Annotated in this window: 57 protein-coding genes and 1 tRNA gene (2 of these 58 cut by a window edge); 25 read left to right on the plus strand and 33 right to left on the minus strand. The window is 72.0% G+C overall.

Going from position 1 to position 54,607, the window contains the following annotated elements; all coding sequences use genetic code 11:
• On the plus strand, positions 1–251 hold the end of the coding sequence (locus tag ACH41F_RS19080) for a TerD family protein (RefSeq protein WP_391234108.1). Its footprint begins 325 nt before the window's first position; only the last 251 of its 576 coding nucleotides appear in the window; its start codon lies beyond the left edge, outside the window; it ends in the stop codon at positions 249–251.
• 99 nt (positions 252–350) lie between these two features.
• Entirely contained in the window at positions 351–1,301 is a 951-nt protein-coding gene (locus ACH41F_RS19085; RefSeq protein ID WP_398836663.1) for a GNAT family N-acetyltransferase, read from the plus strand.
• A 16-nt stretch (positions 1,302–1,317) separates the two neighbouring features.
• On the opposite strand, the gene ACH41F_RS19090 is transcribed toward ACH41F_RS19085, so the two are convergent.
• Positions 1,318–2,754, minus strand: a complete 1,437-nt coding sequence (locus tag ACH41F_RS19090) for a M1 family metallopeptidase (RefSeq protein ID WP_398836664.1) — start codon at positions 2,752–2,754, stop codon at positions 1,318–1,320.
• 191 nt (positions 2,755–2,945) lie between these two features.
• Between ACH41F_RS19090 and ACH41F_RS19095 the strand changes: the two genes are divergently transcribed.
• Positions 2,946–3,446, plus strand: coding sequence for a hypothetical protein (locus ACH41F_RS19095; RefSeq protein ID WP_391234105.1), 501 nt, complete (start codon positions 2,946–2,948; stop codon positions 3,444–3,446).
• A gap of 34 nt (positions 3,447–3,480) precedes the next feature.
• On the opposite strand, the gene ACH41F_RS19100 is transcribed toward ACH41F_RS19095, so the two are convergent.
• The gene (locus ACH41F_RS19100; protein WP_398836666.1) at positions 3,481–4,095 is read right to left on the minus strand and encodes a hypothetical protein; all 615 of its coding nucleotides are present in this window, start codon (positions 4,093–4,095) and stop codon (positions 3,481–3,483) included.
• 4 nt (positions 4,096–4,099) lie between these two features.
• Positions 4,100–4,786 carry a pentapeptide repeat-containing protein gene (locus ACH41F_RS19105; protein WP_398836667.1) on the minus strand — a complete coding sequence of 229 codons (687 nt, stop codon included), beginning with the start codon at positions 4,784–4,786 and terminating at the stop codon, positions 4,100–4,102.
• Positions 4,787–4,902: 116 nt separating this feature from the next.
• Here ACH41F_RS19105 and ACH41F_RS19110 point away from each other — a divergent pair, with 116 nt between their 5' ends.
• Positions 4,903–5,886 (plus strand): zinc-binding dehydrogenase, encoded by a 984-nt coding sequence (locus ACH41F_RS19110; RefSeq protein ID WP_398836669.1) that lies wholly within the window; start codon positions 4,903–4,905, stop codon positions 5,884–5,886.
• Positions 5,887–5,932: 46 nt separating this feature from the next.
• Here ACH41F_RS19110 and ACH41F_RS19115 read toward each other — a convergent pair whose 3' ends face one another.
• On the minus strand, positions 5,933–6,820 hold the full coding sequence (locus tag ACH41F_RS19115) for an aminoglycoside phosphotransferase family protein (protein WP_398836670.1): 888 nt from the start codon (positions 6,818–6,820) through the stop codon (positions 5,933–5,935).
• Between the two features lie 33 nt (positions 6,821–6,853).
• On the opposite strand from ACH41F_RS19115, the gene ACH41F_RS19120 reads away from it, so the two are divergent.
• The 3 genes from ACH41F_RS19120 (at position 6,854) to ACH41F_RS19130 (ending at position 12,272) form a co-directional block, all read left to right on the plus strand.
• The gene (locus ACH41F_RS19120) at positions 6,854–7,507 is read left to right on the plus strand and encodes a rhomboid-like protein (RefSeq protein WP_398836672.1); all 654 of its coding nucleotides are present in this window, start codon (positions 6,854–6,856) and stop codon (positions 7,505–7,507) included.
• Positions 7,508–7,517: 10 nt separating this feature from the next.
• The gene (locus tag ACH41F_RS19125; protein WP_398836673.1) at positions 7,518–8,924 is read left to right on the plus strand and encodes an NAD(P)/FAD-dependent oxidoreductase; all 1,407 of its coding nucleotides are present in this window, start codon (positions 7,518–7,520) and stop codon (positions 8,922–8,924) included.
• Positions 8,925–9,074: 150 nt separating this feature from the next.
• Positions 9,075–12,272 (plus strand): Tat pathway signal protein, encoded by a 3,198-nt coding sequence (locus ACH41F_RS19130; protein ID WP_398836675.1) that lies wholly within the window; start codon positions 9,075–9,077, stop codon positions 12,270–12,272.
• Positions 12,273–12,345: 73 nt separating this feature from the next.
• Here the strand turns inward: ACH41F_RS19130 and ACH41F_RS19135 are convergent.
• Positions 12,346–12,419, minus strand: a tRNA-Thr gene (locus tag ACH41F_RS19135).
• 214 nt (positions 12,420–12,633) lie between these two features.
• Here ACH41F_RS19135 and ACH41F_RS19140 point away from each other — a divergent pair.
• From ACH41F_RS19140 to ACH41F_RS19150, 3 genes are all read left to right on the plus strand, one after another.
• Positions 12,634–13,722: a sn-glycerol-3-phosphate ABC transporter ATP-binding protein UgpC gene (locus ACH41F_RS19140; RefSeq protein WP_391234097.1), complete on the plus strand. Its 1,089-nt coding sequence runs from the start codon at positions 12,634–12,636 to the stop codon at positions 13,720–13,722.
• A gap of 225 nt (positions 13,723–13,947) precedes the next feature.
• On the plus strand, positions 13,948–14,403 hold the full coding sequence (locus ACH41F_RS19145; protein ID WP_391234096.1) for a hypothetical protein: 456 nt from the start codon (positions 13,948–13,950) through the stop codon (positions 14,401–14,403).
• 404 nt (positions 14,404–14,807) lie between these two features.
• Positions 14,808–15,539, plus strand: a complete 732-nt coding sequence (locus ACH41F_RS19150; protein WP_391234095.1) for a sugar phosphate nucleotidyltransferase — start codon at positions 14,808–14,810, stop codon at positions 15,537–15,539.
• A 108-nt stretch (positions 15,540–15,647) separates the two neighbouring features.
• Here ACH41F_RS19150 and ACH41F_RS19155 read toward each other — a convergent pair whose 3' ends face one another.
• The 6 genes from ACH41F_RS19155 to ACH41F_RS19180 all read right to left on the minus strand — a co-directional run bounded on the left by ACH41F_RS19155 (position 15,648) and on the right by ACH41F_RS19180 (position 21,919).
• Positions 15,648–17,282 carry a DoxX family membrane protein gene (locus ACH41F_RS19155; protein ID WP_391234094.1) on the minus strand — a complete coding sequence of 545 codons (1,635 nt, stop codon included), beginning with the start codon at positions 17,280–17,282 and terminating at the stop codon, positions 15,648–15,650.
• 117 nt (positions 17,283–17,399) lie between these two features.
• The gene (gene rlmB / locus ACH41F_RS19160) at positions 17,400–18,341 is read right to left on the minus strand and encodes a 23S rRNA (guanosine(2251)-2'-O)-methyltransferase RlmB (protein WP_398836677.1); all 942 of its coding nucleotides are present in this window, start codon (positions 18,339–18,341) and stop codon (positions 17,400–17,402) included.
• 115 nt (positions 18,342–18,456) lie between these two features.
• A complete protein-coding gene (gene cysS, locus ACH41F_RS19165; protein WP_398836678.1) occupies positions 18,457–19,854 on the minus strand; it encodes a cysteine--tRNA ligase in 1,398 nt (465 codons plus the stop codon).
• 52 nt (positions 19,855–19,906) lie between these two features.
• The gene (gene ispF, locus ACH41F_RS19170) at positions 19,907–20,404 is read right to left on the minus strand and encodes a 2-C-methyl-D-erythritol 2,4-cyclodiphosphate synthase (RefSeq protein WP_391234091.1); all 498 of its coding nucleotides are present in this window, start codon (positions 20,402–20,404) and stop codon (positions 19,907–19,909) included.
• Entirely contained in the window at positions 20,394–21,158 is a 765-nt protein-coding gene (gene ispD, locus ACH41F_RS19175) for a 2-C-methyl-D-erythritol 4-phosphate cytidylyltransferase (RefSeq protein WP_391234090.1), read from the minus strand. The genes ispF and ispD overlap by 11 nt, the downstream gene beginning before the upstream one ends.
• Before the next feature lie 278 nt (positions 21,159–21,436).
• Positions 21,437–21,919, minus strand: a complete 483-nt coding sequence (locus tag ACH41F_RS19180; RefSeq protein WP_003953493.1) for a CarD family transcriptional regulator — start codon at positions 21,917–21,919, stop codon at positions 21,437–21,439.
• 776 nt (positions 21,920–22,695) lie between these two features.
• On the opposite strand from ACH41F_RS19180, the gene ACH41F_RS19185 reads away from it, so the two are divergent.
• On the plus strand, positions 22,696–23,361 hold the full coding sequence (locus ACH41F_RS19185) for a DUF461 domain-containing protein (RefSeq protein WP_391234089.1): 666 nt from the start codon (positions 22,696–22,698) through the stop codon (positions 23,359–23,361).
• 63 nt (positions 23,362–23,424) lie between these two features.
• Here the strand turns inward: ACH41F_RS19185 and ACH41F_RS19190 are convergent, their stop codons facing one another.
• Together ACH41F_RS19190 and ACH41F_RS19195 are read right to left on the minus strand one after the other, a co-directional pair.
• Positions 23,425–24,105, minus strand: coding sequence for a response regulator transcription factor (locus tag ACH41F_RS19190; RefSeq protein ID WP_015659563.1), 681 nt, complete (start codon positions 24,103–24,105; stop codon positions 23,425–23,427).
• Entirely contained in the window at positions 24,102–25,349 is a 1,248-nt protein-coding gene (locus ACH41F_RS19195; protein ID WP_391234088.1) for an ATP-binding protein, read from the minus strand. The genes ACH41F_RS19190 and ACH41F_RS19195 overlap by 4 nt, the downstream gene beginning before the upstream one ends.
• Before the next feature lie 236 nt (positions 25,350–25,585).
• Here ACH41F_RS19195 and phoU point away from each other — a divergent pair, with 236 nt between their 5' ends.
• The 3 genes from phoU (at position 25,586) to ACH41F_RS19210 (ending at position 26,951) form a co-directional block, all read left to right on the plus strand.
• Positions 25,586–26,275: a phosphate signaling complex protein PhoU gene (gene phoU, locus ACH41F_RS19200; RefSeq protein ID WP_391234087.1), complete on the plus strand. Its 690-nt coding sequence runs from the start codon at positions 25,586–25,588 to the stop codon at positions 26,273–26,275.
• A gap of 136 nt (positions 26,276–26,411) precedes the next feature.
• Positions 26,412–26,567, plus strand: coding sequence for a hypothetical protein (locus ACH41F_RS19205; RefSeq protein WP_391234086.1), 156 nt, complete (start codon positions 26,412–26,414; stop codon positions 26,565–26,567).
• A gap of 132 nt (positions 26,568–26,699) precedes the next feature.
• On the plus strand, positions 26,700–26,951 hold the full coding sequence (locus tag ACH41F_RS19210) for an SCO4226 family nickel-binding protein (protein ID WP_391234413.1): 252 nt from the start codon (positions 26,700–26,702) through the stop codon (positions 26,949–26,951).
• Positions 26,952–27,403: 452 nt separating this feature from the next.
• On the opposite strand, the gene ACH41F_RS19215 is transcribed toward ACH41F_RS19210, so the two are convergent.
• Both ACH41F_RS19215 and ACH41F_RS19220 read right to left on the minus strand, forming a co-directional pair.
• On the minus strand, positions 27,404–27,625 hold the full coding sequence (locus ACH41F_RS19215; protein ID WP_391234085.1) for a hypothetical protein: 222 nt from the start codon (positions 27,623–27,625) through the stop codon (positions 27,404–27,406).
• A gap of 157 nt (positions 27,626–27,782) precedes the next feature.
• On the minus strand, positions 27,783–28,544 hold the full coding sequence (locus tag ACH41F_RS19220; RefSeq protein ID WP_391234084.1) for a phosphoglyceromutase: 762 nt from the start codon (positions 28,542–28,544) through the stop codon (positions 27,783–27,785).
• A gap of 155 nt (positions 28,545–28,699) precedes the next feature.
• On the opposite strand from ACH41F_RS19220, the gene ACH41F_RS19225 reads away from it, so the two are divergent.
• Entirely contained in the window at positions 28,700–30,070 is a 1,371-nt protein-coding gene (locus ACH41F_RS19225; protein ID WP_398836681.1) for an MDR family MFS transporter, read from the plus strand.
• Between the two features lie 6 nt (positions 30,071–30,076).
• On the opposite strand, the gene ACH41F_RS19230 is transcribed toward ACH41F_RS19225, so the two are convergent.
• The gene (locus ACH41F_RS19230) at positions 30,077–30,505 is read right to left on the minus strand and encodes a DUF2000 family protein (RefSeq protein ID WP_398836683.1); all 429 of its coding nucleotides are present in this window, start codon (positions 30,503–30,505) and stop codon (positions 30,077–30,079) included.
• A gap of 49 nt (positions 30,506–30,554) precedes the next feature.
• Between ACH41F_RS19230 and ACH41F_RS19235 the strand changes: the two genes are divergently transcribed.
• Both ACH41F_RS19235 and ACH41F_RS19240 read left to right on the plus strand, forming a co-directional pair.
• On the plus strand, positions 30,555–31,349 hold the full coding sequence (locus ACH41F_RS19235) for an AraC family transcriptional regulator (protein ID WP_398836685.1): 795 nt from the start codon (positions 30,555–30,557) through the stop codon (positions 31,347–31,349).
• Between the two features lie 80 nt (positions 31,350–31,429).
• Complete coding sequence (locus ACH41F_RS19240) at positions 31,430–31,951, plus strand: hypothetical protein (RefSeq protein ID WP_391234080.1); 522 nt, start codon at positions 31,430–31,432, stop codon at positions 31,949–31,951.
• A gap of 15 nt (positions 31,952–31,966) precedes the next feature.
• Here the strand turns inward: ACH41F_RS19240 and ACH41F_RS19245 are convergent, their stop codons facing one another.
• Both ACH41F_RS19245 and mshA read right to left on the minus strand, forming a co-directional pair.
• A complete protein-coding gene (locus ACH41F_RS19245) occupies positions 31,967–32,491 on the minus strand; it encodes a YbjN domain-containing protein (protein WP_391234079.1) in 525 nt (174 codons plus the stop codon).
• Positions 32,484–33,821 (minus strand): D-inositol-3-phosphate glycosyltransferase, encoded by a 1,338-nt coding sequence (gene mshA, locus ACH41F_RS19250; RefSeq protein ID WP_391234078.1) that lies wholly within the window; start codon positions 33,819–33,821, stop codon positions 32,484–32,486. Before mshA ends, ACH41F_RS19245 begins: the two co-directional genes overlap by 8 nt.
• 207 nt (positions 33,822–34,028) lie before the next feature.
• Between mshA and ACH41F_RS19255 the strand changes: the two genes are divergently transcribed.
• The 3 genes from ACH41F_RS19255 (at position 34,029) to ACH41F_RS19265 (ending at position 37,764) form a co-directional block, all read left to right on the plus strand.
• The gene (locus ACH41F_RS19255) at positions 34,029–34,823 is read left to right on the plus strand and encodes a class I SAM-dependent methyltransferase (protein ID WP_391234077.1); all 795 of its coding nucleotides are present in this window, start codon (positions 34,029–34,031) and stop codon (positions 34,821–34,823) included.
• A gap of 218 nt (positions 34,824–35,041) precedes the next feature.
• Entirely contained in the window at positions 35,042–36,127 is a 1,086-nt protein-coding gene (locus ACH41F_RS19260) for an NlpC/P60 family protein (RefSeq protein WP_391234076.1), read from the plus strand.
• Positions 36,128–36,459: 332 nt separating this feature from the next.
• A complete protein-coding gene (locus ACH41F_RS19265) occupies positions 36,460–37,764 on the plus strand; it encodes a SpoIIE family protein phosphatase (RefSeq protein WP_391234075.1) in 1,305 nt (434 codons plus the stop codon).
• Between the two features lie 28 nt (positions 37,765–37,792).
• Here the strand turns inward: ACH41F_RS19265 and ACH41F_RS19270 are convergent, their stop codons facing one another.
• From ACH41F_RS19270 to ACH41F_RS19280, 3 genes are all read right to left on the minus strand, one after another.
• The gene (locus ACH41F_RS19270) at positions 37,793–38,119 is read right to left on the minus strand and encodes a DUF2516 family protein (protein ID WP_391234074.1); all 327 of its coding nucleotides are present in this window, start codon (positions 38,117–38,119) and stop codon (positions 37,793–37,795) included.
• Between the two features lie 114 nt (positions 38,120–38,233).
• Entirely contained in the window at positions 38,234–38,920 is a 687-nt protein-coding gene (locus ACH41F_RS19275) for a hypothetical protein (RefSeq protein ID WP_391234073.1), read from the minus strand.
• Between the two features lie 65 nt (positions 38,921–38,985).
• Positions 38,986–39,495, minus strand: a complete 510-nt coding sequence (locus ACH41F_RS19280; RefSeq protein WP_391234072.1) for a helix-turn-helix domain-containing protein — start codon at positions 39,493–39,495, stop codon at positions 38,986–38,988.
• Positions 39,496–39,639: 144 nt separating this feature from the next.
• On the opposite strand from ACH41F_RS19280, the gene ACH41F_RS19285 reads away from it, so the two are divergent.
• Positions 39,640–40,233, plus strand: a complete 594-nt coding sequence (locus ACH41F_RS19285) for a DUF664 domain-containing protein (RefSeq protein ID WP_391234071.1) — start codon at positions 39,640–39,642, stop codon at positions 40,231–40,233.
• A 7-nt stretch (positions 40,234–40,240) separates the two neighbouring features.
• Here ACH41F_RS19285 and ACH41F_RS19290 read toward each other — a convergent pair whose 3' ends face one another.
• Complete coding sequence (locus tag ACH41F_RS19290; RefSeq protein WP_391234070.1) at positions 40,241–40,711, minus strand: HAD domain-containing protein; 471 nt, start codon at positions 40,709–40,711, stop codon at positions 40,241–40,243.
• A gap of 235 nt (positions 40,712–40,946) precedes the next feature.
• Between ACH41F_RS19290 and ACH41F_RS19295 the strand changes: the two genes are divergently transcribed.
• Positions 40,947–41,786, plus strand: a complete 840-nt coding sequence (locus ACH41F_RS19295; RefSeq protein ID WP_391234069.1) for a nitroreductase/quinone reductase family protein — start codon at positions 40,947–40,949, stop codon at positions 41,784–41,786.
• 22 nt (positions 41,787–41,808) lie between these two features.
• Here the strand turns inward: ACH41F_RS19295 and ACH41F_RS19300 are convergent, their stop codons facing one another.
• The 5 genes from ACH41F_RS19300 to ACH41F_RS19320 all read right to left on the minus strand — a co-directional run bounded on the left by ACH41F_RS19300 (position 41,809) and on the right by ACH41F_RS19320 (position 48,679).
• Entirely contained in the window at positions 41,809–43,830 is a 2,022-nt protein-coding gene (locus ACH41F_RS19300) for a HelD family protein (RefSeq protein WP_398836689.1), read from the minus strand.
• Between the two features lie 41 nt (positions 43,831–43,871).
• Positions 43,872–44,501: a TetR family transcriptional regulator gene (locus ACH41F_RS19305; RefSeq protein ID WP_391234067.1), complete on the minus strand. Its 630-nt coding sequence runs from the start codon at positions 44,499–44,501 to the stop codon at positions 43,872–43,874.
• Positions 44,502–44,582: 81 nt separating this feature from the next.
• Complete coding sequence (locus tag ACH41F_RS19310; protein WP_398836691.1) at positions 44,583–46,691, minus strand: phosphotransferase family protein; 2,109 nt, start codon at positions 46,689–46,691, stop codon at positions 44,583–44,585.
• A 372-nt stretch (positions 46,692–47,063) separates the two neighbouring features.
• On the minus strand, positions 47,064–47,801 hold the full coding sequence (locus tag ACH41F_RS19315) for an HAD family hydrolase (protein ID WP_398836693.1): 738 nt from the start codon (positions 47,799–47,801) through the stop codon (positions 47,064–47,066).
• Positions 47,801–48,679, minus strand: coding sequence for a GntR family transcriptional regulator (locus ACH41F_RS19320; RefSeq protein WP_391234064.1), 879 nt, complete (start codon positions 48,677–48,679; stop codon positions 47,801–47,803). Before ACH41F_RS19320 ends, ACH41F_RS19315 begins: the two co-directional genes overlap by 1 nt.
• A 167-nt stretch (positions 48,680–48,846) precedes the next feature.
• Here ACH41F_RS19320 and ACH41F_RS19325 point away from each other — a divergent pair, with 167 nt between their 5' ends.
• Positions 48,847–49,038 (plus strand): hypothetical protein, encoded by a 192-nt coding sequence (locus tag ACH41F_RS19325; protein ID WP_391234063.1) that lies wholly within the window; start codon positions 48,847–48,849, stop codon positions 49,036–49,038.
• A 27-nt stretch (positions 49,039–49,065) separates the two neighbouring features.
• Here the strand turns inward: ACH41F_RS19325 and ACH41F_RS19330 are convergent, their stop codons facing one another.
• Positions 49,066–49,974 carry a winged helix-turn-helix domain-containing protein gene (locus ACH41F_RS19330; RefSeq protein WP_398836695.1) on the minus strand — a complete coding sequence of 303 codons (909 nt, stop codon included), beginning with the start codon at positions 49,972–49,974 and terminating at the stop codon, positions 49,066–49,068.
• A 176-nt stretch (positions 49,975–50,150) separates the two neighbouring features.
• On the opposite strand from ACH41F_RS19330, the gene ACH41F_RS19335 reads away from it, so the two are divergent.
• Positions 50,151–50,333, plus strand: coding sequence for a hypothetical protein (locus ACH41F_RS19335; protein ID WP_398836697.1), 183 nt, complete (start codon positions 50,151–50,153; stop codon positions 50,331–50,333).
• Between the two features lie 177 nt (positions 50,334–50,510).
• Here ACH41F_RS19335 and ACH41F_RS19340 read toward each other — a convergent pair whose 3' ends face one another.
• Positions 50,511–51,767 (minus strand): GNAT family N-acetyltransferase, encoded by a 1,257-nt coding sequence (locus tag ACH41F_RS19340; RefSeq protein ID WP_398836699.1) that lies wholly within the window; start codon positions 51,765–51,767, stop codon positions 50,511–50,513.
• An 88-nt stretch (positions 51,768–51,855) separates the two neighbouring features.
• Positions 51,856–52,428, minus strand: a complete 573-nt coding sequence (locus tag ACH41F_RS19345; protein ID WP_391234059.1) for an aerial mycelium formation protein — start codon at positions 52,426–52,428, stop codon at positions 51,856–51,858.
• 159 nt (positions 52,429–52,587) lie between these two features.
• Here ACH41F_RS19345 and dtd point away from each other — a divergent pair, with 159 nt between their 5' ends.
• Positions 52,588–53,013: a D-aminoacyl-tRNA deacylase gene (gene dtd / locus ACH41F_RS19350; RefSeq protein ID WP_391234058.1), complete on the plus strand. Its 426-nt coding sequence runs from the start codon at positions 52,588–52,590 to the stop codon at positions 53,011–53,013.
• A gap of 22 nt (positions 53,014–53,035) precedes the next feature.
• Here the strand turns inward: dtd and ACH41F_RS19355 are convergent, their stop codons facing one another.
• The 3 genes from ACH41F_RS19355 to ACH41F_RS19365 form a co-directional block, all read right to left on the minus strand.
• Entirely contained in the window at positions 53,036–54,001 is a 966-nt protein-coding gene (locus ACH41F_RS19355; protein ID WP_391234057.1) for a YgfZ/GcvT domain-containing protein, read from the minus strand.
• Positions 54,002–54,011: 10 nt separating this feature from the next.
• The gene (locus ACH41F_RS19360; protein WP_391234056.1) at positions 54,012–54,449 is read right to left on the minus strand and encodes a transcriptional repressor; all 438 of its coding nucleotides are present in this window, start codon (positions 54,447–54,449) and stop codon (positions 54,012–54,014) included.
• Between the two features lie 100 nt (positions 54,450–54,549).
• Positions 54,550–54,607, minus strand: partial view of an RNA-guided endonuclease InsQ/TnpB family protein gene (locus tag ACH41F_RS19365; RefSeq protein WP_398836701.1) — the end only. It continues 1,112 nt past the right edge of the window; only the last 58 of its 1,170 coding nucleotides appear in the window; its start codon lies beyond the right edge, outside the window — the gene reads right to left on this strand; the stop codon is at positions 54,550–54,552.

Here is a 54,607-nt window from a genome sequence, read left to right on the forward strand (position 1 = left end):
TCTCGATCTACGACGCCGAGAACCGCTCGCAGAACTTCGGCCAGGTCCGCAACGCCTACATCCGCATCGTCAACCAGGCCGGCGGCGCCGAGATCGCGCGCTACGACCTGTCCGAGGACGCCGCCACCGAGACCGCCATGGTCTTCGGCGAGCTGTACCGCAACGGCGCCGAGTGGAAGTTCCGCGCCGTCGGCCAGGGCTACGCCTCCGGCCTGGTGGGCATCGCCCAGGACTTCGGCGTCAGCGTCTGACCCACCCGACGGCCGCCCGGCCGCCACGCTGCACAGGAACCCCCGGTCCCGGCCGGGGGTTCCGGCATCGCCAGGCCCGACGGGGATACGTTGCCCCGCATGATCCTCGCCCCCGTCCCCCTCACCCCCGACCACGACATCCCGGCCCCGGTCCTCACCGAACTCACCGCCCTGTACGCGGCCCACCGTGACTTCCACGCCCTCAGCGGCGACTTCCCGGACCCGGACGACGTGCGCCCGGAGCAGGTGGCGGCCGCGCTCGCCGACGACCTCGCCGACCCGGACGCCGAGGTGCTGCTCGCCCGCAGCGAGGGACGGCTCGTCGGGATCGTCGTCACGCTCGCCCACCACCCCGACCCGGCCGACCCCGACCCGTGGATCGGCCTGCTGATGGTGGCCGCGGACAGCCGGCGGCGCGGGTACGGGCGCCGGTTGGCCGGCCTCGTCGAGGACCGCTTCCGCAAGGCCGGCCGCGACGCCGTACGCCTCGCCGTCCTCGACGCCAACCCTCAAGGCCTCGCCTTCTGGACCGCCCTCGGCTACGAGGTCGTCGACCACCGCGACGACCGCGCGCTCGGCCGCCCCTGCGCGGTCCTGCGCAAGCCCCTGCGCACCCCGCGCCGGGCCGCCCGGGCCGTGGTGCTCGACCCCGAGGGCGCGGTGTTCCTCTTCCGGTACGACAACGTCGAGGTCGGCGTCCACTGGGCCCCTCCCGGCGGCGGCCTGGACCCGGGCGAGACCCCGCACGAGGGCGTCCTGCGTGAACTGCGCGAGGAGACGGGCTGGACGGACCTGGAGGTCGGACCGCTGCTGTGCACCTGGGAGCACGACTTCACGCACGCCGCCGTCGGCCCCGTCCGCCAGCACGAGCACGTCTACGTCGCCCACGGCCCGCGCCGCGAACCCACCGGCCCCCACCTCGCCGCCGCCCACGCCGAGGACGGCATCCTCACCTGGCGCTGGTGGACCCGGCGGGAGCTCGCACAGACGCCCGAGGCGATGTGGCCGCCCGACCTCGCACAGCGCCTCGACGCGTACGACGGGCACTGAGCGCGGGGCGGCCGCCTCAGCGGTGCTCCGGCTTCCCCTCCCCGTACAGCCACTCCGCCCAGATCCCGTCGAAGTCCTCGTCCGGCGCCTGCCGTTCCACGTACGCGGTGAAGTCCCCGGTGTCCGCGGTGCCGTGCCGGTGGGCGGCGGTCCAGCCCTGGAGGATGTCGTAGAAGGCGTCGTCGCCGACGGTCTGCCGGATCTTGTGGACGACCATCGCGGCGCGCTGGTAGACCGGACCCTCGTCGGAGAGGTGCGCGGCGCTCGTGGGCTTCGCCGGGGGGAAGGCCCAGAGGTCCTCGAAGCGGTCCTCGCCGTGGTCGTAGAGCGCGTCGAAGGTCTCCTCGGCGCTGTCGCCGCCCTCGTCCTCCTCCCACAGCCACTCCGCGTACGTCGCGAAGCCCTCGTTCAGCCACATGTCCCGCCAGGTCCGCGGGGTCACGGAGTCCCCGAACCACTGGTGCGCGAGCTCGTGGACGAGCAGAGGGGTGTCCGGGGCGCCGGGGAAGAAGGGGCGGTTCTGCGTCTCCAGCGCGTACCCGGCGTCGGCCTCGCCGCCGACGATCGCACCGGTGGAGGCGAAGGGGTACGGGCCGAAGTTCCCCTCCGCCCACCGCACGACCTCCGGCAGCCGCGCCAGCACCTTCTCGCTCGCCTCCTCCTGCCCGGCGGCGACGGCCGTGTACACCGGCAGGTCACCGGCGGTGGAGCGGCTCACCTCGTAGTCGCCGACCGCGAGCGTGACGGCATGGCTCGCCATCGGCTCGGCGGTGCGCCAGGTGAACGTCGTGCGGCCGTCGCGGGTCGTCCTTCGCGCCAACTCCCCGTTGGACACGGCCTCCAGACCCTCCGGCACGGTCACCGTGACGTCGTACGACGCCTTGTCGCCGGGGTGGTGGCTGCCGGGGAACCACGCCATCGAACCGGTCGGTTCGCCGAGCCCGACCGCGCCGTCCTCGGTGGGCAGCCAACCCTCCTCGGAGCCGTCGGGGTCCGTGATCGTCCGCGGGGTGCCGGAGTAGCGGACCCGCACCTCGAAGGTCTCACCCTTCTCCAGGCCGCCGCCCGGACGCACGATCAGCTCCTGCCCCTCACGCTCCCAACGGGCCGCGCGCCCCTCGACGGTGACCTCGGCGACGTCCATCCCCTTCAGATCCAGGTCGAAGGCGGACAGGTCCCCGGTGGCACGGGCGGTGACGGTCGCCGTCCCGGACAAGTGCTCCGCCTCGGGGTCGTAGGACAGCCGCAACGCGTAGCGGGAGACGTCGAAACCGCCATTGCCCGCCTCCGGAAAGTACGGATCTCCCACCCCGGCCCCACCCGCCACACCCCGCACCCCACTCGCACCACACGCCGTGAGCACGAGGACGAGGCCGAGGCCGAGGCCGAGGACCCGGCCCAGGCCCCGGACCGGGGACGTACAGGCTGGGGCAAGGCGTGCGGATCGGGACATGACAGTGATCCTAGGACGCGGGGGTGGTGAGGCGGTGAGGCGCGGGGGGTGCGACGGGGTGAGGCTGTCGGGCGCGGGGGGCCGCGATGCGGTGAGGCGCGGGGGCCGCCCCACCACGCCCCCGTCACGCGCGGACCGCCCCCCCCACCGCTCCCCCGTCACTGTCCCCCCGTCGTGACACCATCACGTACGTGCTCGACATCGGCTACGCCCTCTCCAACCGCTTTCCCGACCCGCCCCAGACGGACTACCGCCGCGCGGACGTCCGCGCGCTGCGTCACGACCTGTTCTGCGGGGACGTCTACCTCGCCGACACCAAGGCGGACCGGGAACTGTCCACAGCCTGGGGATGGGTGCCGGTGCTCGACTTCGCGTGGGCGCTGTGCGACATCGCCGAGCGCCTCGACCGGGACCCGGCCGGTTCCCGCGCCTCCCGCCCCCAGCGCGCGGAACTGGACTTCACCGAGTCCACCGACCGCATGCTCTTCGAGCGCCGCTTCGGATGGGTCGACATCGAGTCCGACTGGATGCCGGCCGAGGAACCGCCCCTCACCTTCTCCCACGCCGAACTCCGCCGCGAGGCACGGGACTTCCTCCACGACCTGATCGCCGACCTCTGCGACCTCCACGACGACCTCGCCGAGAACCCGGCGATCTGGACCCTCCAGGCCCGCTTCCCCCGGATCCGCTGACGGCCGGCCCCGCGCGCCGCTCGCAGCGCCCCGGTCATCCCGGCAGCGACCCGAACACCCTCAGCTCCTGCGGCGGCAGCCCCTCGGGCAGATAGCCACGGGCGAGGAGGGCGAACCCGGTGCTCAGCCGGTGGGCGTCCAGGCCCAGCGCCTCCATCACGTCATGGTGCTGGGCGTCGGCGAAGAGATACCGGCCGTCCTCCGCGTCGTCGGGATCCAGCGGGACGCCCCGCAGCACCGACCCCAGCACGAGCCGGTCCACGGGCCCGGCCGCCAGCGGCAGAAAGGCGTCCGGGTCGGCGCCGACCGGGTCGGGGCAGGCCAGGCGGGCGCCCACCGCCTCGCCGTACCCGGGACACGAGTCGAAGCGGTGCCGCTCCTCCCCCTCCACGAACACCCGCAGGTCCAGCGCGACCGAGTCCTGCACGTACGCGCTCAGCGTCGCCGCACCCAGCAGCACGCTCAGCGGTCCGGCCAGCTCGATCGCGTCGCGCTCCGGCTCCGGTGGGAAGATCGCCGTGTGCAGGGGACCCACCGGCATCGCGTACCCGCGCAGCAGCACGCCGCCCGCCCGCGCCGCCCCCGCGAGCAGCGGCACGACCTCGGCGCACTCCCGCGCGACCAGGACGTTGCCGTAGAAAGCCCCCACCCCCTCAGCCCTCCACCCGGATCCCCAACTGCCCCGCCAGCACGGGTGCCAGGTCCAGCAGTTGCGCGGTACTGATCACGGCCCCCGCGAGCCGCTCCACCCCCCGCGTGATGTCCAGCTCCGCCGCGCCCCGCAGATCCACGTCCCTGAGCGTCACCCCGGTGAGGTCCGCGCGGCGCAGGGCACAGTCCACGAACTCCACCCGCTCCAGCCGGGCCCCGCCGAAGTCCGGCTCGGCGAGGACACAGCCCTCGAAGACCACGTCCCGCAGGCGCGCCGAACGCAGGTTCAGATAGTCGATCTTGCCGCCGCGGATCACCACCCGCTCCAGCACCGCCCCGTGCAACTGCACCCCGCCCATCCGGGCGTCGACCACCTCCACGTCCCGCAGCGTCGCCTCGGACAGGTCCGTGCCCACCCCCCGCACCCCCGAGAGGACCGAGTCCAGCAGGCGCGCGTGGCGCAGCCGCGTGTCGTCCAGCGCGCACCCCGTCAACGCGCAGTCCATGAAACGGGCCCCCGAGCCGTCCTGCCCGGCGAGGTCCGCCTCCGTGAACCCCAGCCCGTCATAGTCCCCGTCCGGCTCCAGCCCGCCCCCCTCGTACGCCACCAGGGGCGGAAGCCGCACCTCCGGTCGCCGCGCACCCTTCACCCCGGCCCCGCCCGCTCCGCCCACCGCTCTGCTCGCCATGCCCCCATGCTGCACCCCACCACTGACAACGCACTTGACCTCAATCGCGCTTGAGGTTGAAGAGTGGACGGCCTGAGGACAGGACATGACAGGACAGTCGACCAGAGGAGTCCTTGATGCGCGCCATCCGCCTGCACGCCTTCGGCCCGGCCGAGAACCTCACCTACGAGGAGGTCGAGGACCCCCGGCCCGGCCCGGGCCAGATCCGCGTCGCCGTGCGGGCCGCCGGCGTCCACCTCCTCGACACCGCCCTGCGCGAGGGCATGCAGGGGCCCCTGCCCGCCCTGCCCGAACTGCCCACCATTCCCGGCCGCGAGGTCGCCGGCACCGTCGAGTCCCTCGGCGAGGGCGTCGGCGCCCACTGGCTCGGCAAGCACGTCGTCGCCCACCTCGGCTTCGCCCCCGGCGGCTACGCCGAACTCGCCGTCACCGACGTCGAGCGCGTCCACGAGATCCCGCCGAACCTGGACTTCGCCCAGGCCGTCGCCATGATCGGAACAGGGCGTACGGCCATGGGGATCCTCCAGTTCGCCGACCTCGGCCCCGACTCCGTCGCCGTCGTCCCGGCCGCCGCCGGCGGCATCGGCACCCTCCTCGTGCAGTACGCCAAGAACGCCGGAGCCACCGTCATCGGCCTCGCCGGCGGCCCCGCGAAGGTCGCCCGCGTCGAGGCGAACGGCGCCGACCTCGCCGTCGACTACACGGACCCCGCCTGGCCGGACAAGGTCCGCGCCCACCTCGGCGGCCGCACCGCCACCGTCGTCTTCGACGGCGTCGGCGGCGACGTGGCCCGCGAAGCCGTCGCCCTCCTCGGCCCCGACGGCAGGCACATCGTCTTCGGCTGGTCCGCGGACGGCCTCAAGGAGGGCGGCGACCCCTACCTCATCGACGGCGTCTCCGAACAGGTCCTCGGCGCCACGATGATGCAGAAGGCGGGCGGCCCCAACCCCGTCCGCACCCTCGAACTACGCGCCCTCACCGAAGCCGCCACCGGCCGCCTCACCCCCGCGGTCCACCGCTTCCCCCTCGCCGACGCGGCAACGGCCCACCGAGCCCTGCAAACCCGCGGGACCACGGGAAAGGTCGTCCTCGAACCCTGACCACCACACGGCCCAGGCCCGGCCGACGCCCCGTCCGTAAGCCGGATCACCGGCTCTCCCTCAGCCGCCGGGCGATCTCCAGTCGCTCCGGCTCCAGCGGGCGCCCGTCCTCGATCTCCCACAGGCAGTTCTGGAGCACCCGCCCCAGCGTCCACGCACGCGCGCGTGCCCGGTCCAGGCCCATCTCGCCGGTCATGGCGTCGAAGCGCCGGAGGATCTCGGCGTCGTCGAAGCGGTTGCCGATCGCGGGGAGCAGGTCGAAGCCGGGGTCGCCGGCGAGGGGCTTGGGGTCGATCGCGAGCCAGGGCGCACGGTCCGCGCCCAGGACGTTGTCGTAGTGGAGGTCCCAGTGGAGCAGCCGGTCGCCGGGCTCGTCCACGACCTCCCGTACGGCCGCCGCGCAGTCGGCGACCAGGGCGCGGGCCTCCGGGTCCGCGATCCGCTCCAGCGCCCACGGCGTCCGCCGCAACATCGCCGCGGCGATGTCGCCGAGCCCGCGCATGCCCTGCGCCGCCGGCCCCGACGTCAGGTGGGCCAGGAGGCGGGCGATGACGAGGGCGGCCTCGTGGGCGTCGGGGACGCGGGAGAGCATGCGGGCCGGGTCCAGGCGCTCCAGCAGCATGGTGCCCGTGGTCGCGTCGTGGTCCAGGAGGCGTACCGCTCCGTCGCCGTCCCAGACGCGCAGGGCGACCGGTTCGCCCGCGCTCTCCTCGTCCAGGGGCTGGAGCTTCAGGACGGCCTTGGTGCCGTCCGCGCGGCGGACGACCGGCAGGACCAGGGCCGTGACCCCGTGCATGGCCGCGCCGTCCCGCCGCAGCCCCCAGCGGTCCAGGAACTCGGCGGCCAGCCGGGGCAACCCCGCGATGAACCCGCGTCCCGCCTCCCCGTTGAACTTCTCCTGCGCCGCCGCCAGTTCCTCCGGAATGTCGATCACGCCCGGAGGCTATCGGCGTGGGTGAATCGGCTCATGCGAATTCCGCGGGGCTTCCACAGGCTGTGGATGTACGTCCGCAGCGCGCCCGGGACGTACATCTGGCTGGCGATCCTGTTCGCGACGACGGTCGCCGTGCACCGTATGTCGCCGGGGTTCGAGGAGGAGTTCCTGCGCCAACGGTCCACGAACATCCACGAGTTGTCGCACAAGCCGGTCCGGGTGCTGATCTCCAGCGCGATGTGGATCGACGGCGGCCACTGGCTGCCGTACGCCGTCCTCTACACCGTCTTCCACGCGCCGGCCGAGCGTTGGCTCGGCACCGCACGCTGGCTCGCGGTCTGCGGGGCCGCGCACGTGCTGGCCACCCTCGTCAGCGAGGGCGCGCTGCTGTGGGGGATCCGGCACGGGATGGCGCCCGAGTCGGCGGTCAACACCCTGGACATCGGGGTGAGTTACGCGCTGGCGGGGGTGGTGGCGGTGCTCGTTTACCGGATTCCGTGGCGGTGGCGGTCCGGGTACGCGTTGGTCGTGCTCGTCGTGTACGGGGTGCCGCTGGTGAGCGGGCGGACCTTCACCGACCTGGGGCACTTCGCCTCCGCTCTCATCGGATTCGGGTGCTATCCACTGGTCAGAGGCCGTCCGGGACGACGGAATCCGAAGGAGACAACAGCCGCTCCCCAGGGTTAACGTCCCGGCCATGAGCAGCTCGGAACGCGCTGTCGTGAACGGCGGCATCTCCTTCTGGTACGCGGACGACGGCCTGCCCGCGGTGCGTGAGCCCCTCGGCGGGGACGCCACCGCGGACGTCGTGATCGTCGGGGGCGGCTACACGGGCCTGTGGACCGCGTACTACCTGAAGAAGGCGGCCCCCTTCCTCAGGATCACCGTCCTGGAGCAGAAGTTCTGCGGCTACGGCGCCTCCGGCCGCAACGGCGGCTGGCTCTACAACGGCATCGCCGGACGCGACCGGTACGCGCGCGTGCACGGCCACGAGGCCGCCGTACGCCTCCAGCAGGCCATGAACGACACCGTCGACGAGGTCGTCCGCGCCGCCGGCGAGGAGGGCATCGAGGCCGACATCCACCAGGGCGGGGTGCTGGAAGTGGCTCGTACGCCCGCCCAGTTGGCGCGCCTGCGGGACTTCCACGCGCAGGAGCTGTCGTACGGCGAGAAGGACCGCCGACTGTACGACGCCCGGGAGACCGCCGAACGGATCCGCGTCGCCGACGCCGTGGGGTCCTCCTGGACACCGCACGGCGCGCGCGTGCACCCCGTGAAGCTGGTGAAGGGCCTCGCGGCGGCGGTCGAGGCGCTGGGGGTGTCGATCCACGAGCACACGCCGGTGACGGAGATCCGCCCGAAGCACGCGGTCACGCCGTACGGCACCGTCGGCGCGCCCTACGTCCTGCGCTGCACCGAGGGCTTCACCGCGAGCCTCAAGGGCCAGCGGCGCACCTGGCTGCCGATGAACTCCTCGATGGTGGTGACCGAGCCGCTGAGCGAGCGGCAGTGGGCCACGGTCGGCTGGGACGGGCGGGAGGCGCTCGGGGACATGGCGCACGCCTACATGTACGCCCAGCGGACCGGCGACGGGCGCATCGCGCTGGGCGGGCGCGGGGTGCCGTACCGCTTCGCGTCGAGGACGGACAACGACGGCCGCACCCAGCAGGCGACGATCGAGGCCCTGCGGGAGGTCCTCGTGGGCTTCTTCCCGTCGCTGGCCGGAGTGCGCATCGAACACGCCTGGTCGGGGGTGCTGGGGGTGCCCCGCGACTGGTGCGCGACGGTCACCCTGGACCGGACCACCGGGCTGGGCTGGGCCGGGGGGTACGTCGGTTCGGGCGTCGCGACGACGAACCTGGCCGCGCGCACGCTGCGGGACCTGGTGCTGCTGGACTCGGGGCAGGGCGGCAGGACCGAGCTGACCGACCTGCCGTGGGTCGGGCACAAGGTGCGCAAGTGGGAGCCGGAGCCGCTTCGGTGGCTGGGAGTGCAGGGCATGTACGCCACTTATCGGGCCGCGGATCGGCGGGAGGCGGCGTCGAACAGCGTGGGGTCGTCGCGGTTGGCGCGGGTTGCCGATCGGGTCGCCGGGCGCCACTGAGCCGTCGGCCAGAGGGTTTCGGCCGCCTCTGGAAACTCACGGGTTCACTGTCACACCCCTGTGCGACCATCGCCTCAACAATCGATGATCCAGGGGGGATCCATGTCCGACGACGACTCCTGTCCGCCTACGAGACGGAGACGGACGGCTGTGCTCGCGGCATCGGCCGCTGTCGTCTCGCTGCTGGCGTCCTTGCTGTCCTTGACCGCGGCGAGTCCGGCCGTCGCCGCGGAGGAGTGCGCGCCGCTGGCGCTCGCGCCGTTCGGCGACCCGGGCGGCGCGGTCGGTGAGGCGACCATCGGGCCCGACGCGAGCGTCTGCTACACCGTCACCGTCACGACACCGGGCCTGTATCTGGCACCGGCGAAGGACGCCTCCGGCAATGCCATGACCAGGCAGCTGCTCGCCGACGACGGCAGTGCGGTGGACTGCTACGGCGACGAGTACGCCACGCACGACATGTGCAGCGTGCCCGCGGCCGGCACCTACACGCTGAAGGTCCTCAACACCGGCTGGTCGGACACGACCGCCTCCGTCAGCTTCGTGCCGCTCGGCGGGACCGAGGGCTGCGCGGACCCCGTCGGCACCGGCTGGGACCAGCCGGATCTCACCCGGACGACCGTGAGCCGCGTGCAGGTCGACTGCCAGCCCTTCACGGGCGAGCCCGGCGACCGGGTCCGCCTCACCTACGGCTCGAAGACCTACGGCGACTCCCTCGCCTGGATCACCGACGCCACCGGAGCCCGGATCTGCGAGCGGTTCCCGGAGGACGACGAGGACAGCTGCGTCCTGCCCGGCGACGGCCCCTACCGGGTCATCTCCACGGTCTGGCGCGCGGAGAGCGGCTTCCCCGCCCAGTACGGCGTGAAGGTACGCCGGCTCAACGACCCGCGGGGTTGCACCACCGCCCCGCTCCGCCCGTTCGGCGCGCCGGAGCGGCAGGACCTCACCGCCAACCCCTGCTTCACCTTCACCGCGGCCGCGGCCGGTCCGTACACCGTGCACTCGGTGAGCGAGGACCGCGAGGTCGGGGTGGCCCGGGTGTACGACGCGGCCGGACTGAGCGTGTGCCGGTACGGGGCCGATCCGTGCCGGATCAAGGCACCGGGCACCTATACGGCCGTCCTCGACGGCACCTCCCCGTTCCGTGACACGCGTGCCGGGCTGATCGTCCTCGACCGCGCCTCGGACGCCGGGTGCGTGGCGACCGGGACCGGTCTGCACCAGGGCGAGTTGAGCGCGGTCGGGCAGTACGACTGCCTGGCGCTGGACGTCCCGCAGGGGGCGCGTGTCGCCGCGCTCACCTCGCTCTCCTCGGCCGGGCTGACGCCCGAGGTGGAGGTCCTGGACCGTACCGGTAGCGCCCAGTGCGACGAATCCGCGCTGCGCGGCGGCTACTGCGCACTCACCGGCGAGGCCCCCTACCGCGCCCTCGTGCACACCGAGGACAGCGGGGACTCGGCCACGGGCCCGTACGCGGTCGCCTTCCACCGCACCGACATCACCGAGGGCTGCCCCGTGCTGCCCGCCGGCAGCTTCGGCGCGGGTGGTGCGCAGGCCACGCTGACCACCGGCGGCGGCGTCTTCTCCCACTGCCTGGGCATCCCGGCGGACGCCCACTCGGCCGCCGAGGTCCTCCAACTGGTCACCACCTCCGGGACGGCGTCCGCGGCGTTCTCGGTGGTCGACTCCGACGGCAAGCGGGTCTGCGAGCGCTACGCCACCACCAACGGCTGGGTCCTGTGCTCCCTGACCCCCGGCAAGGCCCACACCGTGCTGGTCAACGGCCGGGACGAGACCGCCACATACTCCCTGACCCGGCGCGACGTCACCGCGAGCGCCTCCTCGGCGGGCTGCGCGAAGACCACGGCGGCCCCGGTCGGCGGCCCCTCCGTGCGCAGCGGCTACGCCGGTCCCGGCACGCTGAACTGCCACCAGGTCACCACCGCGGCGGCCGACGACGTCGTGCACGTCAACGTGCGGGACGCCCTCGGCACCGCCAACAGCGCGGTCATCGACGGGGACGGCCGGATGGAGTGCGCCTTCCGCAACACCTCCTGCGCCGTCACCGGGTCCACCACCCACCAGGTCCTCGTGCAGACGCCCGTCACGCTGAAGGCGGCGCCCGAGTACCGCCTGGACGCCCTGCGGATCGCGACCGCCGAAGGCCCCGCGCCGGAATGCGCCAAGGTGCCGTCGGTGGCGTACGGGTACGGGCCGGTCACCGGCACCCTGGACGAGTCCCGCACCGCCGTGTGCGCGGCGCTGCCGACCGCCGGGTTCGACCGCTTCGAGACCGCCATCAAGGACACCACCGGCGCCACCGCCACGGCGGTCCCGGTGCTGTACAACACGTCCACCTGGGCCAACGGCTGCACGCACTACATCCCGGAGGGCTACGACTGCGACGTGCTGGGCTCCTCCTCGAAGAGCACCCCGACGGTGTTCCTGCTGGGCCTGCCCGAGAAGGCGTCCCGCACGGCCTACAGCGCCGAGCTGACCTGTACGTCCCCGGTGTGCGGCACGGAGAAGACGGCCGTCACCGCTGTCAGCCCCGACACCGGCACGGCCGGCGGCAAGGTGAGGCTGACGGTCACCGGTACCGCGCTGGGCCCGGACGTCACCGTACGGCTCAGCCAGTCCGGGCGGACCCTGACGGCGGCGGCCGACTCGGTCTCCGCCGACAACCGGACGGTGACCGCGACGCTCGACCTGGCCGGCGCGGCCACCGGCACCTGGAACGTGAGCGTGCTCACGCGCGGCTGGGAGTTCCCGCGCGGCAGCTTCACCGTCACCCCGGCCACGCTGGAGAACACGGCCGCCCCCAAGGTGACCGGCACGGCCAAGGTGGGCGCCAAGGTCACGGCGGCGCCGGGGAGCTGGTCGGCGACCCCGTCCTCGTACACGTACCAGTGGTACGCGGACGGCAAGCCGATCTCCGGGGCGACGGCGAAGACGTACACCCTGCCCGCCTCGGTGGTCGGCAAGAAGCTCACCGTGACCGTGACCGCGGTCAAGGAGGGCTGGCAGAGCGGGACGGCCGGCTCGGGCGCGGTGACCGTGGCCAAGGGGAACGCGCCCAAGGCGAACAAGCTGCCGGTGATCAGCGGGACCGCGCAGGTCGGCAAGACGCTGAAGACGACCAAGGGCACCTGGAGCCCGGCGCCGACCACGTACTCCTACCAGTGGTACGCGAACGGCACGAAGATCAGCGGCGCCACCCGGTCCTCGCTCGTGCTGAAGTCGGCACAGCAGGGCAAGAAGATCACCATGAAGGTGATCGCGCACCGGACCGGCCACAAGGACGGGACGGCGGTGAGCAAGGCGACCAGGACGGTGGCGAAGTAGACCGTCGAGCCACTGCCGACAACACGAGAAGCCCAGGTCAGACCGAGATCTGACCTGGGCTTCTGCCGTCGAGAGCCCCCTGTCGGATTCGAACCGACGACCTACGCATTACAAGTGCGTTGCTCTGGCCAGCTGAGCTAAGGAGGCGTGCGTGCGTCTGCCGCGTACGCGCCCGTGCAGTGTACCCAGGTCCTCGGCACGCCCTGTCGAAAATTTCCGCGAAGTTCACAGAGGCTCAGGTACTGACATACGGGTGAACGCCAGGTACCGTCCCTCCCAGTTCACCTGCGTGGACTACACCACCACCTTCCTACAACGGATCGTCCGGCACGTTCCTGCCGGTAGAAGGGGGCCCTTCACCATGGCCACTGTCTCGTTCGACAAGGCGACCCGGATCTACCCGGGTTCCGAGAAGCCCGCCGTAGACGCGCTCGACATCCAGATCGAGGACGGGGAGTTCCTCGTTCTGGTCGGCCCGTCCGGCTGCGGCAAGTCCACCTCGCTCCGCATGCTGGCGGGGCTCGAGGACGTCAACGGCGGTGCGATCCGCATCGGTGACCGTGACGTCACGCACCTGCCGCCGAAGGACCGGGACATCGCCATGGTGTTCCAGAACTACGCGCTGTACCCGCACATGACGGTCGCCGACAACATGGGCTTCGCGCTCAAGATCGCCGGCGTGCCGAAGGCGGAGATCAAGCAGAAGGTCGAGGACGCGGCGAAGATCCTCGACCTCACCGAGTACCTGGGCCGCAAGCCGAAGGCGCTCTCCGGTGGTCAGCGTCAGCGTGTCGCCATGGGTCGCGCCATCGTGCGTGAGCCGCAGGTGTTCCTCATGGACGAGCCGCTGTCGAACCTCGACGCCAAGCTCCGTGTCTCCACCCGTACGCAGATCGCCTCGCTCCAGCGCCGCCTGGGCATCACCACCGTCTACGTCACCCACGACCAGGTCGAGGCCATGACGATGGGCGACCGGGTGGCGGTGCTGAAGGACGGTCTGCTGCAGCAGATCGACACTCCGCGCAACATGTACGACCGCCCGGCGAACCTGTTCGTCGCCGGCTTCATCGGCTCCCCCGCGATGAACCTGGTCGAGGTCCCGATCACCGACGGTGGCGTGAAGTTCGGCAAGAGCGTCGTGCCGGTGCAGCGTGACGCGGTCTCCGGCATCACCGACAAGACGGTGACCGTGGGTGTCCGTCCGGAGCATTTCGAGGTGGCGGGCCCGGAGGCGGACCTGGGTCTCGCGGTCACCGTGAACGTGGTCGAGGAGCTGGGCGCCGACGCGTACGTCTACGGCACCGCCCAGCTCGACGGCGACTCCAAGGACCTCGTCGTCCGTGTCAGCGGCCGTGACGTCCCGGAGAAGGGCAGCACGCTGCACGTCGTCCCGCGCTCGGGCGAGACCCACGTGTTCTCGACCTCCACGGGTGCGCGCCTGTCGGACTGACCCACAGGCGGAACATCCCGGGTGATGCGCCCAGGTTGACGAGGAGGGCCCCGCAGCGTTCTGCGGGGCCCTCCTCGTGTCCTGTCGGCCCTTGCGGAATACCCCGGCAGACCGGGCGTTTCGAGCAGTGTGCGTCAACGCCTTACCCAATTCGAGGCACCAATCCATCCCCCGAACCGGTGACTAAATGTCGCCAAATCATCACCCCGCGCTACCCTCACACGCGTGAAGCACTCCACTAACCAACAGACGCGACGCGGCCGGGGCCCCGCCCGCCGTATCGGCCGCACGCTCGCCCTTGTCCTGCCCGTCGTCCTGGTGCTCTCCGGGACCCTCGCGGTCACCCGAGTCGACTGGTCGGGAGATCCCTCGGCCTCGGTGCTCACCGCCTCCGACGTCTCGGCGGCCGGCGCCTCCTCGAAGGCCAGGGCGCGGGCACCCCACGAGGTCCTGCGGGACAAGCTCCTGGCGGAGCTCCAGGAGGAGAACCCGGGCGTGGCCCTCACCCACCTCCAGGAGGCCGTGAACGGCCGTCCGTCGCTCGCCAAGCACTGTGTGTCGATCGCCCGCGCGCTCGGCCGCGCGGCGGTGCGGGTCTACGGCCCGACGCGTGCGCAGTCGTACGCCCGGCCCGTGTGTGACACGTCCTTCGCGACGGGCGTGGCGGCCGCGCACAGCTGAGCCTCCCGGCACACCCGGCCAAGCACAGGAGGCTCCCGGCACCCCCGTCCGCCCGCGCACCGGCCTTCCCTCACCCGAGGGGAGGCCGTTTCCCGCGCCCGGAGGCGGCTTGGCCGGTCGGGGGCGGTCGCGGCCTCGCCGGTCCGGGGAGGGGGCGGCCTTGCCGGCCGGGGGCGGGATCGGTCCTGCCTGCCGGGGGCGGGGAGCAGCCCTCCCTGCCAGGCGCGGGCATCAACCCCACCCACCGGGCGCGCGCACCGCCCCTGCCAGCCAGGCGCGCGGATCGACCCCACCCACCGGCGGCGGTGACCGACCCCACCCCCCGGACGCCGTGACCGACCCCACCCACCAAAGCCCGGTGACCGGCTCAACCCGCCCCAGGAGCGGGCCGTAAAGTTTCGGTCATGACCGATCCGAATGCCGCGTCCCGCCCCGTGCAAGCCGTCGTCCTGGCCGGCGGCCAGGGATCCCGGCTGCGCCCCTACACCGATGACCGGCCCAAGCCGATGGTCGAGATCCCCGGTACGGGGACGCCGATCATCGGTCATCAGCTTGCCTGGCTGGCGGAGGAGGGTGTGACGGACGTGGTGATCAGCTGCGGCCATCTCGCCGACGTCCTGAAGTCGTGGCTGGACTCGGCCGATCTGCCGGTGAACGTGTCGACGGTGGTCGAGACGGAGCCGCTGGGCCGCGGTGGTGGTCTCCGGTACGCGGCGGCGCGGCTGCCGCACCCGGACCGGCCCTGGTACGCCACGAACGGCGACATCTGGACCCGGTTCTCGCTGCGCGAGATGGCGGACTTCCATGCCGAGCGCGACGCGGTGGCGACGCTGGCGCTGGCGCGGCCCCGGATTCCGTGGGGGGCGGTGAAGACGGACGGGTTCGGCCGGGTCACGGACTTCATCGAGGCGCCGCCGACGACGTACGAGATCAACGCGGGGGTGTACGTCTTCTCGCCGGAGTTCTCCGGGATGCTGCCGGAGCGTGGGGACCATGAGCGGACGACGTTCCCGCATCTGGCGCGGGAGCGGCGGCTGGCCGGCTTCCCGATCCCGCAGGGGGCGTACTGGCGGGCCATCGACACGGCGAAGGACCTGAGCGAGGCGGCCAAGGAGCTGGCGGCGCTGGGTCGTTGAGAGCGCATGACGCGAAGGGCCCCGCACGGAAACGTGCGGGGCCCTTCGCGTTGTCGTGGGGTCAGCCGGTGGGTGGTTACTGCCCGAGGATTCCGCCCACCGGCCCATCTACCCCAACAGGCCGCCTACCAGGCCCGGTTCGCCGGAGGAGCCTCCGGTGTCCGAGCCGCCTGTCGAGCCGCCGGTCGAGCCGCCGGTGGAGCCGGTGCCGCCGGTGGGTCCGGAGCTGGTGCTGGGGGCGCCGCCGGGGGGCGCGGACTGCTGGGGCGGGGCCTGGCCGGTGCCCTGCGTCTGGCTGGGGGCGGTGGTGCTGGTGTCGCGGGTGGCGCCCGGGGTGGTGGCGGCGCCGGAGGGGGTGGCCGTGCTGCCTGCCGTGGCGTCCCGGGTGGGCGTGGTGGAGGCGGACGGGGTCTTCTTGCGTTTGGCGGGGTCCTGGGGGAGCGGGGAGCCGGGCAGTTCGTTGCGGGGGGCCTCGCCGGGGCCGGGGACGATGATGCGGTCGGCGTCGCGGACGGCGCCGCCGAGCAGGGAGCCGATCAGCAGGGTGAGGCCGATGACGACGGCCGTGACGAGGGCGCCGCGGCGCAGGACGTAGCGGCGCAGTTCCCACAGGTCGGAGCGGGGTCCGAGGCGGCGCCAGGCGCTGCCGGCGAGGCGGCCGTCGATGGAGTAGACGGGGGCGCCGGCGATGATCAGCGGGGACCAGGCGGCGAGGTAGATGATGTCGGGCGCGTCGTAGGCGGGGACGCTCTTCCAGCTGACCGTGAGCAGGAGGGCCGCGGAGAGGGTGGCGCCCACGACGGCGGCGACGCGCTGCCAGCAGCCGAAGATCGTCAGGACGCCGACGATGACCTGGAGGAAGGCGATGACGAGGCCGGAGCCGACGGGGTGCTGGAGGGCGAACTGCCGTAGGGGTTCGGCGACTTCCCAGGGGTGCAGGGTGTTGAGCCACTTGACCATCGAGCCGCGCTTGCCGCCGTCGAAGTAGACGGGGTCGCAGAGCTTGCCCATGCCGGCGTAGATGGAGATGAAGCCGAGGAAGACGCGCAGCGGCAGGAGGACGACGCCGAGGTTCATGCGGCGGCCGGGGTAGTACGCGTGCCGCGCGGGGTCGACGCCTCGCCTGGGCTGCGCGCCGGTGCCGTCGGACCGGGCGGGCTCCTCGAACTGCTCGTCGTCGTAGGCGAGTTCGTCGTCGTAGGCGCTGCCGACGGTCCGCATCTCGGGCAGCAGACGGGGCTCGTCGCCGTCGTAGGTGCGCTGGGCGCCGACGACGGGGGTCTCGACCGTCTGGGCCAACTCGTCGTAGCCGGGGTCGTAGCCGGTGTCGACATCGACGCGGGGGATGACCTGGGTGGCTCCGGCGTCGGCGGCGGGGTCGGCGGCGCGGACGCCGCCTTCGCGCACGGCCTGGAGCAGGCGGTGGGCGCCCGTGTCGTCGGGGGCGGACCGGCCGCTCCAGACGACGGGGCGGCGGCGGGCCGCGCCGGTGGCCGTGGCGCCCACGGCGGGCATCCGGGCGGTGTCCTCGGCGGCGCTCACGTGCCGGGCGATCCGCGGGGTCTGGGCACGTCTCGTCGACGCGCCCAACTGCACGCGGAAGCTGGCGTGGTTGACGATGACCTGCGCCGGATCGCTCGGCACCTTCACCATGCTCAGCGCGGGAGCGTCGTCGAATCCGGAATCGAATCCCGACGAGCGGTCCCCCGTGGGTGTGCGGGGTGTTCTGGTGTCCACACTCATCTAACCGAGTGACGTGTGTTTAGGACACTGCTTTGACCGCCCGGATGTGTCCGGACTCCGTCAAGCTTGCCCGGGACGCCAGGATTACCCCGTACGGGTGACGGCGCGGACGCCTGTTCAGGCGCGTCGGCGGGCCGCTTCGTACAGCACGATGCCCGCCGCCACACCGGCGTTGAGCGATTCGGCGCCACCGGGCATCGGGATGCGGACGCGGAAGTCGCAGGTCTCTCCGACGAGTCGGGACAGGCCCTTGCCCTCGCTGCCGACCACGATCACGACCGGCCCGTCGAGGGCCGCCAGCTCGCCCACCTCGTGCTCGCCGTCCGCGGCGAGACCGACGACGGCGATGCCCGCCTTCTTGTACGCCTCCAGGGCGCGGGTGAGGTTGGTGGCGCGGGCGACGGGCGTGCGGGCAGCGGTGCCGGCGGAGGTCTTCCAGGCGCCGGCGGTCATGCCGGCGGCGCGCCGCTCGGGCACGAGGACGCCATGGCCGCCGAAGGCCGACACCGAACGGACGACGGCACCGAGGTTGCGGGGGTCGGTGACGCCGTCGAGGGCGACGACGAGGGGGTCCTCGCCGTGGTCGTAGGCGGCGTTGGCGAGGTCCTCGGGGTGGGCGTACTCGTAGGGCGGGACCTGGAGGACGAGGCCCTGGTGGTTGAGGCCGTTGGTCATGCGGTCGAGCTCGGGGCGGGGGGCCTCCATGAGGTTGATCCCACCGCGCTCGGCCGCGAGCTGGAGCGCCTCACGCACGCGCTCGTCGTTGTCGATGAACTGCTGGACGTAGAGCGTCGAGGCGGGCACGCCCTCGCGCAGCGCCTCGACGACGGGGTTGCGGCCGACGACCATCTCGGACGTGCCCTTGCCGCCGCGGCCACGCGGCGTGGGACGGCGCGCGGCCTGCTTCGCCTTGGCGTTGGCGATGCGGTTCGCCTTGTGCTTCTTGCGCATCTCGGCGGGCGGCGTGGGGCCCCTGCCCTCGAGACCCTTGCGTCGCTGGCCGCCACTGCCGACCTGCGCGCCCTTCTTGCCGGACATGCGGCGGTTGTTGGCGGCCATGACCTACCTGTTCTCTCGTGCGGTGAAATCCGTGCGGTGACAAGTGCGATGAATACGTACGTCTATGCAGTGTGCCGCCCGGAGGGCCGGGCGGCACAATCGATCATGGAAAGGGCTAGCGCGGGCCGAGGGTCCAGCGCGGTCCCTGGGGGCCGTCCTCGATGCTCAGGCCGGACTGGGTGAGCTGGTCGCGGATGGCGTCCGCGGTGGCCCAGTCCTTGCGGCCGCGGGCGGACTCGCGCTGGTCGAGGACGAGTCGTACGAGGCTGTCGACCACTCCGTGCAGGTCCTCGCCGCGGTCGGTCTCGCCGGCCCAGTGCGGGTCGAGCGGGTCGAGGCCGAGGACGCCGAGCATGGCGCGCACCTCGGCGAGGCGGGCCACGGCGGCTTCCTTGTCGTCGGCGGCGAGGGCCGAGTTCCCCTGCCGGACGGTGGTGTGGACGATGGCGAGGGCCTGGGGGACGCCGAGGTCGTCGTCCATGGCCTCGGCGAAGGCGGGCGGGACCTCGGCCGCCGGCTCGACGGTGCCGGCCTTCTCGACGACGCGCTGGACGAAGCCCTCGATGCGCGCGAACGCCGACTCGGCCTCGCGCAGGGCCTCCTCGCTGTACTCGATCATCGAGCGGTAGTGCGGGGTGCCGAGGTAGTAGCGCAGCACGATCGGGCGCCAGGTCTTGACCATCTCGGAGACCAGGACGCTGTTGCCGAGCGACTTCGACATCTTCTCGCCGCTCATGGTGACCCAGGCGTTGTGCACCCAGTACGAGGCGAAGTCGTCGCCGTAGGCCTGGGCCTGGGCGATCTCGTTCTCGTGGTGGGGGAAGATCAGGTCGAGGCCGCCGCCGTGGATGTCGAAGGCGGGGCCCAGGTACTTGTGGGCCATGGCCGAGCACTCCAGGTGCCAGCCGGGGCGGCCGCGGCCCCAGGGGGTCTCCCAGTCGGGCTCGCCGGGCTTGGTCGCCTTCCACAGGGCGAAGTCCCGCGGGTCGCGCTTGCCGGTCTCGCCGTCCCCGGCGGGCTGGAGCAGGTTGTCCAGCTCCTGGTTGGACAGCTGGAGGTAGCCCGGGAAGGAGCGCACGTCGAAGTAGACGTTGCCGTCGGCCTCGTAGGCGTGTCCGCGCTCGATGAGGCCGCGCATCATCTCGATCATCTCGGGGACGTGTCCGGTGGCGCGCGGCTCGTAGGTCGGCGGGAGGCAGCCGAGGGCGTGGTAGCCGTCGTTGAAGGCCCGCTCGTTCTCGTAGCCGATCGACCACCAGGGGCGGCCCTGGTCGTGCGACTTGACGATGATCTTGTCGTCGATGTCGGTGACGTTGCGGATGAACGTGACGTCGTAGCCGCGGTGCTCGAACCAGCGGCGCATGATGTCGAAGTTCAGCCCCGACCGGATGTGCCCGATGTGCGGTGCGGCCTGCACGGTGGCGCCACACAGGTAGATCGAGACACAGCCCGGCGTGAGCGGGGTGAAGTCACGGATCTGCCGGGCGCTGGTGTCGTACAGGCGAATAGTCACGGGTCCAGGGTAGTGGGCTGGTCCTAGTGCCTTGGACGGTTGTGGATAACAGTCAGTCGGCTGTTCGTACGACCAGTGCGGTGGCGATCGCCAGGAGGCCTTCGTCCCGGCCGGGGAACCCCAGTCCGTCGGTCGTGGCGCCCGACACCGTCACGGGCGCGCCCGCCGCTTCCGTGAGGATCTTCTGGGCCTCGTCGCGGCGCTTGCCGATCTTCGGGCGGGGGCCGACGACCTGCACGGCGACGTTGCCGATCCGGAAGCCCGCCTCGCGGACGATCCGGGCGGCCTCCGTCAGCAGGACGACGCCCGAGGCGCCGGACCACTCGGGCCGCCCGGTGCCGAAGTGCTGTCCGAGGTCGCCGAGCCCGGCCGCGGAGAAGAGCGCGTTGCACGCGGCGTGGGCGACGACGTCGGCGTCGGAGTGCCCGGCCAGTCCGGGGCCCTCGCCCTCCCACTTCAGGCCCGCGCACCACAGCTCGCGGCCCTCTTCGAAGGCGTGGATGTCGGTGCCGATGCCGACCTGGGGCAGGGGGTGCTGCTCAGAAGCCATCGTTGAGCCTCCTGCGCGCGAGGACCGCCTCGGCGAGGACGAGGTCGAGGGGGCGGGTGACCTTGAAGGCCTCTTCGTGGCCGGGGACGACCATGACCGTCTCGCCCAGCTGTTCGACCATGGTCGCGTCGTCGGTGACGTCGACGGTGACCGTCTCGTGGGCGCGGATCAGGGTCGCGCGGTCGAAGCCCTGGGGCGTCTGGACGGCACGCAGGCGGGCGCGGCGCGGGGTGGCGACGACCGGCTCGGGGTCACCGGCGACGGTGGCCGGCTCGACCTCCTTGACGGTGTCCGCGAGCGGCAGCGCGGGCACGACCGCGGTCGCTCCCTCGCGTACGGCCTCGATGACCGCGTCCACGGTGTCGACGGGGACGAGCGGGCGGGCGGCGTCGTGGACGAGGACGATGTCGTAGTCGGGCGGCAGGGCGTCCAGGCCGAGCCGGACGGAGTCCTGTCGTTCGGCGCCGCCGGGGACGACGAGGAAGTCGGTGCGCTCGGGCAGGGCGTGGGCGTCCAGCAGGCTCTTGACCTCGGCGGCGCCGTCGGGCGGGGCCACGACGACGACCAGGGAGACCGCGCGGGAGGCGGCCATCGCGCGGACCGCGTGGATCAGCATGGGGGTGCCGTTCAGCGCGCGGAGCGCCTTGGGGGCGCCCGGGCCGAGGCGTACGCCGCGGCCGGCGGCCGGGATCACGACGGCGGTACGGGCCTGCGTACGGCTTGTCGTGAGCGAGGGGCGCGAATCGTCAGACATCGGTTCCTGTCAGGTTTGTGTGCTCGGCCGAGGTGGGTACGACAGACAGCGTGCCGGGCGCGACGCCTTGACCGGACCCTTCCGTGACGCCGGTCGAGCCTGCGCCCGGGCCCGGCACACCAAGTATCCGGGGTCCCGCCCTCGTCCCGTCATGGGGACGGTGTCCGGGTACGGACATGCCGCAGCGCCCGGCGACAGAAATATGTCATCGGGCACCGCGGCACTTTGTTAAAGCGACACCACTTGTGCTGGGCCGAGCCTGGCGGCGGCAGCGTGCGTCAGGACGCGAGGACCTCGTCGAGAAGGGCCTCGGCCTTGTCCTCGTTCGTGTTCTCCGCGAGGGCGAGCTCGCTCACCAGGATCTGGCGGGCCTTGGCGAGCATGCGCTTCTCACCTGCGGAAAGTCCGCGCTCACGCTCACGACGCCACAGGTCGCGCACGACTTCCGCGACCTTGATGACATCGCCGGAGGCGAGCTTCTCCAGATTTGCCTTGTAACGACGCGACCAGTTCGTGGGCTCCTCGGCGTACGGCGCGCGCAGCACCTCGAAGACCCGGTCCAGTCCGTCCTGACCGACCACATCACGCACGCCGACGAACTCCGCATTGTCCGCTGGCACACGTACCGTCAGGTCACCCTGGGCGACCTTCAGCACCAAGTAGGTCTTGTCCACGCCTTTGATCTGGCGAGTTTCGATGGCCTCGATCAGCGCGGCCCCGTGATGGGGATAGACCACGGTGTCGCCAACCTTGAACGTCATGTGACAGGTACCCCTTCCGTGGCTATCCAGAGTAACACGGAAACTGCGGGTTCTGAATGGCGTTTTCGCAGGTCAGGGCATATCTCGGGGCTTGACAACAGCAACAGGAACGTGCTGCGCGGGCGGAGCGGAAGTCAGTATTCGCAGGTCGGAGCGGCTCTCCGGGGGAGGTGAAACGCGTACGTTACACGCATCCGGAGGCCCTCACAGGCGGCCGAACGTCCCCATATGTCTGGTTCCAAGTGTGCGACTTCCGCTACTCCGTTCGGTGCCGGGAGTCAGTTCCGCGTCGATTCCGGAATTGATCACGCCCAATCGCGTGAGCCACCGGATCACCTCGTGATCAATTCCGTGGGCGATCGCGCATTCCTTCACGGAAGATTTGCGAGCCGACGCGCGGGAGTCTTATGTGAATGGCGAACGGGTGCCGGGGCCAAAGTGCCTGGTGGGTCACTTGTGAAGTGAGCGACTTCCGGATGACCGGCGCCCGACGCGCGGGGTCGACACCGGGCGACCGCGCGGGGTCTGCGCCGGGGACCGCGCGGGTGACGTCCCAGGTGGCTTCCGGGGGATTTCCCAGGTGGCTCCCGGGTGACGACCCTGGTGGATTCCGGGTGACGTCCGCGGGGCGCCACCCCCTGGCGGGCGAAGCCGACCCGGCCGAGGGGAGGGTCGGGTGCGGCGACGCGGGAACGGCTCGGTAACCTAAGGCCGCTGACAGACACTTAGGGCGGCTTTATGCAGCCCCCCGTTCGAGTCAAGGAGTTGCCGCCGCCGTGAGCAGCAGCCTTCGACGCGGCGCACTCAGCGCCGCCGCCCTCGCGTTCTCGATCGCCTCGCTCGCCGCGTGCGGCGCCGGCAACAACGCCCAGACGCTGGAGATCAAGCCGGACAACGCGGCCACCACCGTCGGCGAGATCAAGATTCAGAACGCCGTGGTCATCACCCAGCCCGACCTGGAGTCCACCGGCCCGGCCGTGATCTCCGCGACCCTGTTCAACAGCGGCTCCACCGCCGAGACGCTGGACTCCGTCACCGTGGACGGCGCCGGCAAGACCGCCGAGCTCTCCCCCGCCAAGGGCAAGGGCAAGCTGACCATCCCGGCCGGCGGCTCCCTCGTCCTCGGCGGCAAGGGCAACGCCACCGCGGTCCTGCCCAGCAGCCGTGAGGCGATCAAGGACGGCAACGCCCAGAAGATCACCTTCACCTTCAGCAGGACCGGCGCGGTGAGCCTGAAGGCCTTCGTGGTGCCGGCCGAGAGCTACTTCGAGAAGTGGGGCCCGACCCAGGCCCCCGAGGCGCCGGGCACGGGCGAGAGCACGTCACCGTCCCCGTCCGGCTCCGCCACCGGCACGGCCTCGCCGTCGGCGACCCCGACCGACGAGGCGTCGGCGTCCGCGTCGGCGAGCGAGAGCGCCTCGCACGAGGCCGCCGGGCACTGACACAGCCGTACGACGAAGGGCGGGACCTCCTGGAGAGGTCCCGCCCTTCGTTCGTCGTACGGCTTACGGCTCGAACTTGTAGCCGAGGCCGCGGACCGTCACCAGGTACCGGGGCGCGCCCGGGTCCGGCTCGATCTTGGCGCGCAGGCGCTTGACGTGGACGTCGAGGGTCTTGGTGTCGCCGACGTAGTCGGCGCCCCAGACCCGGTCGATGAGCTGCATGCGGGTCAGGACGCGGCCGGCGTTGCGCAGCAGCATCTCCAGCAGGTCGAACTCCTTGAGGGGCAGGTCGACCTTGGAGCCGGAGACCGTGACCACGTGGCGGTCCACGTCCATGCGGACCGGACCGGCCTCCAGGGCCGCCGGGGTGACCTCCTCGGGCTCGCCGCGGCGGCGCAGGACGGCGCGGATGCGGGCGACCAGCTCGCGCGAGGAGAACGGCTTGGTGACATAGTCATCGGCTCCTATTTCCAGGCCGACGACCTTGTCGATCTCGCTGTCCTTGGCGGTCACCATGATGACGGGGACGTTGGAGCGGCCGCGCAGCTGCCGGCACACCTCCGTGCCGGGCAGGCCCGGCAGCATCAGGTCGAGGAGGACGAGGTCGGCGCCGTTGCGCTCGAACTCGTCGAGTCCGTCGGGGCCCGTGGTCGCGACCGCGACCTCGAAGCCCTCCTTGCGGAGCATGTACGACAGGGCGTCGGAGAAGGACTCCTCGTCCTCGACGACGAGCACTCGGGTCACGGAAGGACCTCCGGGGCGGGAAGCGGTTCGTACGGGGATGGGTCGGGGCCGTCCTCGTCGCCGAGGTCGGTGTTCTGTTGTGCGCGGTCGCGGGCAGCCCCCGCCTCCGGCAGCCGCAGGGTGAACGTGGAGCCCTGGCCTTCGGAGCTCCACACCGTGACCTCCCCCGCGTGGGAGGCGGCCACGTGCTTGACGATCGCGAGACCGAGGCCGGTGCCGCCCGTCTGGCGGGAGCGGGCCGGGTCGACGCGGTAGAAGCGCTCGAAGATGCGCTCCTTGTCCTTGTCGGAGATGCCGATGCCCTGGTCGGTCACGGCGATCTCGATGAGGTCCCCGCCGGGCGAGGTCACCCGGCGGGCGGCTATGCCGACGCGGGTGCGGGCCGGGGAGTAGTTCACGGCGTTCTCGACGAGGTTGCCGAGCGCGGCGGCGAGCTGGCCGCGGTTGCCCCAGATCCTGAGGTCCGCGGTGCCGCCGGCGGCCATGGTGATGTTCTTGGTGCCGGCCTGGTGGCGGCAGCGGTCGATCGCCTCGGCGACCAGCTCCTCGACGCGGACGGGCTCGGCGTCCTCCAGGGGGTCGTCGTTCTGGACCCGGGAGAGGTCGATCAGCTCCTGGACCAGGTTGGTCAGCCGGGTCGCCTCGATCTGCATGCGGCCGGCGAAGCGGGTGACCGCCTCGGGGTCGTCGTAGGCGTCCATGACGGCCTCGGACAGCAGGGACAGGGCGCCCACCGGGGTCTTGAGCTCGTGGCTGACGTTGGCGACGAAGTCGCGGCGGACCGCCTCGATCCGGCGGGCCTCGGTGAGGTCCTCGACGAGCAGGAGGACCAGCCGCGAGCCGAGAGGCGCGACACGGGCGGACACGGCGAGTGCCTCGCCCCGTCCCGTGCCGCGCCTCGGCAGGTCGAGTTCGACCTGTCGTATCTCTCCGTCTCTCCTGGTGTCGCGGGCCATCTGGAGCATGGGCTCGACGGCGAGCTTGCCGCCGCGGACCAGGCCGAGGGCGTAGGCGGCCGAGCTGGCCTTGACGACCCCGTCGGCCTCGTCCAGGACGACGGCGGAGGAGCGCAGGACGGACAGGACGGTGTCCACGCCCGGCGGGAGCACCGGGTCGGTGTGCAATGAGGTGCGGGTGGGGCGCTTCTGCTCCCGCTCGCTGAAGCGGAACGCCAGCATGGCGATCACGCCGGTCACTGCTCCGGCGATCGCTGCCACTGCGGCGACCGCCGCGTTCACGTCCATGCACCCAGGTTAGGCACGAGATCGCTCCTGGCCACAGCCATCCGGGTGCGAGCTCGAACACTCGTCGCCCAGAGTTCACCTTGGAGCCAGGGACGGTTCATTTGGGGTGACGGAATTCGACGCGTACGGGGCCGAACGTGGGAGCGTGGGGTTCACAGCGCCCGTCGTCCCGGAGTCTCGGGCGGCTGGTTCTGGCCCCCGGAACCCCCGAGGCAGACGTAAGAGAGGGACCCCTGATGCGGGACGCGTACCACGAGGAACTGGACTCGATCGGCGACGGTCTGGTCGAGATGGCCCGGCTGGTGGGCTCGGCGATCGGGCGCGCCACGACGTCCATCCTCGACTCCGACCTGAAGCTGGCCGAGAGCGTCATCGAGGCCGACCAGAGGGTCGACGACCTCCAGCACGAGCTGGAGGCCCGGGCCATAGCCCTGCTCGCCCGCCAGCAGCCGGTGGCGACGGACCTCCGTATCGTCGTGACGTCCCTGCGCATGTCGGCGGACCTGGAGCGCGCGGGCGACCTCGCCCAGCACGTGGCGAAGCTGGCGCGGCTGCGCTTCCCGGAGCGGGCGATCCCGCACGACCTGCACGCCACGATCCTGGAGATGGGCCAGCTCGCGCAGCGCCTGATGGCGAAGGCGGCGGAGGTCATCATCACCAAGGACGTCGATCTCGCGCTCCAACTGGAGCAGGACGACGACGAGATGGACCTGCTGCACCGCACGCTCTTCCAGCACCTGATGGACGACCGCTGGAAGCACGGCATCGAGACGGCGGTGGACGTGACCCTGCTGGGCCGCTACTACGAGCGGTTCGCGGACCACGCGGTGTCGGTGGCGAAGCGGGTGGTGTACCTGGTGACGGGTGAGCACGCGGACGAGTTGCAGTCGGACATCCAGCCGGCGACCGGCGTGGAAGAGGCCTGACCCGGCGGGACGGAGCCTGTTCGGGGCGCTCACGAGCCTCCGTGCGCCGTTGATGCGACCGCGTCGGCGGGCATGCAATGAGCACAGGGTCTGATGCGAGGTCCGGGAGTTCAGACCCTTGCCTCGAGGAGGACCCATGGCCGAATCCCCCAGCACCACGCCCGACCCGACGCAGGAGCGCGAGACCGAGCGGCCCGCCGAGACACGGAACCTGATGCTGATCGGCGCGTGCGGCTGCGGCTCGGGCTGCGGATGCGGGTGCCAGTCGGGCAACCCCTGCCAGTGCGGCTGACACCGCGCCTGACGTCGTACGACCGTGAAGGGCCCCGGTGATCACGCCGGGGCCCTTCCCGTCTGCGGTCGCCGCTCCGGCCCCTGGGGGCGCAGCATGGAGGGAGCGGCAAGTGCGAAGGAGGTGCGGGTCATGGCGCAGTTCATGGACGTACACCACGGAATGCAGGGCATCACGGCCGACCAGTTGCAGCAGGCGCACCAGGCCGACCTCGACATAGAGAACGAGGAGGGCGTCCACTTCCAGCGGGCGTGGGCGGACCCGGAGTCCGGGACGGTCTACTGCCTGTCCGAGGCGCCCTCGGCCGAGGCGGTGCAGCGCATCCACGAGCGCACGGGGCACAAGGCGGACGAGATCCACGCGGTACCGCTGTCGATCGCGTGACGCGCCCGGGCGCTCACGCCGCGACGCGCGCCGGGCGGCGACCGGTGGGGGCTGTGCGCCCGGCGTGGCGGCCGCACCGGTGTCCTGCCGCGGCGGCCGTTGCGCGGGCCCTGTGCGAGGGGTGGGCGCCCTCGGCCCCGGGCGCCCGGTTCCGCCTGGACCGCGCCGGCGGCTTCAGGCGCGTGCCCTGGGCGTCAGGCCGCCCTGTGCCGCGCCCCACGCTTGCGCGGGGCGGGCTCCTGTGCGTCCTCCGCCTCCTCGGGCCAGTACGGCTCGGTGTCCCCGAAGTCCGGGGACTGGAAGGGGTCCGTCGCCGGGGACGGCGATACCGCGGTGGAGCGACGGGGTTGCCCTTCGGGGGCGGAGAACAGCGACGTCGGTTCGATGAGAGGTCTGCCTTTCCTTACAGGTCCCGGGCGGGACCTGGTGTGCCGTGAGGGGGCACAGTGGCCCTACAGCTTGGTCATCTTGGCGTACGGGCTCAGGATCCGCATCTGCGCCGAGCCGAAGTCGACCAGCATCGCGATCCCTTCCTCGACGCCGATCACGGAGCCGAGGCCGTACACGTCGTGCGTGACCTGATCGCCCAGGTCGAAGTGCTTGGGAACCGGTGCGACCGGGGCCGGGAAGGGGCTGGTGGGCAGATGACGCTTGGGTGCCGCAGGTCTTGTCATGCTTCAGTATGCGCCCTCGCGAAACCCGCCCGCTGTGGCCGTGGGCACATCCCGGGGGCGACGGCCCGGTCCACGCAGGTCCGCGGATCCGCCCCGCGACCACGAAAAAGCCCCCCACCTGCACCGGAGCCGCAGGCGGGGGGTTGTTGGCGTCGTGTTACTTCTTCTTGCCCTGATTCTTTACCGCCTCGATCGCCGCCGCGGCCGCGTCGGGGTCGAGGTAGGTGCCGCCGGGGTTGAGGGGCTTGAAGTCGGCGTCCAGCTCGTAGGACAGCGGGATGCCGGTCGGGATGTTGAGGCCCGCGATGTCGGCGTCCGAGATGCCGTCGAGGTGCTTGACCAGGGCGCGCAGCGAGTTGCCGTGGGCGGCGACCAGGACCGTGCGGCCGGCGAGGAGGTCGGGGACAATGCCGTCGTACCAGTACGGGAGCATGCGGTGGACGACGTCCTTGAGGCACTCCGTGCGGGGGCGCAGCTCCGGGGGGATCGTCGCGTAGCGCGGGTCGGCCGACTGGGAGAACTCCGTGCCGTCCTCGAGCGGCGGCGGGGGCGTGTCGTAGGAGCGGCGCCAGAGCATGAACTGCTCCTCGCCGAACTCCGCGAGGGTCTGCGCCTTGTCCTTGCCCTGGAGGGCGCCGTAGTGACGCTCGTTCAGGCGCCATGAGCGGTGGACCGGGATCCAGTGGCGGTCCGCCGACTCCAGGGCCAGCTGCGCGGTACGGATGGCGCGCTTCTGGAGCGAGGTGTGGACCACGTCGGGCAGGAGATCGGCGTCCTTCAGGAGCTCGCCACCGCGGACCGCCTCCTTCTCGCCCTTCTCGTTCAGGTTGACGTCCACCCAGCCGGTGAACAGGTTCTTGGCGTTCCACTCGCTCTCGCCGTGGCGGAGGAGGATCAGCTTGTACGGTGCGTCGGCCATGCGTATGAGCGTAATCCACCTGTCTGATCCCTCGCGCGCCCCGCTCGGCAGGCGGACGGTTGACCCGATCTGTTAATTGAGTGGCCTCTCCCAGCACGCCACTTGTAAGTTGCTCACGCCGCCAGCAGCACTTACACCGCACCGGGGGATCCGCCATGTCACCAACCGCCGTGAGACGCGCCGTCCGTGAGTCCGTCTCCGGGCTCCCCCGCGAGTTCTGGTGGCTGTGGACCAGCACCCTCGTCAACCGGCTCGGCGCCTTCGTCGCCACCTTCATGGCGCTCTATCTGACCCTGGACCGCGGGTACTCCGCCGTCTACGCCGGCCTCGTCGCCTCCCTGCACGGGCTGGGCGGCGTCGTCTCCTCCGTCGGGGCCGGGGTGATGACCGACCGGCTCGGGCGGCGGCCCACGCTGCTGCTCGCCCAGGGGTCGACCGCCCTGTCCGTCGCCCTGCTCGGGTTCATGCACCACCCGGCCGCCATCGCCGCCGTCGCGTTCCTCGTCGGCATGACCTCCAACGCCTCGCGGCCCGCCGTGCAGGCGATGATGGCCGACATCGTGCGGCCCGAGGACCGGGTGCGCGCCTTCTCCCTCAACTACTGGGCGATCAACCTGGGATTCGCCGTGTCCTCCATGGGCGCCGGGTTCATCGCCGAGTTCAGCTATCTCGCCGGTTTCCTCATCGAGGCCGGCATGACCGCCGTCTGCGCGATCGTCGTCTTCCTGAAGCTGCCCGAGTCGCGGCCCGAGCGCACGGCCGCCGAGAAGGGGGCGGACGACGAGGTCGGTCTTCGCACCGTGCTCCGCGACGGGCGGTACATGGGTGTGGTCGGGCTGTCCTTCCTCATCGCCTTCGTCTTCCAGCAGGGCTCGGTCGGGCTCCCGGTCGCGATGGGCGAGGCCGGGTTCACGCCCGCCGACTACGGCATGGCCATCGCCGTCAACGGCATCCTCATCGTCGCGCTCCAGATCCCGGTCACCCGGTTCATCCAGCACCGCGACCCCCGCCGGCTGCTCGTCGTCTCGTCGCTGCTCGCCGGGTACGGCTTCGGACTGACCGCCTTCGCCGGCTCCATCGGCGTCTTCGCCCTGACGGTCTGCGTCTGGACCCTCGCCGAGATCGTCAACGCCCCCACCCAGACCAGCCTGGTCGTCCGCCTCTCCCCCACCCACGGCCGGGGCCGCTACCAGGGCATGTACACCCTGTCCTGGGCCGTCGCCTCCCTCGTGGCGCCGCTGATGTCCGGCCTGATCATCGACCACTACGGCGCACGGTGGCTGTGGGGTCTGTGCGCGGTCGTCGGCACGGTGGCCGGAGTCGGGTACGCCGTGCTGATGCGCGGCCTGCCCGCCGAGGACGCGTACGCCGCCGGCCTGGAGGGGGCTCCGACCGAGGGCCCGGACGGGACCCTGGTGAAGGTCCTGGACGAGGCCCTGGACGAGACGCTGGGCAAGGTCCCGGACGCGACCCCGGTCACGGTCCCCGCCCGCGACCGGCCGACCCCGTCGAGGAAGCGCGCCTGACGCCCCTCACGGATGCATCCGCGCCCCCTTCACCACCTTGTCGACCCCGTTCCGCGCCCCGTACACGGCGAGCCCCACCAGGTCGAGCTCCGCCGTCCCCACGGCGCGCACCGCCGCCCGGTTGTCGCGGTCGTTGCCCGTCGTGAAGAGGTCGCTCGTGAAGACCGAGCACGGCAACGCCCGGGACAGCGCACGCGCGTGCGCCGCCGTCAGCGTCTCCTTCGTGCCCTCGAAGACCATGACCGGCTGCCGGAACATCGGCAGATAGGCCACCCCGTCGCCGTCCTCGTACGGCTTCCCGACCACCTCGGGGACGGTCGTGCCGAGGCCGCTGACGAGGAACGCGGTGACGTTCAGGCGTTGCCAGGGCTCCAGGTCCGCCCGCAGCAGGACGGCGATCTTCGTGTCGAACCGGATGGGTGTGTCGTCGCTCATGCCCCGAGACTGCCGAACGTCGTCCGACCTCGTCTTGTACGTTCTTTGCATGGCCACCCGGCAGACCGTCTCCGCCTGGCGCCCCGCCGTCCCGGGCGTCGTGGAGGTCTTCCACGCGCACTTCACCGGGTACGCCTATCCGATGCACGTCCATGACGCGTGGACGCTGCTGATCGTGGACGACGGGGCCGTGCGGTACGACCTCGACCGGCACGAGCACGGCACCCCGCACGACACGGTGTCCCTGCTGCCGCCGCACGTCCCGCACAACGGCTCCCCCGCCTCCCCGGACGGCTTCCGCAAGCGGGTCGTCTATCTCGACACCTCGCTGCTCGCCGAGGAGCTCGTCGGCTCCGCCGTGGACACCCCCGACCTGCGCGACCCGCTGCTGCGACGGCGTGTGGGGCAGTTGCACCAAACCCTGGACCGTCCCGGCGACGAGCTGGAGGCCGCGAGCAGGCTGACGTTCATCGGGGAGCGGCTGACCGCCCGGCTGCGGCCGCGGCTCGTCACCGAGGTGCCGCGGGCCGACCCGGCGCTCGCCCGGCGGCTGCGCGAGCTCCTCGACGAGCGGGTGGTGGAGGGGATCGCCCTCGACGAGGCCGCCGCGCTGCTGCACGCGCATCCCGCGCATCTGGTACGGGCGTTCGGCACCGCCTACGGCATCGCGCCGCACCAGTACCTCACCTCCCGCCGCGTCGACCGCGCCCGGCGGCTCCTCCTCGACGGGGTGCGGCCGGGCGAGGTGGCCGCCGCCACCGGCTTCTTCGACCAGTCCCACCTCACCCGGCACTTCAGGAAGCTGGTGGGGGTCACCCCGGGGCGGTACACGAAGTCCCGGTAGGCGGGCCCCGCCGGAGCCCGGCCGACGTGCCTTCGGCGGAAGGCGCCCGTCCGGTGATCAACGCCGCTTAGCGTCGGTCCATGGACAACTCAGAGGACACCCAAGGCACTTCGCAGCCCCGCCGCACCGTGCGGGTCGGACGTTTCTCGACCGCCGTCGCCGGCGCGGCCGTCCTGGTCGTACTCAGCGTCGGCGCCGCCCTCGCGGCGACCTCGGACGAGGAGCCCACCGCCGAACCCTCCGTGGAGATCAGCGTCCCGGCGGACGGCGGCACGGGCGGTTCAGGCTCCGGCTCCGGCGGTGGCGGCACCGACGGCGGCACCACCGGCGGCGGCAACCCGAGCCCGACGTTCACGGAACCGGACCAGCCCACCGAGGAACCCACCGACGAACCGACCGAGGAACCCACCGACGGGCCGTCCGCGCCCAGCGAGCTGGACGAGCTCAACCGGCGTGTCGCGGAGCTCGACAAGAAGGTCGACGAGCTGCCCACCAAGAAGGAACTCGCGGACGCCCTGCGCGCGTTCGCCGACGAGCTCGACAAGAGCGACCCCACCGGCGAGCCCCGGCCGGACTCGTCCCTGCCGCCCGGCGACTCCTGAGGCGCCGGCCCGGGGTCAGCCGGACCGGTCCGGCCTCTCGGCCGGGCGCTGCGTCAGGTGGGCGAACGCGTCCAGGTTGCGCGTCGGCTCACCCCGGGCCACCCGCCACTCGTACTCCTTGCGGATGGCGGACGCGAAACCGAGTTCCAGCAGGGTGTTGAAGCTGCCGTCCGCCGCCTCCAGCGTCTGGCCGAGCAGGCGGTCGATCTCGTCGGGGGTCACGGCGGCCAGCGGGAGCTTGCCGGTGAGGTAGACGTCGCCATGCTGGTCGACGGCGTAACTCACGCCGTACAGCTTGAGGTTGCGCTCCAGGAGCCAGCGGTGGACGCCTTGTTCGTTCTCGTCGGGGTGGCGGATGACGAAGGCGTTCAGGGACAGGGAGTGCCGGCCGACCAGGAGGGAGAGTGTCGTCTTCAGCTTGCGGGTGCCGGGGAGCTGGACGACGTAGGTGCCGGCGGCGGGGCTCTCCCACTCCAGCTCGGCGTCCTTCAGGACGCCCTCGATGACCCGTGCCGCCTTCTCCGTCTCCGTGTCAGCCATGGTGGGAGCGTACGCGACGCCGGTGCGCCTGCATCGCGGCCGTGTAGACGTCCGCGGTCGCGGCGGCGGCGGTGTCCCAGCCGAAGGACTGGGCGTGCCGGGCGGCCTGCGCGCCCATGCGGGTCGCCGTCTGCGGGTCGTCGGCGAAGGCGCGCAGCACGCGCGCGTAGTCGGCGGGGTCGTGCCCTCGTACGAGGAATCCGGTACGGCCGTCCCGGACCGCGACCGGCAGTCCGCCGACCGCGGCCGCCAGGACGGGTGTGCCGGCCGCCTGGGCCTCTATGGCGACCAGGCCGAAGGACTCGCTGTACGACGGCATCACGAGGACGGACGCGGCGCGGAACCAGTCGGCGAGCTGTTCCTGGCCGACGGGCGGGCGGAACCGTACGACGTCGGCGATGCCGAGCCGGGCCGCCAGCTTCTGTAGCCCCTCGGGCTTGGCGAGACCGCTGCCGCTGGGGCCGCCGACGACGGGGACGACCAGGCGGGAGCGCAGTTCGGGGCGTTCGTCGAGCAGGACGGCGACGGCTCGCAGGAGGATGTCCGGGGCCTTCAGGGGCTGGATGCGGCCCGCGAAGAGCGGGATCAGCGCGTCCTGGGGCAGGCCGAGGCGGGCGCGGGCGGCGGCGCGGCCGTCGGCGGGGCGGAAGCGGTCGAGGTTGACGCCGGGGTGGACGACGGCGACCTTGCCGGGGTCGGCGCTGTAGTGGCGTACGAGCTCGTCGGCCTCCTCGGCGGTGTTGGCGATGAGGCGGTCGGCGGCGTCGACGATCTGGGTCTCGCCGATGACGCGGGCGGCGGGCTCGGGGGTGTCGCCGTCGGCGAGGTTGGCGTTCTTGACCTTGGCCATGGTGTGCATGGCGTGGACCAGGGGCACGCCCCAGCGCTGGGCGGCGAGCCAGCCGACGTGGCCGGAGAGCCAGTAGTGGGAGTGGACGAGGTCGTAGTGGCCGGGGCGGTGGCCGGCCCAGGCCTGCATCACGCCGTGGGTGAAGGCGCACAGCTGGGCGGGGAGCTCTTCCTTGGCGAGACCCTCGTAGGGGCCCGCGTCGACGTGCCGGACGAGGACGCCGGGGGCGAGCTGGACGGTGGGCTCCAGGGCGGCCGTCGTCGCGCGCGTGAAGATCTCGACCTCGATGTTGATCGCGGCCAGGCGCTGCGCGAGCTCGACGATGTAGACGTTCATGCCGCCCGCGTCGCCGGTGCCGGGCTGGTGGAGCGGGGAGGTGTGCACGGAGAGCATCGCGATACGGCGGGGGCGGCGGTGCAGCCGCAGGCGCGGGGGCGTGGCCGGGGAGCGACGCCCGAGCCTGCCGACGTACTGGCTCACGTGGCGGTCCTCCTCGCTGCGGGCATGCCGGACGGAGGGCGGGCCCTCCACGGGGGTGCAACATCGCAGGGGCGGGTTCCCATTCCGGGCGCGGGGAATTTTGCCTGGGTATTACCGGATGTCGCTCAACTGTTCGGGGTCTGGGTGCGTGGGGGGTGTGCTCGGGTGGGTGGGGCCGGGGTGTTCCGGGCGCATACCCTCGTAGGCATGACAGCCCGCGCAGCCCACCGCCCCGTGGGCACGGTCACGCGCGGGACGACCAACCCCAATCGGCTCCGGCGCATGGACCGCTGGATCGCCGCGACCCACGGGGCCGCGCTGCGTCGGGCCGGGGAACCCCTCGCCGTCGACCTGGGGTACGGGGCCGCCCCCTGGACCGCCGTCGAGCTGCTCGCACGGTTGCGGACCGTCGCTCCCCGCGCGCGGGTCGTGGGGGTGGAGATCGAACCGGCGCGCGTGGCGGCCGCGAAGCCGTACGAGCGCGAGGGGCTCGCGTTCCGGCACGGCGGGTTCGAGATCCCCGTGACCGGGCGGCCGCTGCTCGTCCGGGCCGCCAACGTGCTGCGGCAGTACGACGAGGGCGAGGTCGCCGAGGTCTGGGCGCGGCTGTGCGCACGGCTGGCGCCGGACGGGCTGCTCGTGGAGGGGACCTGCGACGAGATCGGGCGCCGGCACGTGTGGGTCGCGCTCGGGCCGGAGGGGCCGCGGACGGTCACCTTCGCCACCCGTCTGGGGTCACTGGAGCGGCCCTCCGACCTCGCCGAGCGGCTGCCGAAGGCGCTGATCCACCGGAACGTGCCCGGCGAGCCCGTGCACGCCTTCCTGCGGGACTTCGACCGCGCCTGGGCCGCCGCCGCGCCCTACGCCTCCTACGGCGCCCGGCAGCGCTGGACGCGCGCGGTGCGGGACCTGACGGCCGACTGGCCGGTCCTGGACCGGCCGGTGCGGTGGCGGCAGGGGGAAGTGACCGTGGCGTGGGGGGCGTTGGCACCGCGAGGGTGAACTCCCCCGCGCGCCCTGACCTGCGGGGAACGATCTCCGTGAGTCGTTCGTCACACAGGCGGGGAGATCGTCGTGCGGAGGCCGGAACGGGGGGAAGCACCATGTGAGCGGCCCGAAGCCGCACCGAGCACAGCCTCTGTCGCTTTGCGGCACGACATGGCACGATCCCCCAAGCGTCCGTAAGTTACTGACGGTAAATCAGGTTTGGGGGCAGGAGTATGGGTGCGGGCAAGCGCGGGCTGATCACAGCCGCCGTCACCGTGGTCTGCGCGGTCACCGTCCTGGCGGCACCGGGCACGGCGTTCGCCGCCCCGGGCCCGACGCCCTCGCCGTCCACCAGCCCGTCCGGCGCCCCGACCACCGGCGCGGGCAAGGACCTTGAGGCCGTACGCGCGAAGCTGGACGCCCTCTATCACGACGCCGCCGTGGCCACGGACGCGTACAACGCCGCCGAGGAGGCCGCCGACCAGCAGTCGGCCGCGATCGTGGCGCTGGCGAAGAAGATCGTCGAGGGCCAGGAGAGGCTGGCCGAGCTGAAGAAGCGCGCCGGCAGCGCGGCCGCCGCCCAGTACCGCAACGGCGGCCTGCCCGACGAGGCCCACCTGATGCTCAGCGACGACCCGCAGGAGTTCCTCGACGGCACCGGGCGCGTGCTCCAGGGCCAGCGCGCCACCAAGGGGCTCATCGCGGAAATGACCCGCACCCAGGAGGACTTGGAGCAGTACGCCAAGGACGCCTCCGCCCAGTGGGACAAACTGGAGGCCAACCGCAAGGCCAAGGCCGCCGCCAAGAAGAAGATCAAGAAGCAGATCGCGGCGGCCGAGGACCTCGAGTCCCAGCTGGAGAAGGAGGAGAAGGAGCGGCTGGCCCGGCTGGAGCAACAGGCCGCCTACCAGGCGCAGACCGCCTGGCTGGACTCCGGGATCCTCGACGAGATCAGCAGCAAGGCCTCCGTCCAGGGCAAAAAGGCCGTGGAGTACGCGACCGCCCAGATCGGCAAGCCGTACGAGTGGGGCGCCGAGGGTCCGGGGGCCTACGACTGCTCGGGCCTGACCTCACAGGCCTGGGCGAGCGCCGGGCAGGCGATCCCGCGGACCTCGCAGCAGCAGTGGAAGCAGCTCAAGCACGTGGACATCAAGGACATGCGGCCCGGCGACCTCGTCATCTACAACTCCGACGCCAGCCATGTCGCGATGTACATAGGCGACGGCGCGATCGTCCACGCCCCGCGTCCGGGGCGGACAGTGACGGTCGCGGGCGCGGGATCGATGCCGATCCTGGCGGTCGTACGGCCGGACGCCTGACCGCGGTGTGGGGCTCCGGAGCCCGGGCCCGGGGTCGTGCGGCCGGACGCCTGACGCCGTGCCAGGGGCGCCGGGGCCTGAGACCGGGGTCACGTGACGCAGGGCACCCGGGACGCCGGACAAACCCCTCGGCGACGTGACGTTCGTCATTCCCGCACCTCGGGCGGGGTGTCCAACTGCGGTGGAAAACGCGGCATATGACAGTGGCCCCGTGCCGAGACGGGTGCCGTACACCATTCCGTTGCGGCGCCGAGTACCGCTATGGTCCCCGTCGGTGGGTCGAGGTCCCTCGCCCCGCCATGCCCTCGGGGGGAGGGAAGGAACCCAAGACGATGCCCGTACCCGTACCGCGGCAGAGAGCGATCCCGGCCGTGGAAAGTGGTCAGGCGCCGGCCGCACCCGCACCTGGCGGCCCTTCCAGGGAAGAGGCCCCACGCACGGACGGCACGGCCGAGAAGCACAACGGCACCCAGCTGACGCTGCTGGTGATCGAGGACGATCCGGGCGGCTCCACGGTCGTGCCCGAGCTCCTCGACGCCGCCGGCAACCCGATCCGTGTCCGTACCGCCCGCAACCTCACCGAGGCCGAGCGGCTGCTCACCGACGACGTCCACTGCATCCTGCTGGACCTCGCCCTGCCCGCCCCCACGCGCGGCCCCGCCGACGACGAGCTCGCCGTGCTCAAGCACGTGCTGGAGCTCGCGCCCCGGCACGCGGTCCTCGTCCTCACCGCCTCCGGCGACGCCGAGCGCGGCGCCGAAGCGGTCCGGGTGGGCGCCCAGGACTACCTCTTCCGGGACGAGCTGGACAGCCGGCTGCTGAGCCGCGCGATCCGGTACGCCGTGGAGCGGAAGCGCTCCGACACGGCCGAGCGGCGACTGGCCGAGGGCCGGGTGCGGGCGCAGGAGAACCGGCGCCTGGAGCGCGGGCTGCTGCCCACGCCGCTGCTCGAGGGCTCCTCGCTGCGGTTCGCCGCGCGCTACCGCCCGGGCCGCTCACGCGCGCTGCTCGGCGGCGACTTCTACGACGTCGTCCGCACCCCCGACGGCACGGTCCACGCCATGATCGGCGACGTCTGCGGGCACGGCCCCGACGAGGCGGCGCTCGGCGTCGAGCTGCGGATCGCCTGGCGGGCCCTCACGCTCGCGGGACTGTGCGGGGACCAGCTGCTCGGCACCTTGCAGCAGGTCCTGGAGCACGAGCGGTCCGACGACGAGATCTTCGCGACGCTGTGCACGGTCGACATCGCGCCGGACGGGCGGCGGGCGGGCCTGTGCCTGGCCGGGCACCCCTCGCCGCTGGTCGCCCGCCCCGGACGGCCGGCCCAGCTGCTGCCGTACGACAACAACGGCCCCGCGCTCGGGCTGCTGCCCGGTGCGCGGTGGCCGCGGACGCAGGTGGAGCTGGGGCGCGAGTGGAGCCTGATGCTCTACACCGACGGTCTGATCGAGGGCCGGGTCGGGGTCGGCGGGGAGCGGCTCGGTCAGGACGGCATGGTGTCCATGGTCCGCAGGCAGCTCGCCGAGGGGCTGGCCGGCGAGGCGCTGCTGCGGGCGGCCGTCAGCGAGGTGCGGGAGCTGAACGGCGGCGAGCTGACGGACGACGTGGCGGTGCTGCTGCTGGACCGGACGGCGTGAGGCAGCCCGTCACGGGCCGCCCTCGCGTCTAACGGCCGCCGTTCCAGGGGCCGTACGGGCCGTCGCTGCTGCTGCCACCGCGGCCCCGGCCGCCGGAGACCTGGCGCAGGGCGGGGCGGACGTCCACGAGGAAGACGATCGAGGCGACCAGGCCCGCGAGCTGGAGGAAGAGCATCGGCACCAGCAGGTTCACCGCGACCGCGACGCCGAGGATGATCAGCCAGAACCCCTTGTTCTGCTTGCTGGCGGCCCGGTACGCGTCCTCACGGAACACGGCGGCCATCACGAAGGCCACGACCGCGAATCCCAGCATCGCGAGGTAGAGAATCCACATCAACCCCGCGAACCCCTGCATCAGCACAGCGTCCACCACCTGACTCGGCTCGTCGTTACGCGGTCACCGTACCCGGAGAACGGGCCGGGCACCCCAGGGGTGCCCGGCCCGTCCCAGAAGTGCCGCGGGTCTCGCTTACTTGGCGGGCGGCGTCGTCTTCTTGGCGGTGGTCTTCTTCGCCGGGGCCTTGCGGGCGGGGGCGGCGGGGGTCTTCTTCGCGGCAGCGGCGGTCGCGGCGGCGGGGGTGGTCACAGGCGCCGGGGCGGGCGTGGCCGCGGCGGGCTTCGGCTCGTCCTTGACCTCGACCGGCCGGGCGTTCGGCTCCACCGCGATGGCGAGCTCCTCGATCTCCTCGGCGGCCTCGCCACGCCAGGTGCGCACGGCCTGCTCGCCGTGCTCGGCGACCTTCTCGTAGGTCTCGCGGGCCTTCACGGCGTACTCGGCGGCGACGCCGACACCGCGCAGGGCGAGGTCCTGGGCGTTCTCGCCGATCTTCTTCAGGTCGGCGTCGAGGGTCGAGCCGAGCTTCTTGATGTCGCCGTCGAGGCTCGCGATGAACTCGCCGACCTTGGCCTGGAGGGACTCCTGGGCCTCCTTGGCCTTGGCACCGGCCTCCTTGGCGCGGGCGGCGGCCTTCTCCTGCACGGCCTTGGGGTCGGTGCCGCGCACGGCCTCGATCCGGGCCGGGGCCTCGGCGCGCAGCTGCTCGACGATGGCGGGCACCTTCTTGGCCTCCTGCAGGGCCAGGTCTCCGGCGCCGGCCAGGAAGTAGAGGGGCGTCGGGTCGGTGACGGCCTTGCGGATGTCGTCGGTGATGGCCATGGTGGTGGTCCTCCCGGGTCGCTTTCGCTTGAGGGTTTTGTATCCCGCGGTCAGCCGGTGCCGTGTCAACCGGCCGTCTGCCGCGGGTCGGCGTCGCCGCCGTCGGCCGTGCGGGGTGCCGTGGTCTTCTTGCGGGTACGGCGCTTGCCGGTGCCGCCCTGGGCGTCGTCGCCCGGCACGTCGGCGGCGGGGGTCTCGGGCTCCGGGGTGTCCTGCGCGTCGATCCCGAACCCGTTCTCCTTGCGGAAGGACTCGTAGATCTGGAGCAGCACCTGCTTCTGCCGCTCGTTGAGCGTGGGGTCGGCGATGATGACGGCGCGCGTCTCCACCTCGTCCCGGTCACGCTCGGCGTCGAGGATGCCGGCGCGGACGTACAGCGTCTCCGCGGAGATCCGCAGCGCCTTGGCGACCTGCTGCAACACCTCCGCGCTCGGCTTGCGCAGCCCGCGCTCGATCTGGCTCAGATACGGATTGGACACCCCGGCGGCGTCGGCGAGCTGCCTGAGCGAGAGCTGAGCGTTCCGCCGCTGCTCGCGCAGGTACTCACCGAGATTGCCGACGTTGAGCGATGCCATGCCCCCACTGTGCCCGACCCTTGCTAACTTTTGCAAGCGTCCGCTTGCAAAAGTGCTCCACACCACGCTTTCGGGGGACGCCGGGTGACCGGGCGGCTCCGCAATTGCCGTGCCCGTGGGTCCCCCGCCCCCCAGACTGGCCCCATGGCAGAAATCGAACCCAAGGACGTCCTCCGTCACTATCTCCGGTCCGCGCGTGACGCGCTGGTGTGGAAGTTGGACGGGCTCTCGGAGTACGACGTGCGGCGTCCGCTGACGCCGACCGGGACCAATCTGCTGGGGCTGGTGAAGCATGCGGCGGGGGTGGAGTTGGGGTATCTCGGGGACACCTTCGGGCGTCCGTCGGGCGAGCGGCTTCCCTGGCTGGAGGCCGGGGCCGAGCCCAACGGTGATATGTGGGCCACCGCCGAGGAGTCCCGCGAGGACATCGTGGGCCTGTACCGCAGGGCCTGGGCGCACGCGGACGCGACGCTCGCCGCGCTGCCCCTGGAGACGCTCGGCCATGTGCCGTGGTGGCCGGACGGCAAGGACGAGGTGACGCTGCATCACGCCCTGGTCCGGGTCATAGCCGACACCCACCGGCACGCCGGACACGCCGACATCCTCCGTGAACTCCTGGACGGAGCCGTCGGCATGAACGACGGCAACGACAGCATGGCCTCGCACGACCCGGCCTGGTGGCAGGCCTACCGGAACCGCCTGGAGGACGCGGCACGGGAGGCCGGGCAGAAGACCTGACCCCGCTCTATGTCCGCAGCCACCGCGCCACGGCCTCGACATCCGCGTCGGTGATCCCGCGGCGGTGATCGACGCGGTGCAGCAGGGCCGGTGCCCGGTGGTGGGCCTCCACCCACGTCCGGTCGGCGGCGCCGATCTCGTCGTCGACCCACACGAAGGGCCGGCCCGCCGCGCGGTCGACGAGGGGCCGCGTCTTCCAGTGCGGTCCGCCCTCTGGTCCGTCGGGCCGGTCCGGCCAGTCCACGGCGGGGAGCGGGGGCAGTCCGAGCCAGGGCGCGAGGAGGCCGTTGGCGTCCTCGGCCGGCCAGGTCGTGGCCCATACGAGTTCGCAGCGCAGTGCCGTGAGCCGCGCCCCCAGCGCGGGGTCGACGCGGTCGAGGAGGGGGTGGTGCGTCGTCACCGGACCCTCGTGGCGCGGATACGGGCGCGAGGACCCGAACGGCAGGATCGTCCCGTCGATGTCGAGGAAGAGAATCATCGTCGGCCAGCATGCACCGCGGCCGGCCCCGCGCACCCGCCGATATTCGGTGGCGCCCCGCACGAGCACGGGGCTACCGTCCCTCCCATGACTGCCGGGTTCGCGGCCACGCGCCGCGCGACGGTCGGGTGCCGGGCCTCCGCGTGAGGCCCGCGCGGGTCAGAGGCCCGCCGCTTTCTCCTCGCCTTCGCCCTCACCGACGTACGCGACGAAGAGAAGGACGAGAGAGAAGAGAATGACCGACCACCTCGACCACACGGTCATCGACGAGTTCCGTGCCCGCAACGGTCGCGTCGGCGGCCCGTTCGAGGGTGCCCGGCTGCTTCTGCTGACCACCACCGGCGCCCGCACCGGCACCCGGCACACCACTGCGCTCGGCTACCTCCCCGACGGCGGCGACCGGGTCCTGGTCATCGCCTCGGCGGGCGGCTCCCCCAGACATCCGGACTGGTACCTCAACCTCCTCGCGCAACCCCAAGTGACCGTGGAGAGAGGCCCGTTCACCTACGAGGCGCACGCCGTCCCCCTGGCGGGCGAGGAGCGCGACCGCTCCTTCGCGCGGGCCGTGGAGGCGGACCCCGGCTGGGCGCGGTACCAGGAGAAGGCCGGGGACCGGACCCTGCCCGTGGTCGCCCTGTACGAGAGCGCGGCACCCCCGGACACCCGGGCCGGTTCCACGGGCGAGGCGATCAGGCGCGTCCACGACGATCTCCGCCATGAACTCGCCCTGATCCGCGCGGAGATGGCGAGGAGCACCGGCCCGACCCTGGGCGCCCAGCTCCGCGTCAACTGCCTCACCTTCTGCCAGTGCCTGCACCAGCACACCGGCCAGGACACCGGCCTGTTCCCCCGTCTCGCCGACCGGCACCCCGTGGCCGCCCCCGCGCCGGCACGGCCGGACGGGGGGCAGCAGCGGATCGCCACGCTGGCGGACGAGCTGAAGCAGGCGGTGTGGACGGCCGCCGGGCCCGCCGAGGCGCGCGCCGAGTTCGAGCGGATCGCGTCCGAGCTGGAGGCTCATCTGACGTACGGGGAGGAGCAGGTGGTCCCCCTGCTCGACCGCTGGACCGACTGACCACGGGGGCGGCGGGACGCGCTCAGAACGGCAGCTCGCGCGCGTGCACCACCTCCAGCCCCGACACCGCCCGCGTCAGCACCACGTACAGCCGGTGCAGCCCCCGCTCCTCCGCCTCGGCGATCGCCGCGGGCTCGACGGCGACGACATGGTCGTACTCGAGCCCCTTGACCAGCGTCGCCGGCACGAGGGTCAGGCGGGCGCCGAGGTCGTCGGGGCCGGCCAACCTCAGCCCGGCGGCGTCCAGCGCCTCGCGGACCCGGGGCAGATCCGCGTCGGCGGCGATCACACCCACCGAACCCTCCCGCGCGAGGGCGTCGCGCACGGCGGCCACGACCGCGCCGGGCAGGTCGCCGCCGGCGTCCCGGATCCGCAGCTCGCCGTCCCGGCGCAGCGACCGCGCGGCCGGCACGTCCACGTCCAGCCGCTCCAGCAGCCGGTTGGCCAGGCCCACGACGGCCTCGGGCACCCGGAACCCGGTGGTCAGCGGGATGACGGCGGCCTCGGGCCGGCCGAGGTGCGTGAGCTGGGCGGCCCAGGTGCGCGCGGCCCACGGGGTGGTGCCCTGCGCCAGGTCGCCCAGCACGGTCAGCGAACCGAAGGCCGCCCGCCGGGCGATGGCCCGGCACTCCATCGGGGAGAGGTCCTGCGCCTCGTCGACGACGACATGGCCGTACCCCTCGGGATGCTCGATCAGCCCGGCGACCTCGTCGAGGAGCACGAGGTCGGCGGCCGACCAGCGCGCCGACCGCCACGACCGCGGCGGCCTGGCCCACAGCAGCGTCTTCCGCTCGTCGGCGGTGAGCACCCCCTGGGCGAACCGCTCCAACACCGCGGGCTCGGTGAGGAGTTCGGTGACCACCTCCTCGGGCCGCACGCGGGGCCACACGGCGTCGAGGAAGGCGCCGACCGCCCGCGCCCGCTCGATGCGCCGCACCCAGGAGTGCGGCACCGGCCCCTCCCGGCGTTCGGCCTGCGCCCGTACGCAGGCCACCACCCGCGCCCGTACCCGCTCCCGCCCGATCCCGTACGGCGGCTCCTCGGCCCGCACCCCCGCCACGATCCGCACCAGCTCGTCGGCCGGCACCCGCCATCGGTACGTCCCGTCGGGGATCGCCAGCGCCTCCACCCCGTCGGCGGACACGCGCGCGTACAGCGCCCGCCGCAGCACCTCGGCCATCCGCACGTCGTGCTTGACGGCGGCGGCCCGCTCCTCGTCCCGCCCCTGGACCGGGTGGAGCGCGATCTCCTCCTGGAGCGTCGACTGCCGTACGCCGGTCTCGCCGAGGGCGGGCAGCACCTGCGAGATGTACGTCAGGAACGTGCGGTTGGGGCCGAGGATCAGCATGCCGCCGCGGCGGATGCGCTGGGGGTGGGTGTAGAGCAGGTAGGCGGCCCGGTGCAGTCCGACAGCGGTCTTGCCGGTGCCCGGGGCGCCCTGCACGCACAAGGACATCCGCAGCTCACCTCGTACGAGGTCGTCCTGCTCGGGCTGGATGGTCGCGGCGATGTCCCGCATCGGTCCGAGGCGGGGCCGCTCGATCTCGCGCAGCACGATGCCGCTGGCCCGGTCCTCGCCCTCCATGAGGTGCTCGTCCTCCAGCCCGGTGAGGTCGGCGGAGTCCCCCTTGCTGCCCGGCGCCCACCCGAACCGCCGACGCACGGCGACGCCCTGCGGGTCGCGGGCGCCGGCCTGGTAGAAGGCGCGGGAGACGGGTGCCCGCCAGTCGACGACGAGGGGCGGGGCGGCGGGCTGCTCGCTGATCCGCAGCCGCCCGATGTACAGCCGCCGTCCGTCCACCGCCGAGTCCAGCCGGCCGAAGAACAGCGGGCCCTCGGGCAACTCCCGCATCTCCTTGGCCCGGCTGCGCAACCGGTACCCGAGCACTTCGGCGTCGGCCCCGGAGGCGGAGACGTCCTCACCGGTGACGACGTGCTCCTGGGCGCCCTCGACCATGGCGGCGAGGGCGGCACGGCAGGTGTCGTGGTGGGCGCGTTCGAGGCGGAGGGCGTGGTGGAGGTCGTGGGGGCGGGGTGACGTCATGGAGTGAAGGGTACCCGCATAACGTTACCGAGTTACATTTCTTACCGAGGCTCGTCCGTGCGGGCCGGCTGCGGCAGCCCGCCCTCCAGCAGGTCGAAGGCCCGCCCGGCCGCGACCACGGCCTCCGCCCGGACGACGTCCACGTCCTCGCCGCCGGTGATCCGCCGCCAGTTCTCCTGGGCCAGCACCCGCCGCACCGCCACGATCTGGCCCGCGGCCAGCCGCGCGTCCAGATCACCGCCGAGCGCGTCGGCGAGCGCGGCCTCCGACCGCTCCAGGTGCGTGTACATCCGGGCGACCAGGGCGGGGGTGCCGTAGAGCAGGTCGTAGAAGGCCAGCACGGCCGGATGGTCGCTGACCCCGGTGATCGGGTCCCCCCGCTCGATCGCCGCGACGAAGTCCCGCCGCAGCGCGACCAGCGGCGCCTCCCGCGGGGCCTCCCGCACCACCCGGGCGGCCTCGTCCTCGTGATCGGCGATCCGGTGCAGGACGAGGTCCTCCTTCGCCGGGAAGTACCGGAAGAGCGTCGGCTTCGAGATCTCCGCGGCGGCGGCGATCTCCGCGACGGACACCGCGTCGTAGCCCTTCTCCAGGAAGAGCCGGATGGCGATCTCGGAGACGGTCTCGTAGGTCCGCCGCTTCTTGCGTTCTCTCAGGCCGGGGCTGGTCATGGGGTGAGGGTACGAGGTGAGCCGCGGTCCCGGGTCCGCCAGACGGACGGCTAGGAGCCGGCGCCCACCGGAGCGGACGGACTACGCGAAAGCCCTGGCGAGGTCCGGCGTCGACCGTACGGGCAGCCCGAGGGAGGCGGTCGCGGCCGCCAGGGTCATCGCGTAGGAGTCCACGGCGCGGCGGACGTTGGGAGCGTCCAGACTCGCGCCCGTCACCAGGCGGTCCAGGTCCACGTAGGCGGAGCGCACGATCTCGATCCAGCGGTAGACGCCCCAGTCGCGGCGCCAGTCGGCGGTGTGCTCGGCGGGCAGCAGACGCTCCCAGCGGCCGAACATGCGCTCACGGATCTCCGGCCGCGTCGGCGTGAGATGCATGTGCCGGACCAGGTCGTACAGCGGGTCGCCGACGACGGCCATCTCCCAGTCGATGATGGTCAGGGGGGCCTTCCGGTCGGAGCGGCGCACGAGATTCCACGGGTTCAGGTCGCCGTGCAGCAGGCCGGGCCTGCGCCGCGTCACCTGGTGCCGGGCCAGGATCTCCTTGAGCCGGAGAGCGTCGGGCAGCCCCAGGAGCCGGGCCACCTGCTGGGATCCCCTCGGCAACTCGGCGACCAGCTGGACGAGTTGCTCGCTGAGCCAGGTGTAGAAGCACCCCACGCCCGCCGCCGGGTCGAGCCGTTCGTAGCCCACCTCGGTCAGGGCGAGGAGCTGGTCGACGAGGCCGTCCGCCTCGTGCGGCAGCAGTCCCCGCACGGGATGGCTGGGCGGCTGGTCCATGTCGGGCGGACCCACGTAGGTGTGAACGGCGAAAGGTTCCTCTCGGTAGCTCGTCCCCAGCGCCAGGAACCTCGGCGCCCGCACGGCGGCCCCGGACTCCTCGATGGCACGCAGGACGGCGTGCTCGCTGAGGAAGCCGCGCTCACGCCTGCGGACGTTCGCCACCTTGCGCCGCACCACGACGGGAAAGTCGACGCCGGGCACGCGCACCACCGTGTTCAGGTGACCGGTGCCCTTGAAGACCCGCCCGGCCGGCGCCGCCCCCTCCGCGCGCAGCGCCGCGTCCACGGCCCGGCGGGGAAAGGCGGTGTGCTCGGGGAACCGCTGGTCCGGGACCCAGTCGCTGACCTCCGCGTGCAGGGCACGCCCCCCGGCTCTGGCGGCCCGCCACCGGAACAGGATCCGCTCGATCTCCTGCTCGTCGGGGACACTGCCGAGCCCGAGGGGCGGCGCCGCGGCCTCCAGCGCCCGGCGCACCTGCCCTGTCGCCTCGTCCAGGGTCTCCTGGTCGGTCGATCCCTGGAGTTGCCGCGCGGCCCGCATCACCTCGGAGAAGACGGATCGCGCCTCCTCGAAGGCGAGGTGGTGCCGCAGGTCCCGGTGCAGGTTGTTGCCGGCGGGGGGACGGACCCGCTGCACGGCGGCCGCCCAGGCGTCGACGACCTCCTGCCGCTGGTGGAGCGGGTAGCGCGTGCGTACGACGTGGTTGGCGAGGTCGTACAACGGATCGCCGTAGCTCGCCAGTTGCCAGTCGATCAGAACGACCCGCGTGACGTCGTCGTCCTGAACGACGATCACGTTCTCCCGGTGCAGGTCGCCGTGGAGCAGGCCGAAGGGGCGCCTGGACATCGCCGGAACCCGCTCCGCCAGCCGGAGCATGGCGTCGTACCGGATCCCCAGGGCGGCGAACAGCCCACCGAACGCGGGCCAGTTGGGGTGCACGATCTGCTGGTGCGCGGCGACCGCCATCGTCCGCAGAAAGCCCTGGCTGTCCGAGTGGTTGCCGGGCCAGTGGGAGGGCAGGGCCGGCAGTGCTCCCCGGCGCACCTGGGTCAGGTCGGCGAGCACCCCGGTCAGCGCCTCGACGTACCGGGCGTCGACGGGCTTGCCCTCGCCGCCGCACAGCGCGGAGAGGGAGGGTCCGTCGACATGGCTGTGCAGGGCGAAGCCGTCGCCCGCGACGAGGCAGTCCGGGACCCCGGGCAGCACGTCCTTGACGGCACGGAGGACCGCCGTCTCGTCCTGCCAGGTCCTGGTCGCCAGGGAGAGCGCGTCGACCCGCGGGATCCGCACGGTCACGGGCGTGCCCGCCGCGCGCCCCACCAGGGGGGCCACCTCGTCCGACAGGGGCAGCAGATAGCCGCGGTGGCGGTGTCCGCCGGTCTCCTGGCCCTGCCGTCGAGCCAGGCTCACGAAGGCCCGGAGGGCGTCATGCCTGACGCGTTCCCCCGGGTGCGGACCGGGGCGAGGTGCTGATGGGCCCACGGGCCACTCCGGATCGATCGCGCGAGAGACAGAAGGTGGGGCAACACTAAATGCCGGTTTTATCAACCACGACCGGAGTCAAGCTTGAATAGCCCTGGCGGGTGAATGGCCACGCTTCTTCGCCAAGTCGTTCGAGATGGCTGGTCGCCCTCTCATACGCACAGAACAGAGCGGTTGCTCAGTGGCGGTGCGGGGGATCCTAGCGCACCGGCTCCGGCTCCTCGGCCCCTACGGGACGAGACGTTGCCGAACCGCATCCCACCAGGCGCGCGGCGGCCTGGTGTGCGTGGCTCCGACGACTCAGGCCTGGTCCAGGAGCGCGTTTCGGATCTGGTCCAGGGAGCTGACCGTCACCTTGACCCCGGCGCCGCGCAGGAGCTTCTCCTTGCGTTCGTTACGCGCGTAGCCGAGGAACGGGACCCCGGCACTGCGCGCGGCGAGGAAGTCGTAGTCGGCGTCGCCGATCATCAGCGCCCTCGCAGGGTCCACGCCCATCGCCGTGAGGGCGCGGTTGAGGCAGTGGGGGTGGGGTTTGAGGTGTTCCAGGCGCTGGGTGCGGCCGTAGATGTGCGGGGCGAAGCAGGAGTCCAGGCCGCGGCCGGCCAGGTAACTCGACGCCGCGCGAGGTGAGTTGTTGGTCGTGACGGCGAGACGGGCACCGACCGCCGTCCAGGTGCGGATCAGGGTGTCGGCGTGCGGAGTCGGCATGGCCGAGGCCGCGGCCTGGAGTTCCTCACTGGTGAGACGTTCCTCCAGTGCCTCGACGAGGTCGCTGTCGGGGCGCCGGCGGTTGACGGCACCCAGGATGATCTGGGGGTTGAGGGTGTCGCGTTCGTCCTCTGTCACCAGGCCGCGCAGGCCTCTCGCCTCCAGCCAGTCGATCAGCCGGACCGCGACATCCTGGGCGGAGTGACGCGCGAACAAGCGGCAGATCGGGCCGTCGAAGTCCCACAGGACCACGCGGGCGCCGGTGATCAGTTCGCGGAGTTCCTCGAGTTCTGCTGTCACCGCTTCAGTCTGCGTCGTATCAGAAGTCACTAGGAGAGTGTCAGGTCCGTCGTGATGGTTTCCCAGAGGGCGTCGAACCACTTCTGGGATTCCTCGACGAAGGCCGCGTCCCGTTGTCCCGCCGACTTCAGGAAGGAGAACAGCACGGACCGGGAGCCCAGGACGTCGTACATCTCCAGGGTCTGGCTCTCGTACTCCTCCTCGCGCCGTTCGAGCATGTAGTAACCGAGCAGCACCTCCTCGCCGTTGAGCAGGTACAGCTTCACGGGCGGGGTGAACGGCAGGGCGCGGAAGGCCACATGGACGTCGATGCCGTGGGTGGAGCGGACCGCGTTGAGGTTGTACTTCAGGACGTGGGCCTGGGCGTTGCGCATCTCCAGCCAGCGCTGGTGGACCGGGTCGTCCTCGGTGTCGCGGTCGATCAGGACCGGGAAGGCGAGGTTGATGTCCCGGGAGGGCAGCAGGACGCGGAAGTCGATCGACCGGGGGCGGATCCGGCCCTCGTGGATGCGGCGGAGCGAGTCACCGAGGGCGAGCATGAGGGTCTCGGAGGTGTGGCTGACCACGTCGACGCGGACGTGGTCCGCCGTGAACGCCTCCGTCAGACGGGGCGCGAGTCCGACCATGGTCGGCTGGGGCGCGCCCCGGACGGGTGCCGGTTCGGCGATCCGCGGCGGGCTTCCCTTGCTGACGTTGGTGAGGAGTCCGTCCTCCTGGAGGGCGCGCAGCGCCTGGCGGACGGCGCCGCGCTCGACGCCGAACTCCTCGGCCAGTTCGGCCTGGGTCGGCAGGCGGTCGCCCGCCTTGAGGTCTCCGACGCGAATGCGTTCCCGCAGGATGTCGGAGATCTCCTGGGGCGAGAGCCTTCTGCTGCCGTTCACTGCCACGTTCTCCTGAGTCACGACCAAACGCTACAACTGCACTCCATCTTTGGGGAGTTGCCTGGAAGTTGTTTCAGACTCGGTGCCAAGTGGGGACATCTAACACTGAGATGGTTGCCAACTTCTCCAAGTTGGCGGAAGTTTTGCTTCCTTGTCTGCCTCCTTGCCGCCCAACGCCCGAAGGGGGAACCACCATGGCCGCTGCTCTCTACCTCCTCGTCGCCGTCTTCGTCGTCGGCGTCGAGCAGACCCTCCAGTGGAAGTACGGCGCCGCCGGGGTCATCGCCCTGCTGCTGCTCACCATCGGCGTCAAGGCCAAGAGCCCGGCCTTCAGCTCCGTCGGCGCCGTCATGCTCGCCCTGCTGGTCGCCCGCCCCGCGCTGTGACGCGGCGCCACCAGACGGGCTCCGACGCTACGACGCGAAGGTCAGGGGCGAACTGATCGTCTCCCACAGGGCGTTGAACCACAGATGGGACTGCTCGACGAAGGTCGTGTCCCGCGTGCCGGCCCCCTGATCGAAGGCGAACAGCATCGACTGGGTCCCCTCGGCGTCGTACATCTGAAGAAACTCGTGGTCGACCTGCTCCTCGCGCAGGTAGAGGGTGTAGTAGGCGAAGAGGGCCTCGGCGTCGTTGAGCAGGTACAGCTTCACCGGGGGCGTGAAGGGCAGCGCCCGGAAGGTGACCTGGACGTCGATGCCGTGGGTGGCGCGCAACGCCAGCAGGTTGTGCTTGAGCACCTGGCCCTGGGCGTTGCGCTGGGCCAGCCAGCGACGCTGGAGGCGGCCGTCCACGGAAGGGTCCACGGGGGTGGGGAAGGCCAGGTCGATCTCGCGGCTCGGCAGCAGGACCCGGACGTCGACCTTGGCCGGTTTCAGCTCTCCGGCGTGAATCCGACGCAGCGGCTCGCCGAGGGCGAGGTTGAGGGAGACCGAGGTCAGACAGAGGGCGTCGATCTCGACGTGCGGCACCGCGAAGGCCTCGGCGATCCGCGGCGCGAGGGCCACCATCGTGGGCAGCGGTGGCGCTCCGGGGCCGGTCAGCGCCCTGCCGAGGTCGGGGGCGACGGTCGCGGGGCTCCCCTTGGACACGTTGGTCAGCAGATGCTCGGACTGGAGGATGCGCAGGGCCTGCCGTACGGCACCACGCTCCACTCCGAACTCGTCGGCCAGCCTGGCCTGGGTGGGCATGCGCTGACCCGGCCGCAGCTCACCGGACCGGATCCGGGAACGCAGCGCGTCGGCCACCTCACGATGCGACGTGTGTGACCGCTGCGACCTCTCCCGTCCATTGACGGAGGCGTGTTTCGGGTCCACAACCAAACACTACAACTTCCCGCCATCTTTGGGCAGTTCAGAGGAAGGTGGTTATGAGTCGCATCCAAACGGAGATAAGTACAGTGAAGTTGGTAGCCAACTTACCCAACATGGTCACGATTCCAGGGGGTTGGCGCCGCCAAGCCGAACGACTCGACTTGCTTCGTCCAGGGGGGATCGTCATGCCGCTCGCCATCGCCATCGCCGCCCTTGCCATTGGGTTCGAGCAGCTCGTCCAGTGGAAGTGGGGGCCGATGGGCATCATCGCCTTCGTCCTCCTCACCGTCGGCATCAAGGCGAGGAACACCATGGTCGGCGGCATCGGAGCGGCGATCCTCGTGATGCTGCTCGCCCAGTCCGGCTGATCGGACCGCCCACGTCCGCGCAGTCGGCCGATCGGGCTCTCTTCCGGAGGGGAGCCGAGAGCCCGGTCGGTCAGCACAGCCACAACTGAACACCGACAACCGAACACCGCCGCGCACAGCCACAACTGAACAGCTACGGATCGACACCAAGAGCACGCGACATCGGCGCGAGGAGGCTCAGAACATGTCCGGGCACCAAGGCCGCCCGGGCGTACGCAGCAGGGCGTCGGCCATCCGGCCGGCGCCCGCTCGTTCTTCCCGGACCCGGCCGAGCGCGATCAGCCGCGCGGCGGACTCGTCACCGAGCCAGAGCCTCGCCAGGTCGCCGACGTCGAGCGTGAGGTCGGCCGCTCGCGTGGTCGCCGTGCAGGACGCCCCGTCCGCCCCGGCCTCCAGCAGGTAACGCCCGCCGGCCGGCCCGGCCCGGTCGGTGATCTCCAGCACCAGCGCCCCCTCCCCGTCGTACGTACGCGCCTGAAGAGCCCGTACGACGTCCAGGATCCGCACCCACAGCCAGTCCGCCTGCGTGGTGATCCGCGCGGCGCGCGGGTCGGGGAGGAAGAGCGGAAGCAGGTCCTCGGGGCCGCGCCAGCCGCTGCGCACCTTGGTGACCCAGTCGATCGAGCAGAGGTGGAGCCACAGGGCGCGCTCGGCGGCCGGTGTCGTGGCGATCAGCCACCGCACCGTGGCCGTCTCGGCGGGCTGCTTGTCCTCCCAGACCTCGTCGCACCGGTACGCCGCCATGCCCTCCACCTCACCGGTGGCCGAGCGGTACACGGCGTAGAAAGGCTCGACCCAGGGGGCGCGGTCCAGGTGCACGGCCCCCGTCTCGATCTGCCACCACCGCTCGGTACGGCTGACCGCGCCGGGCAGGCGGCGCCGCAGCCGCTCGTGCAGCTCGGGGCCGAGCTTGGTGACGTCCTCGCGGTCCACGAGGTCGACGCGGCCGCCGTCCTCCGGTCCCGCCCAGCGCGGGTCGAGACCGGCGCGCGGCACGTCCACCGTCCACTCGGTCATCGTGGTGGCCGGGCCGAAGCCGTAGCGGCCGTAGATCGGGTACTCCGCGGCGATCAGCGTGGCGACGACGTCCCCGCGCTCCTTCGCCGCACCGAGGTCCGCGGCCATCATGCGGGTGAGGATGCCGCGCCGGCGGTGCGTGGCCGTGACGGTGACGTTGGTGACGGCGTCGGCGGGGACGTCGGCTCCCCCGACGACCGTGAGCCGCTGATCGAAGGACCGGAACGTCCCCACGCACCGGCCGCCCTCGAAGGCGCCGAGCGTACGCGCCGGTTCGAGATAGGAGCTCCGGTCCGCGACCTCGTCCTCGGACACCCCGGGACTGCGCAGGAAGCCGGTGTTCAGGGCGCGGATCCACTCGGGGATCTCGGCCTCGCCGATCGGACGGACGTCGATGTCGGGGCGCGGTCGGCTCATGGGATCACCGTAGGCCCGCGCCGGTGAGGGTGTCGCGGCGTTTTCCACGGGCCCGCCGCGCCTGCCCCACGCAACCCGAGGCATCGCCTCACATCAGCAGGTCGTCCACCTGTGCCTCCCCCTCGCGGTACCGCCGCGCGATCTCCGCGCTGCAGTCGTCCGCGGTGCGCTGGAGGCGCTGGCGGCGTCGGGAGACCTGCTGTTCGTACCGCACGAGACGGGCCATCGCGGTGTGGAGCTCGAGGTCGGTGCGGGCCCGGAGGTCGGAGAGCTCGACCTCGGCGAGCATGTCGGCGGCCAGCCGGCCGAACTCCTCGCCGTGCGGCGTGCCCAGCGTCACATGACGGGCGGACGAGCGCTGGCGGGCCGGGGCGTCGGTGAGAATCTCGGAGAGGCGCTCCACCACCGAGCCCTCCCCGGCGGGCGAGCGACGGGCCAACTCCGCGCGCAGGATGTCGATACGGCCCTGGAGCAGCCGCCGGACATAGCTGAGGTCGGCCTCGTCGCGCTGGGCGTCCCGGCGCAGGGTGCGCAGCTCGGGCAGGCTCAGCGGGGCCAGGTCGCGCTCGGGCGGGCCCGCGGGCGGCCGCGGCTCCAACGCGCGCTGCACGGGCGGCCGGACAGCAGCCCCGGGCTGCTGTCCGGTACTCGGTGTGCTCATGTGCCTCAACCGTCCCCTCGACCGGGCGTGTGTGGTCATCGTGCCACCCCAAGTGGCCGCTATGTGACCGAGTGCCCCCGATCGGCCCCACATGGGGGGTTAAGGAGCAAAAACAATCCCGAGGAAAGGTCACTTCATCTGGCCCGGCATGATGGGTCCATGCGCGCAGTGGTACAGAGAGTGGACGGCGCGAGCGTCGTCGTCGAGGGTGAGACCGTCGGGGAGATCACCGGGGAAGGGCTGTGCGTCCTCGTCGGCGTCACCCACGAGGACACCAAGGAGAAGGCGGCCCAACTCGCCCGCAAACTCTGGTCGGTCCGCATGCTCCACGACGAGAAGTCGTGCAGCGACATCGACGCCCCGCTCCTCGTCATCAGCCAGTTCACCCTCTACGGCGACGCCCGCAAGGGCCGCCGCCCCACCTGGAACGCCGCCGCCCCCGGCGACGTCGCCGAGCCCCTCGTCGAGGAGGTCGTCGCCCAACTGCGGGCGCTGGGCGCGACGGTGGCGACCGGCAGGTTCGGCGCGCAGATGCGTGTGTCCCTGACGAACGACGGCCCGTTCACGGTGCTGCTGGAGATCTAGCGGGCCGCCGGTCCTGCTGGGCCTAGGGCTCCACGACCACTTCCTGAGCAGCGGCCGTGGAGTCCGCCATCAGCCGCGCGTCCACAGGGACGTTCCGCTTGACCAGGGCGAGGGCGACCGGGCCGAGCTCGTGGTGGCGTACGGAGGTGGTGACGAAGCCGACCTTGCGGCCGTCGGGGCCGTCGTCCGCGAGGCGGATCTCGGTGCCGGCCGGCGGCAGGTGGACCTCGCTGCCGTCGAGGTGCAGGAAGACCAGGCGGCGCGGGGGCTTGCCCAGGTTCTGGACGCGGGCCACCGTCTCCTGGCCGCGGTAGCAGCCCTTCTGGAGGTGGACCGCGGAGCCGATCCAGCCCAGCTCGTGCGGGATGGTGCGGTGGTCGGTCTCGAAGCCGAGCCGGGGGCGGTGCTGTTCGACGCGGAGGGCCTCGTAGGCCAGGAGGCCGGCCGGAGGGCCCGCCTTCTCGGCGTAGGACTCCAGGTCCGCCCGGGGCAGGAAGAGATCACGGCCGTACGCCGTCTCCCGGACGACGACGCCCTCGGGGACCTCGGCGATCGAGCCGGCCGGGAGGTGGACGACCGCGGTGTCGGCGGTGCGGTCGGCGACCTCGACCCGGTAGAAGAACTTCATCGACTCCAGGTACGCCAGCAGCGCCTCCTGGGTGCCGGGCTCCACATGGGCCCAGACCGTCGTGCCGTCGTCGACCAGGTACAGGGCGTGCTCGATGTGGCCGTTGGCGGAGAGGATCAGCGCCTCGGTGGCCTCGCCCGTGGGCAGCTCGGCGACATGCTGGGTGAGCAGCAGATGCAGCCAGCTCAGCCGGTCCTCGCCGGTGACGGCGAGGACGCCGCGGTGCGAGAGGTCCACGAACCCGGCGCCCTCGGCGAGGGTGCGCTGCTCGCGGAACAGGTCGCCGTAGTGGGCGGCGACGCCTTCGTCCACGCCTTCGGCGGGTACGGCGCCGGGCAGGGACAGCAGAGGGCTCTTCATATGCACAAGCCTACGACTCGGTAGTTGAAGCCTTCAAAGAACAGTCCTTGCAGCGGCCGAAGATCGCGAAGTGCTTCAGGTCCGTCTCGAACCCGAAGGTCGAGCGCAGCTTCGCGGTGAACTCCGCCGCCACCTCGGTGTCCGCCTCGATGACGTTGTCGCAGTCGCGGCACACCAGGTGGATGTGATGGTGGCGGTCGGCCAGGTGGTACGTCGGCGCCCCGTGCCCCAGATGGGCATGGCTGACCAGCCCCAGCTCCTCCAGGAGCTCCAGGGTGCGGTAGACCGTGGAAATGTTGACCCCCGACGCCGTCTTCCTCACCTCGATGAGGATCTCGTCGGGGGTCGCGTGCTCCAGGGTGTCCACGGCTTCGAGCACGAGTTGCCGCTGCGGCGTCAGCCGGTAGCCGCGCTGCCTGAGGTCGCTCTTCCAGTCGGTGCTCACCACACCGACGAGTCTAGGCCTACGTCAGCCACCCCGGACCGTCGTCCCGGGGTTTGCAGCTCAGGGCATCGATGGCTTCGACGAGACCGGCCGCGTCCAGCTCTCACGACACAAGGGTGAGAGCAGGGGCCACTGACCTGGCCCCGCAGACCCACACCCAC

The sequence above is a fragment of the Streptomyces sp. NPDC020489 genome, assembly GCF_044386545.1.
Taxonomy (GTDB): Bacteria; Actinomycetota; Actinomycetes; order Streptomycetales; family Streptomycetaceae; genus Streptomyces.

Coding starts and splice junctions, on each gene's coding strand:
- ACH41F_RS19085 (WP_398836663.1), top strand. CDS start 351: ATGATCCTCGCCCCCGTCCCCCTCACCCCCGACCACGACATCCCGGCC.
- ACH41F_RS19090 (WP_398836664.1), bottom strand. CDS start 2,754: ATGTCCCGATCCGCACGCCTTGCCCCAGCCTGTACGTCCCCGGTCCGG.
- ACH41F_RS19105 (WP_398836667.1), bottom strand. CDS start 4,786: ATGGCGAGCAGAGCGGTGGGCGGAGCGGGCGGGGCCGGGGTGAAGGGT.
- ACH41F_RS19110 (WP_398836669.1), top strand. CDS start 4,903: ATGCGCGCCATCCGCCTGCACGCCTTCGGCCCGGCCGAGAACCTCACC.
- ACH41F_RS19120 (WP_398836672.1), top strand. CDS start 6,854: ATGCGAATTCCGCGGGGCTTCCACAGGCTGTGGATGTACGTCCGCAGC.
- ACH41F_RS19125 (WP_398836673.1), top strand. CDS start 7,518: ATGAGCAGCTCGGAACGCGCTGTCGTGAACGGCGGCATCTCCTTCTGG.
- ACH41F_RS19140 (WP_391234097.1), top strand. CDS start 12,634: ATGGCCACTGTCTCGTTCGACAAGGCGACCCGGATCTACCCGGGTTCC.
- ACH41F_RS19150 (WP_391234095.1), top strand. CDS start 14,808: ATGACCGATCCGAATGCCGCGTCCCGCCCCGTGCAAGCCGTCGTCCTG.
- ACH41F_RS19155 (WP_391234094.1), bottom strand. CDS start 17,282: ATGAGTGTGGACACCAGAACACCCCGCACACCCACGGGGGACCGCTCG.
- rlmB (WP_398836677.1), bottom strand. CDS start 18,341: ATGGCCGCCAACAACCGCCGCATGTCCGGCAAGAAGGGCGCGCAGGTC.
- ispF (WP_391234091.1), bottom strand. CDS start 20,404: ATGGCTTCTGAGCAGCACCCCCTGCCCCAGGTCGGCATCGGCACCGAC.
- ispD (WP_391234090.1), bottom strand. CDS start 21,158: ATGTCTGACGATTCGCGCCCCTCGCTCACGACAAGCCGTACGCAGGCC.
- ACH41F_RS19180 (WP_003953493.1), bottom strand. CDS start 21,919: ATGACGTTCAAGGTTGGCGACACCGTGGTCTATCCCCATCACGGGGCC.
- ACH41F_RS19195 (WP_391234088.1), bottom strand. CDS start 25,349: ATGGACGTGAACGCGGCGGTCGCCGCAGTGGCAGCGATCGCCGGAGCA.
- phoU (WP_391234087.1), top strand. CDS start 25,586: ATGCGGGACGCGTACCACGAGGAACTGGACTCGATCGGCGACGGTCTG.
- ACH41F_RS19205 (WP_391234086.1), top strand. CDS start 26,412: ATGGCCGAATCCCCCAGCACCACGCCCGACCCGACGCAGGAGCGCGAG.
- ACH41F_RS19210 (WP_391234413.1), top strand. CDS start 26,700: ATGGCGCAGTTCATGGACGTACACCACGGAATGCAGGGCATCACGGCC.
- ACH41F_RS19215 (WP_391234085.1), bottom strand. CDS start 27,625: ATGACAAGACCTGCGGCACCCAAGCGTCATCTGCCCACCAGCCCCTTC.
- ACH41F_RS19220 (WP_391234084.1), bottom strand. CDS start 28,544: ATGGCCGACGCACCGTACAAGCTGATCCTCCTCCGCCACGGCGAGAGC.
- ACH41F_RS19225 (WP_398836681.1), top strand. CDS start 28,700: ATGTCACCAACCGCCGTGAGACGCGCCGTCCGTGAGTCCGTCTCCGGG.
- ACH41F_RS19230 (WP_398836683.1), bottom strand. CDS start 30,505: ATGAGCGACGACACACCCATCCGGTTCGACACGAAGATCGCCGTCCTG.
- ACH41F_RS19235 (WP_398836685.1), top strand. CDS start 30,555: ATGGCCACCCGGCAGACCGTCTCCGCCTGGCGCCCCGCCGTCCCGGGC.
- ACH41F_RS19240 (WP_391234080.1), top strand. CDS start 31,430: ATGGACAACTCAGAGGACACCCAAGGCACTTCGCAGCCCCGCCGCACC.
- ACH41F_RS19245 (WP_391234079.1), bottom strand. CDS start 32,491: ATGGCTGACACGGAGACGGAGAAGGCGGCACGGGTCATCGAGGGCGTC.
- ACH41F_RS19255 (WP_391234077.1), top strand. CDS start 34,029: ATGACAGCCCGCGCAGCCCACCGCCCCGTGGGCACGGTCACGCGCGGG.
- ACH41F_RS19260 (WP_391234076.1), top strand. CDS start 35,042: ATGGGTGCGGGCAAGCGCGGGCTGATCACAGCCGCCGTCACCGTGGTC.
- ACH41F_RS19265 (WP_391234075.1), top strand. CDS start 36,460: ATGCCCGTACCCGTACCGCGGCAGAGAGCGATCCCGGCCGTGGAAAGT.
- ACH41F_RS19270 (WP_391234074.1), bottom strand. CDS start 38,119: ATGCAGGGGTTCGCGGGGTTGATGTGGATTCTCTACCTCGCGATGCTG.
- ACH41F_RS19275 (WP_391234073.1), bottom strand. CDS start 38,920: ATGGCCATCACCGACGACATCCGCAAGGCCGTCACCGACCCGACGCCC.
- ACH41F_RS19280 (WP_391234072.1), bottom strand. CDS start 39,495: ATGGCATCGCTCAACGTCGGCAATCTCGGTGAGTACCTGCGCGAGCAG.
- ACH41F_RS19285 (WP_391234071.1), top strand. CDS start 39,640: ATGGCAGAAATCGAACCCAAGGACGTCCTCCGTCACTATCTCCGGTCC.
- ACH41F_RS19290 (WP_391234070.1), bottom strand. CDS start 40,711: ATGATTCTCTTCCTCGACATCGACGGGACGATCCTGCCGTTCGGGTCC.
- ACH41F_RS19295 (WP_391234069.1), top strand. CDS start 40,947: ATGACCGACCACCTCGACCACACGGTCATCGACGAGTTCCGTGCCCGC.
- ACH41F_RS19300 (WP_398836689.1), bottom strand. CDS start 43,830: ATGACGTCACCCCGCCCCCACGACCTCCACCACGCCCTCCGCCTCGAA.
- ACH41F_RS19305 (WP_391234067.1), bottom strand. CDS start 44,501: ATGACCAGCCCCGGCCTGAGAGAACGCAAGAAGCGGCGGACCTACGAG.
- ACH41F_RS19325 (WP_391234063.1), top strand. CDS start 48,847: ATGGCCGCTGCTCTCTACCTCCTCGTCGCCGTCTTCGTCGTCGGCGTC.
- ACH41F_RS19335 (WP_398836697.1), top strand. CDS start 50,151: ATGCCGCTCGCCATCGCCATCGCCGCCCTTGCCATTGGGTTCGAGCAG.
- ACH41F_RS19340 (WP_398836699.1), bottom strand. CDS start 51,767: ATGAGCCGACCGCGCCCCGACATCGACGTCCGTCCGATCGGCGAGGCC.
- ACH41F_RS19345 (WP_391234059.1), bottom strand. CDS start 52,428: ATGAGCACACCGAGTACCGGACAGCAGCCCGGGGCTGCTGTCCGGCCG.
- dtd (WP_391234058.1), top strand. CDS start 52,588: ATGCGCGCAGTGGTACAGAGAGTGGACGGCGCGAGCGTCGTCGTCGAG.
- ACH41F_RS19355 (WP_391234057.1), bottom strand. CDS start 54,001: ATGAAGAGCCCTCTGCTGTCCCTGCCCGGCGCCGTACCCGCCGAAGGC.